The organism is Sulfitobacter sp. HGT1, from assembly GCF_013282155.1.
Classification (GTDB): Bacteria; Pseudomonadota; Alphaproteobacteria; order Rhodobacterales; family Rhodobacteraceae; genus Sulfitobacter.
On record NZ_BLWI01000010.1, the window covers coordinates 56,840 to 113,141 of the forward strand.

At 59.1% G+C, this 56,302-nt stretch carries 57 protein-coding genes; 26 read left to right on the top strand and 31 right to left on the bottom strand.

Annotation, left to right across the window (positions count from 1 at the left end):
• Nucleotides 1-30 precede the first annotated feature (30 nt).
• Nucleotides 31-597: a YSC84-related protein gene (locus tag HGT1_RS10300; RefSeq protein WP_176249861.1), complete on the top strand. Its 567-nt coding sequence runs from the start codon at nt 31-33 to the stop codon at nt 595-597.
• A 43-nt stretch (nt 598-640) separates the two neighbouring features.
• Here HGT1_RS10300 and HGT1_RS10305 read toward each other — a convergent pair whose 3' ends face one another.
• A complete protein-coding gene (locus tag HGT1_RS10305; RefSeq protein WP_176249862.1) occupies nt 641-1,513 on the bottom strand; it encodes an NAD(P)-dependent oxidoreductase in 873 nt (290 codons plus the stop codon).
• Nucleotides 1,514-1,613: 100 nt separating this feature from the next.
• Between HGT1_RS10305 and HGT1_RS10310 the strand changes: the two genes are divergently transcribed.
• Entirely contained in the window at nt 1,614-4,082 is a 2,469-nt protein-coding gene (locus HGT1_RS10310; protein ID WP_176249863.1) for a penicillin acylase family protein, read from the top strand.
• Nucleotides 4,079-4,642, top strand: coding sequence for a pseudouridine synthase (locus HGT1_RS10315; RefSeq protein ID WP_176249864.1), 564 nt, complete (start codon nt 4,079-4,081; stop codon nt 4,640-4,642). The genes HGT1_RS10310 and HGT1_RS10315 overlap by 4 nt, the downstream gene beginning before the upstream one ends.
• Before the next feature lie 69 nt (nt 4,643-4,711).
• Here the strand turns inward: HGT1_RS10315 and HGT1_RS10320 are convergent, their stop codons facing one another.
• The 5 genes from HGT1_RS10320 to trkA all read right to left on the bottom strand — a co-directional run bounded on the left by HGT1_RS10320 (nt 4,712) and on the right by trkA (nt 9,835).
• A complete protein-coding gene (locus HGT1_RS10320) occupies nt 4,712-5,113 on the bottom strand; it encodes a DUF2177 family protein (RefSeq protein WP_176249865.1) in 402 nt (133 codons plus the stop codon).
• A gap of 108 nt (nt 5,114-5,221) precedes the next feature.
• A complete protein-coding gene (gene hflX / locus HGT1_RS10325) occupies nt 5,222-6,475 on the bottom strand; it encodes a GTPase HflX (RefSeq protein ID WP_176250213.1) in 1,254 nt (417 codons plus the stop codon).
• Between the two features lie 41 nt (nt 6,476-6,516).
• Nucleotides 6,517-6,756, bottom strand: a complete 240-nt coding sequence (gene hfq / locus HGT1_RS10330; protein WP_093915014.1) for an RNA chaperone Hfq — start codon at nt 6,754-6,756, stop codon at nt 6,517-6,519.
• Nucleotides 6,757-6,897: 141 nt separating this feature from the next.
• Nucleotides 6,898-8,436 (bottom strand): TrkH family potassium uptake protein, encoded by a 1,539-nt coding sequence (locus tag HGT1_RS10335; protein WP_176249866.1) that lies wholly within the window; start codon nt 8,434-8,436, stop codon nt 6,898-6,900.
• Between the two features lie 22 nt (nt 8,437-8,458).
• Complete coding sequence (gene trkA, locus HGT1_RS10340) at nt 8,459-9,835, bottom strand: Trk system potassium transporter TrkA (RefSeq protein WP_176249867.1); 1,377 nt, start codon at nt 9,833-9,835, stop codon at nt 8,459-8,461.
• 152 nt (nt 9,836-9,987) lie between these two features.
• Between trkA and HGT1_RS10345 the strand changes: the two genes are divergently transcribed.
• Nucleotides 9,988-10,458, top strand: a complete 471-nt coding sequence (locus HGT1_RS10345; protein ID WP_176249868.1) for a hypothetical protein — start codon at nt 9,988-9,990, stop codon at nt 10,456-10,458.
• Here the strand turns inward: HGT1_RS10345 and HGT1_RS10350 are convergent.
• The 5 genes from HGT1_RS10350 to dusB all read right to left on the bottom strand — a co-directional run bounded on the left by HGT1_RS10350 (nt 10,455) and on the right by dusB (nt 17,656).
• Nucleotides 10,455-11,861: a sigma-54 dependent transcriptional regulator gene (locus tag HGT1_RS10350; RefSeq protein ID WP_176249869.1), complete on the bottom strand. Its 1,407-nt coding sequence runs from the start codon at nt 11,859-11,861 to the stop codon at nt 10,455-10,457. The two genes, HGT1_RS10345 and HGT1_RS10350, sit on opposite strands and share 4 nt — an antisense overlap.
• Entirely contained in the window at nt 11,854-14,076 is a 2,223-nt protein-coding gene (locus HGT1_RS10355; protein WP_176250214.1) for a PAS domain-containing sensor histidine kinase, read from the bottom strand. Before HGT1_RS10355 ends, HGT1_RS10350 begins: the two co-directional genes overlap by 8 nt.
• Nucleotides 14,077-14,208: 132 nt before the next feature.
• Nucleotides 14,209-15,576: a response regulator gene (locus HGT1_RS10360; RefSeq protein ID WP_176249870.1), complete on the bottom strand. Its 1,368-nt coding sequence runs from the start codon at nt 15,574-15,576 to the stop codon at nt 14,209-14,211.
• Between the two features lie 2 nt (nt 15,577-15,578).
• On the bottom strand, nt 15,579-16,673 hold the full coding sequence (locus tag HGT1_RS10365; RefSeq protein ID WP_176249871.1) for a nitrogen regulation protein NR(II): 1,095 nt from the start codon (nt 16,671-16,673) through the stop codon (nt 15,579-15,581).
• Nucleotides 16,670-17,656 carry a tRNA dihydrouridine synthase DusB gene (gene dusB, locus HGT1_RS10370; protein ID WP_176250215.1) on the bottom strand — a complete coding sequence of 329 codons (987 nt, stop codon included), beginning with the start codon at nt 17,654-17,656 and terminating at the stop codon, nt 16,670-16,672. The genes HGT1_RS10365 and dusB overlap by 4 nt, the downstream gene beginning before the upstream one ends.
• Nucleotides 17,657-17,837: 181 nt before the next feature.
• Between dusB and HGT1_RS10375 the strand changes: the two genes are divergently transcribed.
• The 5 genes from HGT1_RS10375 to HGT1_RS10395 all read left to right on the top strand — a co-directional run bounded on the left by HGT1_RS10375 (nt 17,838) and on the right by HGT1_RS10395 (nt 22,027).
• Nucleotides 17,838-18,980, top strand: coding sequence for a bifunctional 2-C-methyl-D-erythritol 4-phosphate cytidylyltransferase/2-C-methyl-D-erythritol 2,4-cyclodiphosphate synthase (locus tag HGT1_RS10375; RefSeq protein WP_176249872.1), 1,143 nt, complete (start codon nt 17,838-17,840; stop codon nt 18,978-18,980).
• Nucleotides 18,977-19,468 (top strand): phosphatidylglycerophosphatase A, encoded by a 492-nt coding sequence (locus HGT1_RS10380; RefSeq protein WP_176249873.1) that lies wholly within the window; start codon nt 18,977-18,979, stop codon nt 19,466-19,468. Before HGT1_RS10375 ends, HGT1_RS10380 begins: the two co-directional genes overlap by 4 nt.
• The gene (locus HGT1_RS10385) at nt 19,455-19,931 is read left to right on the top strand and encodes a CinA family protein (protein ID WP_176249874.1); all 477 of its coding nucleotides are present in this window, start codon (nt 19,455-19,457) and stop codon (nt 19,929-19,931) included. The genes HGT1_RS10380 and HGT1_RS10385 overlap by 14 nt, the downstream gene beginning before the upstream one ends.
• 155 nt (nt 19,932-20,086) lie before the next feature.
• Nucleotides 20,087-21,268, top strand: coding sequence for an ammonium transporter (locus tag HGT1_RS10390; protein WP_176249875.1), 1,182 nt, complete (start codon nt 20,087-20,089; stop codon nt 21,266-21,268).
• Nucleotides 21,269-21,463: 195 nt separating this feature from the next.
• The gene (locus HGT1_RS10395; protein WP_176249876.1) at nt 21,464-22,027 is read left to right on the top strand and encodes a hypothetical protein; all 564 of its coding nucleotides are present in this window, start codon (nt 21,464-21,466) and stop codon (nt 22,025-22,027) included.
• Nucleotides 22,028-22,039: 12 nt separating this feature from the next.
• Here the strand turns inward: HGT1_RS10395 and HGT1_RS10400 are convergent, their stop codons facing one another.
• Nucleotides 22,040-22,495, bottom strand: a complete 456-nt coding sequence (locus HGT1_RS10400) for a type II toxin-antitoxin system RatA family toxin (RefSeq protein WP_176249877.1) — start codon at nt 22,493-22,495, stop codon at nt 22,040-22,042.
• A gap of 67 nt (nt 22,496-22,562) precedes the next feature.
• Between HGT1_RS10400 and hpt the strand changes: the two genes are divergently transcribed.
• Nucleotides 22,563-23,102: a hypoxanthine phosphoribosyltransferase gene (gene hpt / locus HGT1_RS10405; protein WP_176249878.1), complete on the top strand. Its 540-nt coding sequence runs from the start codon at nt 22,563-22,565 to the stop codon at nt 23,100-23,102.
• The gene (locus tag HGT1_RS10410) at nt 23,099-23,272 is read left to right on the top strand and encodes a hypothetical protein (RefSeq protein WP_176249879.1); all 174 of its coding nucleotides are present in this window, start codon (nt 23,099-23,101) and stop codon (nt 23,270-23,272) included. The genes hpt and HGT1_RS10410 overlap by 4 nt, the downstream gene beginning before the upstream one ends.
• A gap of 1 nt (nt 23,273) precedes the next feature.
• Here the strand turns inward: HGT1_RS10410 and lipA are convergent, their stop codons facing one another.
• On the bottom strand, nt 23,274-24,227 hold the full coding sequence (lipA, locus tag HGT1_RS10415) for a lipoyl synthase (RefSeq protein ID WP_176249880.1): 954 nt from the start codon (nt 24,225-24,227) through the stop codon (nt 23,274-23,276).
• A gap of 233 nt (nt 24,228-24,460) precedes the next feature.
• On the opposite strand from lipA, the gene HGT1_RS10420 reads away from it, so the two are divergent.
• On the top strand, nt 24,461-26,101 hold the full coding sequence (locus HGT1_RS10420; protein ID WP_176249881.1) for an NAD(P)-binding domain-containing protein: 1,641 nt from the start codon (nt 24,461-24,463) through the stop codon (nt 26,099-26,101).
• Nucleotides 26,102-26,147: 46 nt separating this feature from the next.
• Here the strand turns inward: HGT1_RS10420 and HGT1_RS10425 are convergent, their stop codons facing one another.
• Nucleotides 26,148-27,257, bottom strand: coding sequence for a DUF6456 domain-containing protein (locus tag HGT1_RS10425; RefSeq protein ID WP_176249882.1), 1,110 nt, complete (start codon nt 27,255-27,257; stop codon nt 26,148-26,150).
• 247 nt (nt 27,258-27,504) lie between these two features.
• Between HGT1_RS10425 and HGT1_RS10430 the strand changes: the two genes are divergently transcribed.
• Nucleotides 27,505-27,801 carry a DUF6477 family protein gene (locus HGT1_RS10430; protein ID WP_176249883.1) on the top strand — a complete coding sequence of 99 codons (297 nt, stop codon included), beginning with the start codon at nt 27,505-27,507 and terminating at the stop codon, nt 27,799-27,801.
• Here HGT1_RS10430 and HGT1_RS10435 read toward each other — a convergent pair.
• Nucleotides 27,794-29,332, bottom strand: coding sequence for a trimethylamine methyltransferase family protein (locus HGT1_RS10435; RefSeq protein WP_176249884.1), 1,539 nt, complete (start codon nt 29,330-29,332; stop codon nt 27,794-27,796). The genes HGT1_RS10430 and HGT1_RS10435 overlap by 8 nt on opposite strands.
• A gap of 189 nt (nt 29,333-29,521) precedes the next feature.
• On the opposite strand from HGT1_RS10435, the gene guaA reads away from it, so the two are divergent.
• From guaA to HGT1_RS10470, 7 genes are all read left to right on the top strand, one after another.
• Nucleotides 29,522-31,084, top strand: a complete 1,563-nt coding sequence (gene guaA, locus HGT1_RS10440) for a glutamine-hydrolyzing GMP synthase (protein ID WP_176249885.1) — start codon at nt 29,522-29,524, stop codon at nt 31,082-31,084.
• Between the two features lie 88 nt (nt 31,085-31,172).
• Nucleotides 31,173-32,006 (top strand): DMT family transporter, encoded by an 834-nt coding sequence (locus tag HGT1_RS10445; RefSeq protein ID WP_176250216.1) that lies wholly within the window; start codon nt 31,173-31,175, stop codon nt 32,004-32,006.
• Between the two features lie 166 nt (nt 32,007-32,172).
• Nucleotides 32,173-33,027 (top strand): ATPase, encoded by an 855-nt coding sequence (locus HGT1_RS10450; protein ID WP_176249886.1) that lies wholly within the window; start codon nt 32,173-32,175, stop codon nt 33,025-33,027.
• 60 nt (nt 33,028-33,087) lie between these two features.
• Complete coding sequence (gene metA, locus HGT1_RS10455) at nt 33,088-34,005, top strand: homoserine O-succinyltransferase (RefSeq protein WP_176249887.1); 918 nt, start codon at nt 33,088-33,090, stop codon at nt 34,003-34,005.
• Nucleotide 34,006: 1 nt separating this feature from the next.
• Nucleotides 34,007-34,969, top strand: coding sequence for an alpha/beta fold hydrolase (locus HGT1_RS10460; RefSeq protein ID WP_176249888.1), 963 nt, complete (start codon nt 34,007-34,009; stop codon nt 34,967-34,969).
• Nucleotides 34,970-35,020: 51 nt separating this feature from the next.
• On the top strand, nt 35,021-35,890 hold the full coding sequence (ppk2, locus tag HGT1_RS10465; protein ID WP_176249889.1) for a polyphosphate kinase 2: 870 nt from the start codon (nt 35,021-35,023) through the stop codon (nt 35,888-35,890).
• Nucleotides 35,883-36,500 carry a TetR/AcrR family transcriptional regulator gene (locus HGT1_RS10470; protein ID WP_176249890.1) on the top strand — a complete coding sequence of 206 codons (618 nt, stop codon included), beginning with the start codon at nt 35,883-35,885 and terminating at the stop codon, nt 36,498-36,500. The genes ppk2 and HGT1_RS10470 overlap by 8 nt, the downstream gene beginning before the upstream one ends.
• Nucleotides 36,501-36,511: 11 nt before the next feature.
• Here HGT1_RS10470 and HGT1_RS10475 read toward each other — a convergent pair whose 3' ends face one another.
• From HGT1_RS10475 to HGT1_RS10490, 4 genes are all read right to left on the bottom strand, one after another.
• A complete protein-coding gene (locus tag HGT1_RS10475; protein WP_176249891.1) occupies nt 36,512-37,513 on the bottom strand; it encodes an LLM class flavin-dependent oxidoreductase in 1,002 nt (333 codons plus the stop codon).
• 210 nt (nt 37,514-37,723) lie between these two features.
• Nucleotides 37,724-38,212: a 30S ribosomal protein S9 gene (gene rpsI / locus HGT1_RS10480; protein WP_176249892.1), complete on the bottom strand. Its 489-nt coding sequence runs from the start codon at nt 38,210-38,212 to the stop codon at nt 37,724-37,726.
• 2 nt (nt 38,213-38,214) lie between these two features.
• Nucleotides 38,215-38,676, bottom strand: a complete 462-nt coding sequence (gene rplM / locus HGT1_RS10485; RefSeq protein WP_176249893.1) for a 50S ribosomal protein L13 — start codon at nt 38,674-38,676, stop codon at nt 38,215-38,217.
• A 163-nt stretch (nt 38,677-38,839) separates the two neighbouring features.
• On the bottom strand, nt 38,840-40,255 hold the full coding sequence (locus tag HGT1_RS10490) for a PLP-dependent aminotransferase family protein (RefSeq protein ID WP_176249894.1): 1,416 nt from the start codon (nt 40,253-40,255) through the stop codon (nt 38,840-38,842).
• A 99-nt stretch (nt 40,256-40,354) separates the two neighbouring features.
• On the opposite strand from HGT1_RS10490, the gene HGT1_RS10495 reads away from it, so the two are divergent.
• Complete coding sequence (locus HGT1_RS10495; RefSeq protein WP_176249895.1) at nt 40,355-40,585, top strand: DUF1127 domain-containing protein; 231 nt, start codon at nt 40,355-40,357, stop codon at nt 40,583-40,585.
• An 87-nt stretch (nt 40,586-40,672) separates the two neighbouring features.
• Here HGT1_RS10495 and HGT1_RS10500 read toward each other — a convergent pair whose 3' ends face one another.
• Nucleotides 40,673-41,092, bottom strand: coding sequence for a PaaI family thioesterase (locus HGT1_RS10500; protein ID WP_176249896.1), 420 nt, complete (start codon nt 41,090-41,092; stop codon nt 40,673-40,675).
• 57 nt (nt 41,093-41,149) lie between these two features.
• On the opposite strand from HGT1_RS10500, the gene HGT1_RS10505 reads away from it, so the two are divergent.
• From HGT1_RS10505 to gluQRS, 3 genes are all read left to right on the top strand, one after another.
• Nucleotides 41,150-41,935, top strand: a complete 786-nt coding sequence (locus HGT1_RS10505; protein WP_176249897.1) for an enoyl-CoA hydratase — start codon at nt 41,150-41,152, stop codon at nt 41,933-41,935.
• Between the two features lie 277 nt (nt 41,936-42,212).
• Nucleotides 42,213-43,565, top strand: a complete 1,353-nt coding sequence (gene trmFO / locus HGT1_RS10510) for a methylenetetrahydrofolate--tRNA-(uracil(54)-C(5))-methyltransferase (FADH(2)-oxidizing) TrmFO (protein WP_176249898.1) — start codon at nt 42,213-42,215, stop codon at nt 43,563-43,565.
• A complete protein-coding gene (gluQRS, locus tag HGT1_RS10515) occupies nt 43,562-44,401 on the top strand; it encodes a tRNA glutamyl-Q(34) synthetase GluQRS (protein WP_176249899.1) in 840 nt (279 codons plus the stop codon). The genes trmFO and gluQRS overlap by 4 nt, the downstream gene beginning before the upstream one ends.
• A gap of 9 nt (nt 44,402-44,410) precedes the next feature.
• Here the strand turns inward: gluQRS and hisI are convergent, their stop codons facing one another.
• The gene (hisI, locus tag HGT1_RS10520) at nt 44,411-44,770 is read right to left on the bottom strand and encodes a phosphoribosyl-AMP cyclohydrolase (protein ID WP_176249900.1); all 360 of its coding nucleotides are present in this window, start codon (nt 44,768-44,770) and stop codon (nt 44,411-44,413) included.
• Nucleotides 44,771-44,846: 76 nt separating this feature from the next.
• Between hisI and HGT1_RS10525 the strand changes: the two genes are divergently transcribed.
• A complete protein-coding gene (locus HGT1_RS10525) occupies nt 44,847-45,308 on the top strand; it encodes an iron-sulfur cluster assembly scaffold protein (RefSeq protein ID WP_176249901.1) in 462 nt (153 codons plus the stop codon).
• A 210-nt stretch (nt 45,309-45,518) separates the two neighbouring features.
• Here HGT1_RS10525 and HGT1_RS18305 read toward each other — a convergent pair whose 3' ends face one another.
• From HGT1_RS18305 to HGT1_RS10545, 5 genes are all read right to left on the bottom strand, one after another.
• A complete protein-coding gene (locus tag HGT1_RS18305; protein ID WP_255200166.1) occupies nt 45,519-45,647 on the bottom strand; it encodes a hypothetical protein in 129 nt (42 codons plus the stop codon).
• Nucleotides 45,648-45,746: 99 nt separating this feature from the next.
• Nucleotides 45,747-47,837, bottom strand: a complete 2,091-nt coding sequence (gene recG, locus HGT1_RS10530; protein ID WP_176249902.1) for an ATP-dependent DNA helicase RecG — start codon at nt 47,835-47,837, stop codon at nt 45,747-45,749.
• Entirely contained in the window at nt 47,834-49,954 is a 2,121-nt protein-coding gene (gene ligA, locus HGT1_RS10535; protein WP_176249903.1) for an NAD-dependent DNA ligase LigA, read from the bottom strand. Before ligA ends, recG begins: the two co-directional genes overlap by 4 nt.
• Before the next feature lie 83 nt (nt 49,955-50,037).
• Nucleotides 50,038-50,757 (bottom strand): response regulator transcription factor CtrA, encoded by a 720-nt coding sequence (ctrA, locus tag HGT1_RS10540; RefSeq protein WP_176249904.1) that lies wholly within the window; start codon nt 50,755-50,757, stop codon nt 50,038-50,040.
• 97 nt (nt 50,758-50,854) lie between these two features.
• Nucleotides 50,855-51,133, bottom strand: a complete 279-nt coding sequence (locus HGT1_RS10545) for a DUF1153 domain-containing protein (RefSeq protein ID WP_176249905.1) — start codon at nt 51,131-51,133, stop codon at nt 50,855-50,857.
• A gap of 131 nt (nt 51,134-51,264) precedes the next feature.
• Here HGT1_RS10545 and mnmA point away from each other — a divergent pair, with 131 nt between their 5' ends.
• Nucleotides 51,265-52,407 carry a tRNA 2-thiouridine(34) synthase MnmA gene (gene mnmA, locus HGT1_RS10550; RefSeq protein WP_176249906.1) on the top strand — a complete coding sequence of 381 codons (1,143 nt, stop codon included), beginning with the start codon at nt 51,265-51,267 and terminating at the stop codon, nt 52,405-52,407.
• Between the two features lie 61 nt (nt 52,408-52,468).
• Here the strand turns inward: mnmA and lpxB are convergent, their stop codons facing one another.
• From lpxB to HGT1_RS10575, 5 genes are all read right to left on the bottom strand, one after another.
• Nucleotides 52,469-53,641, bottom strand: a complete 1,173-nt coding sequence (gene lpxB, locus HGT1_RS10555; protein WP_176249907.1) for a lipid-A-disaccharide synthase — start codon at nt 53,639-53,641, stop codon at nt 52,469-52,471.
• Nucleotides 53,638-54,429 carry an LpxI family protein gene (locus HGT1_RS10560; RefSeq protein WP_176249908.1) on the bottom strand — a complete coding sequence of 264 codons (792 nt, stop codon included), beginning with the start codon at nt 54,427-54,429 and terminating at the stop codon, nt 53,638-53,640. The genes lpxB and HGT1_RS10560 overlap by 4 nt, the downstream gene beginning before the upstream one ends.
• Nucleotides 54,429-55,211, bottom strand: a complete 783-nt coding sequence (gene lpxA, locus HGT1_RS10565) for an acyl-ACP--UDP-N-acetylglucosamine O-acyltransferase (RefSeq protein ID WP_176249909.1) — start codon at nt 55,209-55,211, stop codon at nt 54,429-54,431. Before lpxA ends, HGT1_RS10560 begins: the two co-directional genes overlap by 1 nt.
• Nucleotides 55,211-55,669, bottom strand: a complete 459-nt coding sequence (gene fabZ / locus HGT1_RS10570; RefSeq protein WP_176249910.1) for a 3-hydroxyacyl-ACP dehydratase FabZ — start codon at nt 55,667-55,669, stop codon at nt 55,211-55,213. Before fabZ ends, lpxA begins: the two co-directional genes overlap by 1 nt.
• A 68-nt stretch (nt 55,670-55,737) precedes the next feature.
• Nucleotides 55,738-56,301, bottom strand: a complete 564-nt coding sequence (locus HGT1_RS10575; RefSeq protein ID WP_176249911.1) for an OmpH family outer membrane protein — start codon at nt 56,299-56,301, stop codon at nt 55,738-55,740.
• Nucleotide 56,302: the final 1 nt, after the last annotated feature.

Sequence of the window (56,302 nt, forward strand, 5' to 3'; positions counted from 1 at the left end):
ACCGGCACAGGCAATTACAGGCAAAATACAATGAACAATTCCTCTTTCTCGCGCCGCGCTTTTGCGTTGGGCGCGTTGGCAAGCGTCGGGGCCGTTGCGGCTTGTGGTAATGGTGTGGGCAGCCGTGGCAGCGGCCAGATCGACGCACGGGTTGCTACAACCTTGCAAGAAATGTACCGCCAGTTCCCCAACACACGGCAATTGGCCCAAAAATCAAACGGCATGCTGGTCATGCCTCTGGTGACCGAAGCGGGCTTGGGTCTGGGTGGCGGATACGGGCGCGGTGCGTTGCTGGTGAACAATGTCACCGTCGATTATTATTCGATGACCAAGGCGACGGGCGGGATTCAGATTGGCGCTCAGCAATATGCGCATGTTCTGTTTTTCATGACCGAAGACGCGTTGAACGGCTTCCGCCGGTCCCCCGGTTGGGCGGCAGGTGCCAATGTTGAATATGTGATTGATGACAAAGGCGACAGTGTGAACGCCGACACGACCACGGCGCTTTCGCCCGTATTGGCGGCTGTGTTCGGCCGCGCCGGTCTGCGCATCGGTGCCACCCTTGAGGGCAGCAAATACTCTCGCATCATTCCATAAACGGACAGGCCCGGCCCGCAGATCTTGCGGACCGGGCGCTCTCTTAGCCTGCGGCGTTCAGGCGCTTGATCAGGCTCGAGGTGTCCCAACGGCCACCGCCCAGCTTTTGCACATCTTTATAGAACTGATCGACCAGTGCCGTGACCGGCAGGCTGGCGGCAATTTCATCTGCTGTATCCAGACAGATGCCCAGATCCTTGCGCATCCAGTCCACCGCGAACCCGTGATCGAACTTGTCATCCAGCATGGTCTCGAAACGGTTGGACATCTGCCAGCTTCCTGCGGCCCCCTGGCTGATGACTTCGACCACGTCACGGCCATCAAGACCGGCTTTCTGGGCGAAATGCAGCGCCTCCGACAGGCCTTGCACCAGACCGGCAATCGCGATCTGGTTGCACATCTTGGTCATCTGGCCGGCACCGCTGTCGCCCAAACGGCGGCAGATCTTGGAATAAACCTCCATCACCGGCAGCGCGCGGTCAAAGGCACCGGTGTCGCCGCCGCACATGATCGACAGCTGGCCGTTTTCGGCCCCTGCCTGCCCGCCTGAAATCGGCGCATCAACAAAGCTGATCAGCGCCGCATCCGCAGCCTGATAAAGCTCGCGGGTGACGGCGGCGGATACCGTCGTGTGATCCACGAAAATCGCGCCTTCGTGCATGCCGGCAAACGCCCCGTTATCACCCAAACAGACCGACCGCAGATCGTCATCATTGCCGACACATGACATCACGAAATCAGCGCCTTTCGCCGCCTCGCGCGGAGTCATTGCCATCGCGCCGCCATTGGCTTCGACCCACTGACGGGATTTTTCAGTCGTGCGGTTGTATACTGTAACCTCGTGGCCTGCTTTTAGCAGATGCGCGGCCATCGGGCCGCCCATGACGCCCAGTCCTAGAAATGCGAGTTTTGCCATCGTCTTTTCCTTATCATTCAGTTGCGCTATTGGCTGGTACAATACCTAACACCCCACGTGCTTTGGTCAATCATATGTGGGGTCCATGCAGGAGCACCCGATGGCAGTGATTTTTAAGTGGCTTATGCGTCTTGCCACCTTGTTGATCGTTCTAATTGTGGTCGCTGTTGGGGGGGTATACTGGCTCGCGTCGCGATCCTTGCCCGATTATGACGATACCGTCGTGGTGCCCAACCTGCGGGCCGAGGTCGAGATCGTGCGCGATAACGCCAATGTGCCGCATATTTTCGCGCAGAATGATCGCGATGTGTTCTATGGCCTCGGGTTTGCCCATGCGCAGGACCGCTTGTGGCAGATGATCACCATGCGCCGCACCGTGCAGGGCCGCCTGTCCGAAGTTTTCGGCACCGCGACCATCAACATCGACCGGCTGTTGCGCCGGTTTGACCTGTATACTTTGGCGGTCAGGTCGGTCGACACCCTCGACCCCAAGACCCGCGCCGCGCTCGAGGCCTATGCCGCAGGGGTGAACGCCCGTCTGGACCAGATCAACGAAGAAGCCCTGGGCCGTGGTGCCCCCGAAATGCTGCTGTTTGACGCGCCGATCGCGCCGTGGCGCCCGGCAGATTCGCTGGCGATGGTCAAACTGATGGCGTTGCAGCTGTCGGGACATCTGGATGCCGAGGTAAAGCGCGCCCGCACCTCGCTGGCCCTGCCCGATCAAAAGCGCCTGCAGGATATCCTGCCCGACGCGCCGGGCAGTGGCATTGCCGCCCTGCCCGAATACGCAGCCCTTGTACCGGGCGTGCCGCAGTTTTCCGAAAACAAACCGCTTGATCCGAACCCGCTGTCGCCGTTCAAATCCTTTGATCTGGCCGGTGCCTCCAACGCATGGGCTGCCGCGCGGGCCCGTTCCGCCTCGGGCGGGACATTGATCGCCAATGACCCCCACCTTGGCTTTACCGCGCCAACAATGTGGTATTTGGCACGGCTTGACCTGCAATCGGGCGGCGTGATCGGGGCGACAATTCCAGGCATTCCGGTGGTGCTGACCGGGCGCTCGGCCGAACTGGGCTGGGGGCTGACATCGTCATACGCCGATGATCAGGACGTCTATATCGAAGAGCTGAACTCCGAAAACCCCGAAGAATACCGCACGCCGGACGGGTTCAAAGCCTTTGTCAAACGCGCCTCTATCATCACGGTGAAAGATGCCGATCCCATCACCCTGACCCTGCGCTGGACAGATAATGGCCCAGTCATGCCCGGCAGTCACTATAACCTTGCCGCCATCACACCGCCCGGCCACGTGGCCACCCTGAACTGGACCGCGCTCAGCCCCGCCGACACCTCTCTTGCCTCTGCCATGGCGCTGATGGAGGCGAAATCGGTCGAAACCGGCCTTGCCGCCGCCGCCGACTACCTGGCACCCTCACAGAACCTGACATTGGTGGACCGCGAAACCATTGCGATGAAAACCATCGGTGCCCTGCCTGCCCGCGATCCTGCCCATCAAAGTCAGGGGCGGATGCCCACCGCAGGCTGGGTTGCTGCCAACCGCTGGCAAGGCCGCCTGCCCTATGGCTCCAACCCCGAATTTGTCGCGCCTCGCGGCGGTATCCTTGGCAATACCAACAACAAGACGCTGGACCGGCCCTTCCCCAACCATGTGTCCTTTGTCTGGGGCGATACGCAGCGCATTCAACGCTGGCGCAATCTGATGCAACGCCGTCAGGTCCACACCCGCGACAGCTTTATCGAAGCGCAACTGGACACGGTCAGCTTTACCGCGCGCACCCTGCTGCCCCTGATCGGGGCCGAATTGTGGTTCACCGGCGAAGCCACCGCCGAAGGCACCTCCGAGCGTCAACGCGAACGCGCCCTGATCCTGCTGGCGGGCTGGTCGGGCGAGATGAACGAACACCTGCCCGAACCGCTGATCTATGCCGCATGGCTGCGCGCCTTGCAGGAACGTCTGATCCAGGACGAACTGGGCCCCCTGGCAGCCGAATTCGACCATGTGGAACCCTTGTTCATCGAACGGGTGTTCCGCAATGTCGATGGCGCGGGTGTGTGGTGCGATGTCCTGCAATCCGCCCCGGTTGAAACCTGCCCCGACATGGCGCGGCTTGCGCTGGATGATGCCCTGATCTGGATCAACGAAACATGGGGCAGCCAGCTTGAATCCCTGCGGTGGGGCGATGCGCATCAGGCAACCCACGACCACCAAACCTTGGGCGACGTCCCGATCCTGCGTTATTTCGTCAACATCCGCCAATCGACCTCGGGCGGGGATAACACCCTGCAACGCGGCCGCACCAAAGGCACGGGGCCCGATCCGTTCTTTAACGTCCATGGTGCGGGGTACCGCGGCGTCTACGACTTTGCCGATCCGGATTCCTCGGTCTTCATCACCTCGACCGGACAGTCGGGGCATTTCCTGTCGCGCTACTATGACAACCTCGCCCAGCTGTGGCGGCGCGGTGAATATATCCCGATGTCCCTCGACGAAGACCTGGCCCGCGCCGCATCGGTTGGCGTCACCAAACTGATCCCGGCGCAACCATGAACCGCGTGATCCTGTTCAACAAACCTTTCGGGGTGCTGTCGCAATTCACCGACAAAAGCACCGAAGGATCTCCGCGCCCGACCCTGTCGGCCTATATCGATGAAAAAGGCTTCTACCCGGCCGGCCGCCTTGACCGCGACAGCGAAGGCCTGATGGTGCTGACCGATAGCGGTCCCTTGCAGGCCCGCATCTCCCACCCGAAATACAAACTGGCAAAAACCTATTGGGTCCAGGTCGAAGGCACCCCGGACGAGGCCGCCCTGAACGCCCTGCGCAGCGGTGTGACCCTCAAAGACGGCAAAACCGCCCCGGCCAAAGCATCCCAGATCGACGCACCCTCGGTGCTGTGGGACCGCGACCCGCCCGTGCGGTTTCGCAAATCGGTCCCCGACGCATGGCTTGCGATCACGATCACAGAAGGCCGCAACCGCCAGGTCCGCCGCATGACCGCCCATGTGGGCCTGCCGACCCTGCGCCTGATCCGCGCCCAGGTCGGCGACTGGCAGCTCAACAACATGCAACCCGGCACATGGCGCTTTTCATCGGAAACAGGCCGTTAATTCCAAATGGGATAAAATCCCGGGGGGCGGCCAAAGGCCAGGGGGCTGGCCCCCAGCCAACCTGTCACCTTATGAAAACAACCGCGTGGCCCAAACCCCAACGGTTGCCGATACGCCCGTCAAAACCACACCCCATGAAAAATCCGTGGCGACCATCTGCGGGGTCCAATCCTTGAGCGTGGCAAGGTTGGTAAACTCGTAGGTGCCATAGCCCAACGCCCCGATCAGGGCCGCGTTCAGGAATACCCAGATCAAGGATTTATCCTGAACCACCGCGGGCCAGGAGACGAAATACAGTAAAACGGCGATGTAGAAGGCATAGAAAACCAAGGCCGGCGCAAGGCGGAAACTCTCCAGCAACAGCGGCCCGATATCACGCGAGAACACCGGCTTGATCAAATAGCTCAGCCCCAGAAAATCCAGACCCAGAAAAATCGCGAATGTCAGCACATATAGAATGATCAACGTCATAAGATTTCCCCGCACAAGTTACTGTACACCATATGCGTCGCGCAGCGGAAAATTCGAATTTTCCGGCAAAATTTTTCGAAAAAATTTTCCGCCTAGGCTACCGGCAGATCAAAGACGTTGAAACTGGTCTTCTTGCTGTGCTGACCAACGCACGGTCAGATGAAAGCCGTCCTCGGTCTGCTCTTCGTGCAAAACCACCTCTTGCGCAAACAGCCATGCGCGTTTTTTCCCGTCAGCAAAGCTCAGCACCAGATCGGCCTCGCGCACGGCACCTTGCAGTGCTTTTGCGATTGTGGCCTGAAGTTCGTCCAGACCCTCACCGGTCAGGGATGAGATCGCCAACACGTTCTCGTCCCGTGCCGCGCGGGCGCGTACAGCGTCGGCGCGGTCAGGGCTCAGCAGGTCGATCTTGTTCCAGATCTCAAAGCTGCGGGTGTCTTTGGGCACGCCAAGGGATGTAAGAATATCGCGGACATTCTGGGCCTGCTCTTCGGTCTCGGCATGGGAAATATCGCGCACGTGACAGATGATATCGGCGGCCAGAACCTCTTCGAGGGTCGCGCGGAACGCGGCAACCAGTTCGGTCGGCAAATCCGAGATGAACCCGACCGTGTCGCTGAGGATGATCTCGGGGCCGTCGGGCAGCACCAGGCTGCGCATGGTCGGGTCCAAGGTGGCGAAAAGCATGTCTTTCGCCATCACATCCGCACCGGTCAACCGGTTGAAAAGCGTGGATTTTCCGGCGTTGGTATAGCCCACCAGCGCCACAATCGGAAACGGTACCTTGGCGCGTGCCGCACGGTGCAAGGCGCGGGTTTTGACCACCTTGTCCAACTGGCGGCGCAGGCGCACCAGTTGTTCGTCGATGGCGCGTCTGTCCGATTCAATCTGGGTTTCGCCGGGACCCCCGACAAACCCCAATCCGCCGCGCTGGCGTTCAAGGTGGGTCCAGGCCCGCACAAGCCGCGTACGCTGATAGTTCAGCGCGGCCATTTCGACCTGCAACACACCCTCGCGGGTGGCGGCGCGGTCGCTGAAAATTTCAAGGATCAGACCGGTGCGGTCCAACAGCTTCACGCCCCAGGCTTTCTCGAGGTTGCGTTGCTGTACAGGCGTCACATGCCCGTCCACCAACACCAGCTCGACCTCGGCGGCCTCCATGCGCTGTTTCAGCTCTTCGATCTTGCCGGACCCGAACAGCATCCCCGCGTTCACGGTGCGCAAGATGACAACCTCCTGGCCGACGACCTCAAGCTGGGGAAGCGCTTCGGCCAAGGCAACGGCTTCGGCCAGGGCCGGTTCCGCGATTCGGCGGTTGTTGTCGGTCTTGATGTCAGGGTGCAACACCCAGGCCCGTGTCATTTTCGGGCCTGCGGTGTCGTCGATCTGAAAAGGAGGGCGCGTCAATTCGCGTCTTCACCTTCATAAAGCGAGATTGGCTGGCTTGGCATAATGGTCGAGATCGCGTGCTTGTAGACAAGCTGCGACTGACCATCCCGGCGCAAAAGCACACAAAAGTTGTCAAACCAGGTAATCACGCCTTGCAGCTTTACCCCGTTGATCAAAAAGATCGTCACTGGAACTTTGGTTTTGCGCACATGGTTCAGGAATGCATCCTGAAGGTTTTGTCTGTCAGACGCCATAATGGTCTCGCCTTTTTTTCTTGCTGTTGTTCTTGCTGATGTCCGCGGACCGGACCCCGATTTCGACCGAGTATGTAGGTGCCCGTCAGGAGTTTCCACCCCAAATGTCACGCAGCCCTGTCAGGCGGGCTACAATTCGTGTCACGCACGCCACAGATCAGGGGTCAGCAAGGCGATAATAGCCAAAGTTTCGAGCCGCCCCAGCACCATCGCCCCGATCAGGATCATCTTTGCGGGGTCGCCCAGCTCGATCAGCGCAATCGGCGCATCGGCGGCAAATTCGATCAGCGGTCCTGTTGTGGCAAGGCTTGCCACCGACATCACCAGCGCATCCTCAAACGGTGCACCGACAAAGGTCAGCAGCAGGGTCACACCGGCCAGCGACAGGGCAAAGAGCATGAAAAAGATCCACGCGATGAACGCGCCATTGCTTTGCAGGCGCCGCCCCGCAGTCCCTGCGCCGGACACCGAATTCGGGTGCACCAGCCGTTCCAACTCGCGCACGCCGTTGCGGTACAGCGCAAAAACCCGCAGCAGTTTCACGCCACCGGCAGTCGTCGCCACCCCGCCCCCGATCAGGGCCAGCCCCATCAGGATCAGGCCCGGCGTTTCCAGCCCGGACCAGCTTTGGGCCTGCGCCCAGGACGAACTGACAAAACCCGTGGTCGTCAGAAACGAGGTCACGGTAAAGATCGCGCCCCAAAGCGCACTGCCGCTTTCCTGCGCTTCGGAGGTGGCGGAGACGTCGAATGCGCCAATAAAATGCCGTGCAAAGAGGACCAGCGGCACACCGATGATCAGGGCCAACCCCATGCGAAATTCCGGATCGGTGCGCAAACCGCCTTGGGTGGCTGTAACGGTATCTTTGGAAAAGGTCAGCCGGGACAGCGAAAACAGCATGAACAGCATCATCACCGCCTCGGCACCAAATCCGACGCCTGTGTCATGGATGCCGCCCAGGGGGGAAATACCGGATGTCGCCATCACCGACATCGCGTGGCACAGCGCAACCAGTGACCGGTCACCATTGGCCAGCAGCAAAACCCAAAGCAGCAGCGTCAGCGCCAGATAGGTCGGCGTCAGCGCCCCGGCCGAGCGTAACACCCGCAAGCGCGGATTGATCGGGGCCGTGGCGGTGGTGCGCCGGTCGTCGGGGTTGCCCGGTTCGGCCTGGGATGTCACCTCGAACCCGCCAAGGTGCAGCGGTGCCAGAATGGCCGACGCCGCGACCCACATCAGCAGCCCGCCCATCCACGCCACCTGCGCGCGCCACAGATGCAAGGTATCGCTCAGCCGTCCGGGATCGTCGAACAGGCTTGCCCCTGTGGTGGTGATCGAACTGACCATATCGAAATAGGCGTTCAGGAACCGCGTGGTTGGCAAGGCTTCCAGAAACGGCACCGCAAGGATCGCGGGCAAAACCACAAAGCTGCAAAACAGCGACAACAACGGCCCAAGCGCCCCATGCCGGGGTTTGCGCCCCGAATGCGCGATGGCGATCATCGCAAAGACAACCATACCCAACAGCGCGGAATAGAAAAACGCCCGTGACGCCAGCAGGTCATCGGTGACCACCCCATAGAACGCAGGCACGATCATTGACGCAGAGAAAATCCCGAAAATGAGCAGGAACAACGGCAGTTCCAAAAGCTCCTTGCGGATATTGCGTTTGCGGCTCATGCGGCGGCGTCCTGATATCGCATCAGAAAAAGTCGATCGAGACCTGCATCAACTGTTCAACCTGCGGCACGTCTTTTGCCATACAGAAAACAGCGATCACATCGCCTTCGTCAATGCGGGTGCTGCCAAGGGGCCGTATCACCTTGTCGCCCTTGCGCACCATGCCAACCAGCACGCCTTCGGGGAAATCAATCTCGGCGATGCGTTTGCCAGCCAGTGGCGAGGTGGACAGCACTTCGGCCTCGATCACTTCGGCTTCGGCGTCACCGATCGAATAGACCGCACGCACCCGGCCATGGCGGATGTGGCGCAGGATGGAGCTGACGGTGGTGGCGCGCGGGTTGATATAGGCGTCGATGCCAAGCGGTTCCATCAGGGGTACCAGCGTCGGGTCGTTGATCAGCGCGATGACATAGGGGCAGCCTTCGGCCTTGGCGCGCACACAGGCCAGCATGTTGGTTTTATCATCATCGGTGATCGCCATCATCGCATCTGCGCGGCTGATCCCGGCCTCGGCCAAAAGGGCCGCATCCAGACCGTCCCCGTTCAACACGATGGTGCGTTCCAAAGCTTCGGCAGCCCGTTCGGCAATGGCACGGTTCTTTTCGATCATCTTGGTGCGGACGCGTTTTTCCTTGCCCTCAAGGCTTTGTGCGACGGCCAGACCGACATTCCCGCCACCAACCAGAACAACGCGTTCCAACTTGCTGGTTTTCTTGCCAAAAATCTCGAGCGTGCGGGCGATGTCATCGCGGTGCGTAAAGACATAGCAGGCGTCGCCCACGAAAATCTGGTCTTTGCTTTCTGGGGCAAACAAGGTGCCATCACGGCGCACACCAACGACAACGGCACGCAGGGTGGAAAACAGATCAGACAATTGGCGCAGCGGCGTGTTGACCACGGGGCAGCCTTCGTCGATCTGGATGCCGATCAGATGGGCCATACCATCCATAAAGGTTTCGGTGTCAAAAGACGCCGGTGCCGACAACCGCTGGAGCGCTGCGGCCGCGACTTCCTTTTCGGGGCTGATCACCACGTCGATGGGCATGTGGTCACGGCGGTAGAGGTCGGAGTAAATCGCCGTCAGATAGGATTGGCTGCGCAGACGGGCGATCTTGCGGTTGATGCCGAAAACCGAATGGGCGACCTGACAGGTCACCATGTTGACCTCGTCCGAATGGGTCGCAGCGATGATCATTTCCGCGTCACGCGCGCCTGCACGGTCCAGCACATCGGGATAGCTGGCAAAGCCGGCAATGCCCTGAACATCCAGCGTATCGGTGGCGCGGCGCACCAGATCGGCGTTGCTGTCAACGATTGTCACATCGTTGCGTTCACCGGAAAGATGGCGTGCAATCTGCCAGCCGACTTGACCTGCACCGCAAATAATCACTTTCATGAAAGGTTCCTTTGGCGTTTCGCCCGATGTCGGGGCAAGGCGGCAACCACCCGCTTGATCGTTGATTTGAATGACAGATGGCTATGCAAGGGTCAATTCAAATGTCTAAATGGCCCCAGCGGCATTCAGCGGCAATAAAGGCGGTACATAAGATGAAAACTCTGACCATAGGGGTGATGGGGGTCCTCGGGCTTGGGGCCTGCGCCCCGCTGAACACTTATTACAAGGCGGGTGCCAGTGTTGCAGCCGTCCAGCGCCAAACGACAATCTGCGAGGTCGAAGCGCTCGACAAGGTGCCGCCCTCGACCCGTATCGTCCAAACGCCGCCGCGCTATATCCCTGCGCGCAGCGAATGCAACGCTGCGGGCACCTGTTACGTTGTGCCGGGGTTTTACGAGCCGGGGATGCTTTATACGGTCGATCCCAACGACGATTTGCGCAAAAGGGTCGAAGCCCAATGTATGGCCGACAAGGGGTTTGCCCCCGTGTCGATTCCGGCCTGCCCCGCATCTGTGGCGCAATCGGCCCCGCAACGGGCGACGACCACCCTGCCCCCGTTGAATGCGAAATCCTGTGTGATCCGCAACCCCGACGGCAGCTTTCAGATCGTCACCTTGGGTTAGCCTTCGACTTCGTCATCGACATGGGCGATGCGCGTACCGGACTTGGCCGAGGTCACGACACCAAGGCTTTTCAGCTTGCGGTGCAGCGCGGACCGTTCCATGCCGACAAAATTGGCGGTGCGGCTGATGTTGCCGCCAAAACGGTTGATCTGGGTCAGCAGGTATTCCCGCTCGAATGCTTCGCGGGCCTCGCGCAGCGGCAAGGTCGCCAAGGCACCGGATAGGACGACGCGACCGTCTTCCTCGGTGTTTTCGTCCTCTCCGGGCAATTCGCGCGCTTCGATCGGGCCGGTGCCATCGCCAAGGATCAGTACCCGTTCCACCAGATTTTTCAACTGACGCACATTGCCGGGCCAGACCATGGTTTGCAGCAAGGCCACCGCATCATCCGAGAACGCGCGCAAAGGCAAGCCCTGACTGCTGTTGAATTCGGCGATAAAGTGATCGGCCAGCACCGGAATATCCTCGCGGCGTTCCTCCAGGGACGGCACGGAAATCGGGACCACATTCAGGCGGTGAAACAGTTCTTCGCGGAAGGTTTCGGCCTTGATCGCGGCATCAAGGTCTTTGTTGGTGCTGGAAACCACACGCAGATCGACGCGCACCTTGTCATGCCCGCCCACGCGGGTGAATTGCTGGTCGACCAGCACCCGCAGGATTTTCGATTGTGTGCCAAGCGGCAGGTCTGCGACCTCGTCGAAAAAGATCACACCGCCATGGGCCTGTTCCAGCAATCCCGGCTCGATCCCGCGCTCAGCGCTTTCCACGCCGAACAGGACTTCTTCCATCCGGTCGGGGGCCACACTGGCGCAGTTGATCGTCACAAACGGTGCCGAAGCGCGGGCGGAATTGCTGTGAATATAGCGCGCGGCGATTTCCTTGCCGGCACCGGCGGGGCCGCGCAGCATGACGCGCCCGTTTGATTTGGTGACTTTGTCCAACTGGCCCATCAGGGTTTTGAACGCGGTCGAAGACCCGATCATTTTGGCATTCGTGACATCGCGCCGCTTGAGCGTCTGGTTTTCACGGCGCAAACGCGAGGTTTCCATCGCGCGGCGGATCACCACCAGCAACTGATCGATGTTGAACGGCTTTTCGATGAAATCATAGGCACCCTGCTTGATGGCGGCGACGGCGATTTCGATATTCCCGTGCCCCGAGATAATAACGACCGGCACATCAGGATTGTCACGCTTGACCGTCTTGAGGATATCAATCCCGTCCATCTGGCTGTCCTTCAACCAGATGTCCAAAATCATCAGCGCTGGCGGTTCCGCATTGATGGAGGCCATTGCCTCGTCCGAATTGCCCGCCAGCCGCGTGGCATAGCCTTCGTCCTCCAGAATGTCAGAAATCAGTTCGCGAATATCGCGTTCGTCGTCCACGATCAGGATGTCACTCATCTGGGGTCTCCAATTCGGTTGTCGGGGGTGTGACACTAAGGGGCAATGTAATGATCGCCATAGCGCCAAAATGGGATTGGCCGTCGAAACAGGGGGCGTTTTCCAACACCAAGGTGCCGCCATGTTCCTCGATTATCTTTTTCACGATGGGCAGGCCCAAGCCTGTGCCTTCGCTGCGGGTTGTTACATAGGGTTCAAATAGCCGCGCGCGGTCTTCTGGCAAGCCGATACCATTGTCAGCGATTGATATTTGAACTGTTGTTGGCTGCACGGTCAGGGTCACTTCGATGCGCGGATCAAGGTCATCTGGAGCGCCTTTTTGTTTCAGGCTTTCAATGGCTTCGCCTGCGTTCTTAATCAGGTTCATCAGGGCCTGTGACATCATCGTAGCATCCACGGGGGCCACGACCGGCCCCTCTGGCAGGGTCGCGACAATCGTCACGTCAGGCTGGCCGCTTTGTTGCAGCAACACCGCATCGCGCACCAGTTGCGCGACATCCTGCTCGGATGTTTCGGGCTCGGGCATCCGCGCGAATTTGGAAAACTCGTCAACGATACGGCGCAGGTCGCCGGTCTGGCGGATGATCACGCCGGTCAATTGCTCAAGCGCCTCTGCATCGTCGGGCAATTTGCGTGCGAATTTGCGCTGGATGCGCTCCGCGCTAAGCTGGATCGGCGTCAACGGGTTCTTGATCTCGTGGGCGATCCGGCGGGCCACGTCGCCCCATGCGGCCATCCGCTGGGCGCTGACCAGATCGGTCACGTCGTCAAAGGCCACAACATAGCCCTCAAGGCGCCCGTCCTCGCTGCGGCGGGTGGCCACGCGGACCAGCAGGTTCTCCATCTGGCCTTGCCGCGATACTTTGACCTCGCCTTGGGCGACTTCGCCATGGCCGGACACCACGGTGTTGAACAGCGGCCCGAATTCGGGCACCGCCACCGCAATCGCCAGCGATTGCTGATCTTCCTCCCAATCCAGCAAGCGCATCGCCGACCGGTTCACAAAGGCCACGCGCCCTTCGGGATCAAGGCCCACAACCCCAGACGTGACCGAGCTGAGCACCGAGTCAAACAAGCGGCGCCGACGTTCGATCTGACGGGTATTGTCCAGCAGGGTCTCGCGCTGGCCCTTGAGCTGTTTGGTCATCTGGTTGAAGTACCGGCCCAGCATCGCGATTTCGTCATCGCCGTTTTCTTCGCGGACCTGCACCTCAAGATCGCCCGCGCCCACCTGTTGCGCGGCCACAGTCAGGCGGCCCACGGGGCCGGACAGACGTTCGGCAAACCACAGCCCCAACCAGACCGCCGCCAGAATAAGGATCAGCGCAAAGCCCACATAAAGCAGCCCGAATTCGAACAACAGCTTGCCGCGTTCGTTTTCAAGCTGTTGATACAGACGCACGGTTTCCCTTGTGTCATCCAGCAGCGACAGGATTTCGCCATCGACGTCGCGGCTGACGTACAAGAACCGGTCCAGATAGGAGTCAAGCGGGACAAGGGCGCGGAATTCATTGTTGGGCCAGTCCTCGATGACCAGCGGGCGGCCTTCGTTTTCCTGGGCCTGCCTGATCTGCTCGGCATCCGGTGCCTCATAGTCGAACAGATAGGACCGGTCACCGCGCGCCCGAATTTGTGCCGTGCCATCAATCAGATAGGCCTCGCGCAGGCCGCGCTGGATCTGCAATTGTCCTTCGGCCAGCAGTTGGGAATCGGGGATGTTCACGCCTTGGGATCGCGCCGTGTCGATGCCCCGCGCCAAGGCAATGGCATCGGCAATCAGATCGTCGCGCTGTTCGGATTCATACGCCTGTGCCGCCGCCAGCGAATTGCCAACCACGCTGCGCACACGTTCCGAAAACCAACCCTCAAGCCCGACATTGATCGTCAGACCGGCAAAGACCGCGACACTGACCGTGGGGATCAGCGCCATCAGCGCAAACACACCGGTCAGCCGCAGATGCAGCCGCGAGCCTGCCGATTTCGCGCGGCGTGCCGCAATCAGGCGCGCGACCTGACTGAACACGAGCGCCGCAACCAGTAGGATATAGACAAGATCGGTAAGCAGGATCAGCCGCAAGCTGGGGGTGTTCGCCCCCTGCCCCAATGGCCCCAGCACCAGATAGGTGACAAGCGCCAGCACGGGACCCAAAACGACCAGCCCAATGGTTGCAACATTGCGATAACGCCGGACACGGCGCAAACGCTCAAGACGCAACAAATAATAACTGCGTGACCGGGTTAGCACCCGCAATCCTCACCGATGATGTGATGCAAGAATGCATCCACTGCCTATTAATGTGGTCCTGATCGGGTTGTGAGGCCCGATGGCCACGGTTATGTGGCTCTTTTACATCATTTTGCGACCGCGTGTCACCTCTATATCGAGGTCAGTGATCTTTTTTCTCAAGGTATTGCGGTTGATTCCCAGCAGATCGGCACATTTAGCCTGATTACCTGCGGTTGCGGAGAGGGCGATTTCAATCAACGGGGCCTCGATCTCGCGCAGGATACGCGCATAAAGCCCCGGAGGCGGCAACATCGACCCGTGCTGGTCAAAATACCGCTGCAGATGCCGTTCGACGGAGGCCCCCAGTTTTTCGGTATTTGCCTGTGCGCGCAACGGTTCGGGGTCGGGCTGCGCGCCCAAGACCTGTTCGGCCTCGATTTGGGTAATCTCCGGCGCGCGGCTGGTCAGGGCCAGCTGCCGCATCGCATGTTCCAGCTGGCGCACGTTGCCGGGCCATTGGTAATTGGCAAAGACTTTGGCCGCCCCGTCGGACAGCGCCCGTGGCACGGTGTTCCCGGTTTCAGAGCGTTCCAGAAAATGCGCCGCCAGCAGGCTGATGTCTTCGACGCGGTCGCGCAAGGCAGGCACGTGCAAGGTTGCACCGGACAGGCGGTAATACAGATCGCGGCGCAGGGTGCCTGCCTTCATCGCGGCGGCCAGATCCGATTGACTGGTCGCCAGAAAACGCGGCGCATGTTCGCCGGGGGTATCCATCATCCGTGCAATGCGGGCCTGAATTTCTTCGGAGAAATCACCAATCTCGTCGATCAGCAGCGTACCACCGCGCACCCGTGCCAATACGCGGGCCGGTCCTTCGATGTCTTGCAACTCCGAGGAGGTGACGGTCACAAACGGCAGGTTGCGGCGGTCGGAAAAATCGTGGATCGCCTTGCCGATCAGGGATTTTCCGGTGCCGGATTCACCCCAGATCAACACCGGCAGATCGGTGTTCATCACCCGTGCAACCACACGGTACAGCGCCTGCATCACAGGGGTGCGGCCCACCAAGGGCAGGTCATCACGGTCGCCCGCATCATTGGTTTGCACCGCGCGACGTGGCGCGCCGTTGCGTTCAAGGGCGCGCGCCGTGCGTTTCATCAGATCGGGCAGATCAAACGGTTTGGGCAGATAATCATAGGCCTCGGCCTCGGCGGCCTTGATCGCCGTCATGATGGTGTTTTGCGCCGAGATCACGATAACCGGCAAACCGGGACGGTCCTTGGCGATCTTGGGCAGCATCTCAAGCCCGTTACCGTCGGGCATGACCACATCCGAAATCACCACATCGCCTTTGCCCTCGCCGACCCACCGCATCAGCGTGGTCAGGCTGGAGGTTGCGTGGACCTTGCAGCCCGCGCGGGTCAGCGCCTGCGTCAGAACCGTGCGGATTGTGCGGTCATCATCGGCGACCAGAACTGTGCCATCCATTTTTACGTCTCCTGTTCGGGTGCGAGGGCTTCCGACTGCGCCTTGTCGGCGCGCGGAAGGGAAATACGAAATACGGTTTTGCCGGGGGCGGAATTGACGGAAATCCAGCCGCCGTGGTCCGATATGATCTTGCTGACCAGCGCGAGCCCCAGCCCGGTGCCGTTTTCACGGCCCGACACAAAGGGTTCGAACACATCGTCCTGAATGGATTCGGGCAATCCAGGGCCGTCATCAATCACTTCGATCTGAAGCGGCAGGGATTGGCCGGACCCATCAGCGCGGCGCAGCCGGAAGGAATGTTCGTAAAAGCTGTGCAACCGGATGGTGCCGCCGGTATCGCCTGCCGCCTCGGAGGCGTTTTTGACAAGGTTCAGCACCACCTGAAGCAGTTGATCCTTGTCGCCCAAGGCCAAGGGCAACGACGGGTCATAATCTTCGATGATTTTCATGCGCGCGCCGAACCCCAGCAATGCCGACCGGCGGGCACGGTCCAGCACATCGTGCAGGTTCACGGCCTTCAATTCCGGCGGCATCAGGTTGCCGAACTGTTCGACCTGTTCCAGCAGTTTCACGATCCGGCGCGATTCCGCGACGATCAGATCGGTCAGTTCAAGGTCTTCGGCGTTCAGGTTCATGCTCAGCAATTGCGCGGCACCGGTGATCCCCGCCAGCGGGTTCTTGATCTCGTGGGCCAGCATTTCTGCCATGCCGATGGCGGATTTCGCGGCGGATTTGACCTGATTGTTCTGGCTCATCCGGCCCACCAGTTCGCGCGGGGTGATCATCAGCAACATATGGCCGGGCGATCCGTTCAACGGGGCCAGATGCAGATCGGACAAGGCGGGCGGGCGTTGGCCGCTGCCCACATCGACGTCATTCACAAACAAAGGCGTGTCGTTCTTGCGCGCGCGGGCAAAGGCTTCCTCGAGCGGGGCATTCACGGCGATCAGATCCCAGACGGGCGTATCTTTCGCCGTCTTGGCCGAGGTGTTCAGAAACCCTTCGGCTTCGGAGTTCAGATCGACGATCCGGTCATCCGGCCCGATCAGAACCGCAGGCACCGGAAGCGAGTTAAAGACATCACTAACGTCCATCATGCCGCTTCCATGACCGGATGCGCGACCATCGCATCGTTGATAAGCAGATGCACCGTTTTCGGGTCGGGTGCTGTCAGAACGGCGCGGCGCAGGTCACGGGGGGTGGCGGAGGTATCCATGTACCAACCCAGATGTTTGCGCGCGGCACGCAGGCCGATGGTGGTGCCGTAAAAGCGGATGATCTCTTCGTAGTGGTCGGCGACCATACGGGTGAAATCGGCCCCTTGCGGCACAACCGGCGCAGGCGTCTGATACAGCTGATGCGCGATTTGCGCCAATATCCAGGGTTGCCCCTGCGATCCCCGCCCGACCATCACACCATCCGCGCCCGATTGATCCAAGGCCATCTGCGCGGTGTCACTGTCCACGATATCCCCGTTTGCGATCACCGGGATCGACACGGCGTTTTTGACGTTTGCAATGGCGGCCCAATCGGCGGCACCTTTGTAGAACTGGCAGCGGGTACGACCGTGAATGGTGATCATCGCGATGCCTGCGTTTTCCGCAGCTGCCGCGATTTGCGGCGCGTTCAGCATGGCGTCATCCCATCCCAGCCGGGTCTTCAGGGTCACCGGCACCGATACCGCATTGACCACTGCTTCGATCAGGGTCAGCGCATAGTCGGGCGTGCGCATCAGTGCAGAACCCGAATAGCCTTGGGTGACCTTTTTGGCAGGACAGCCCATGTTGATGTCGATCACCCGCGCGCCTTGGGCTTCTACCATGCGCGCGGCTTCGGCCAGCGGTGCGGCCTCGCGACCGGCAAGTTGCACGGCGGTGCCTTCGATCCCCAGACCCAGTTCGGCCTTTTCGCGGGTGCCGGGACGGGCGTTAATCATATCTTCTGAGGCCACCATTTCAGACACGACCAGACCTGCCCCGAACGAGGCAACCAGCGTCCGGTACGGCAGGTCCGTGATGCCGGCCATGGGTGCAAGTAAAACAGGCGGGCTGAGGGAAAAGGGCAGATCGGCAAGACCCAAAACGATTAATCCTTGTGCAGTTGCCTCGGGTGTATCGGCAGGCGTTGCAAAACTCAAGAAAACCGCCGCATATAAGGGGCATATATATCTTGATGTGCCTAATTATTAGGCATTGACGCCAAGAGATTGCACCGCAGGCCGGCTTTGCCTAAAACCGTGCTATCCCTTCAAGAGGCCGCCAATGTCATCACCGCCAAAAATTGCCGCTCTGATCGTCGCTGCGGGGCGTGGTACCCGCGCGGGCGGCCCTGTTCCCAAGCAATGGCAAGGCCTGTGTGGCAAGCGCGTAATCGACCACACCGTTGCCGCGTTCCAGCGTCACGGCGCGATTGATACGATAGTTATTGTTCTGAACGAAGCCGATATGGATCAGGCCGAGGGGTTCAAGGCCGAAGGATGCTTGATCGCTGTGGGCGGGGCCGACCGTGCAGGGTCTGTGCGCAGCGGACTGGCCCTGATTGGCCAGAGTGATCTGGTGTTGATCCATGACGCCGCGCGGCCCTGTGTGTCGAAAGCCGTGATTGATGGTGTTCTGACGGCGCTCAAGACCTGCCCGGCCGCGGCCCCCGGTCTGCCCGTGACCGATGCCCTGTGGCGTGCAGAGGATGGCGAAGTCGCCGGCACCCAAGACCGCACCGCCCTTTACGCAGCCCAAACCCCGCAAGGTTTTGTCACCGCCGCCATTCAGGCCGCCCATGCCACCTTTGACGGGGTCGCGGCGGATGATGTCGAAGTGGCGCGTGCGGCCGGAATCTCCGTTGCCATCACCCCCGGCAGCGCCGATAACCTGAAAATAACCCTGCCCGGCGATTTGACCCGCGCCGCCCGCATATTGGAGAGCCAGATGGACATTCGCACCGGCAACGGATTTGACGTACATGCCTTTGGGCCCGGTGACCACGTGATGCTGTGCGGCGTGAAAATCGACCATGATCAAGGGCTTATGGGCCATTCTGACGCGGATGTCGGGATGCACACGGTGACTGACGCGATTTATGGGGCTTTGGCGATGGGCGATATCGGCCAGCATTTCCCGCCCTCTGATCCGCAATGGAAAGGTGCCGCGAGCCATATCTTTTTGACCCATGCCGCCGATCTGGCGCGGTCCAAGGGGTTCACCCTGACCCATGTCGATTGCACCTTGATCTGCGAATACCCCAAGGTCGGCCCCCATGCCGCCGCCATGCGCGATGTCATGGCCCTGTATCTGGGGATCGACGCCGACCGCGTATCGGTCAAGGCAACCACATCCGAGCGTCTGGGCTTTACCGGTCGCGGCGAAGGCATCGCCTGCATGGCCACAGCAACATTGGTGAAACTATGAAACTTGCAAAGCTGATCGGCACCGTTCTGGGCGTCGGATATATTCGCCCTGCCCCCGGCACCTGGGGGTCGCTGGTCGCCCTGCCATGGGCGTGGCTGTTGCATGTGATCGGCGGGTTCCCCTTGCTGGTGATCGGTATCCTCGTGGCCTTTGCCGCCGGTTGGTGGGCGACGGCAAAGATGACGGCTGGCAGCGATGACCACGACCCCTCCGAGATCGTGATCGACGAGGTCGCAGGCCAGTGGATCGCCCTGCTGCCGCTCAGTTATGCGGCGTGGTCGATGGGGTTGAATATCCTTGTGATGTGGCCGGGCTGGATTGCGGCCTTTGCGCTGTTTCGCCTGTTCGACATCTGGAAGCCGCTGCTGGTGGGCTGGGCTGACCGGCGCGGTGATGCGCTTGGCGTGATGCTGGATGATGTGATTGCGGGGGTCTTTGCACTGATCTGCGTGATTGCGCTGGCGGGGCTTTATCATGGGCTTCTCTGACGCGGCGATTTTGCTGGAACGCGCCCTTGCGCGCGGCATCATGATCACCAGCGCCGAAAGCTGCACCGGGGGCATGGTCGCTGCTGCATTGACCGATTTGCCCGGATCATCCGCCATGTTTGACCGCGGGTTTGTCACCTATACCAATGACGCCAAGATAGATTTGCTCGACGTGTCACCGGCAACCCTTGACCAGTTCGGGGCCGTGTCCGAACAGGTCGCGCGGGAAATGGCACTAGGTGCCTTGGCCCATTCAAAAGCCCAAATCGCCGTATCCATCACCGGAATCGCAGGGCCTGGCGGGTCTGAACACAAGCCTGAAGGGCGCGTGTGCTTTGGTCTGGCCACCGATGAAAACGTCGCGGTTGAGACGCTGGATTTTGGCCCGCTGGGGCGCGATAAGGTCCGTCTGGCCGCGCGCGACCACGCCTTGACCCTGCTTTTGGGCGCGGTTTCAAACTGATCAAAAAATAGGCTTAACGCCTTCAATGCAGCCTAAATTTAAGGCGCTTGCATAAATGCACGAATAAATGGCGTCTCTGCCTGCATTTTGACTTTCGTTGCGCCACCCCATCCGCTTTGCAGCCTTTCAACATACCGCAATGGGGGAAATTAACGATGAATGCTGCCGATACAGCCTGGATCATGACCGCGACGGCCTTGGTTCTGTTTATGACTTTGCCGGGGCTTGCCCTGTTTTACGGCGGCCTTGTGCGCAGCCGCAACGTGCTGAGCGTTTTCATGCATTGCTATGCCATCGCCTGTCTGATGAGCGTGCTTTGGTTTTTCGTCGGCTATTCCATCGCTTTCGGGTCCGGCACATCGGGTTTCTGGGGCGGCTTGGACAAGCTGGGCCTGAACGGCGTCACGGTCGACAGCCTGTCCGGCACCCTGCCCGAGATCTTGTTCTTTGCTTTCCAGATGACATTCGCGATCATCACGCCTGCGCTGATCGTCGGTGCCTATGTTGAGCGTGTCGGCTTTGGCTTTGTCATGCTGTTTTCGGGGTTGTGGATGTTGATCTGCTATGCGCCTGTTGTGCATTGGGTCTGGGGCGGCGGTTTTCTGGCCGACGGCGGTATCTTTGGCGATGTGGGCGTACGCGACTTCGCGGGCGGCATTGTGGTGCATGAAACCGCAGGTCTCGCGGCACTGATCATCGCCTTCTTTCTGGGGTCACGCAAAAACAGCCACACACCGCCGCATAACCCCGGTTTTGTGATGATCGGTGCGGCGATGCTGTGGGTCGGTTGGTTCGGCTTTAACGGCGGCTCGCAACTGGCGGCGGATGGTGGTGCGGCAATGGCGATCACGGTCACGCATATTTCTGCCGCGACAGCGTCTCTGTCCTGGGCGCTGTGGGAACGTATCAAATTCGGCAAATCGTCGATGGTGGGTATCGTCACGGGTACAATTGCCGGTCTGGCATCCATCACCCCCGCGTCCGGTTTTGTCGGCCCATGGGAGGCGCTGATCATCGGGGCCGTGGCCGGTGTGATGTGTCAGGAGGCCGTTTTGCTGATCCGTAACAAAGCCAAGATCGACGATACGCTGGATGTCTTTGCCGTACACGGTGTGGGTGGTATCTTTGGCACGATCATGATCGCGGCCTTTGGCGCGGGCTCCTGGGCGGCGCAGCTGGGGTCGCTGGCGATTGTTGGCATCTATACCACTGTGGTCACCGTCGCCTTGGTGTTCATCTGCAAAGCCATCACACCGCTGCGCGTGTCGGAAGAGGAAGAGACAACCGGCCTTGATCTGGCTGTGCACGGCGAGCGCGCCTATGATCTGACCAGCTAGGCCGGGATATATTGGAAGCGGCTCGATTGATTTCGAGCCTTGGCAATCCCTGAAAAAACGATGCTCTCGCATGTCACATGCGGGAGCATTTTTCGTCTCATACCGTGGTTTCCATGACGACACCCCGATTTCTTAATTTAGACAAATACACATGCGAATGAGGGCGAAAGCATATTTGCAAAATGGATGATCACTGTGCGCGACGGGATTCTCGAGGGGTTCGAACCCAAATTTAAATCCATTTCCAAGGATGCCGACCGGTACTTTGACGCTCTTGTCGCCTGTTCCGAAAGCGGCAGTATTCGAACGGATCAGGTCATTGCGCTCAGCGGGGCGGGCACCCTTTGGATCACCTATCAATATATCGACAACGGTTTTCTTGATCTGGTCGAGGCGGACATGATCCGCACTGTGACCAGCCGCGATTTCTTTGGCCCTTTGTTTGAAAACACAAGGTTGATACTGAACCGGCTGCTGCTTGTGGCAGAGCCGGACCGTGTGATCAAAATCTACCGCGCTGCCATAAAGCATCGCTTGAATGCGTTGAAATCCATCAGCGCGACCCGAAAGAAAGCCCAAAAACAACCCGATCGCATCCGCGCCGAGCAATGGGCAGATACGTATATTCCAGCGCTCGAAACAATGTTGCAGGACTATCGCGCGCTGCTGGTGCAGATCGATAAAACCGACCCTGAGCTGGCCGAATTCGATCAGATGTTTCAGCGGCTTGAAACGGCTTTTCGGACCTCGAACGGCTGATGTAGGTGTTGGTTAAGCCGTCGGCCCGTATAAATCCGCCGCGCGTTTTTCAAAGGCGCGTACCACGCGTTGCATCGCCTCGTTGAAAACCACGCCGATGATCTTTTGCAGCACCATGTTCTTGAACTCGAAATCGACAAAGAAATGGACCTTGCAGGTACCTTGCCCCGCGTCTTCGAAATGCCAGTTGGATTTCATGAACTTGAACGGCCCGTCCAGATATTCGGTGTCGATCTTTTTCGGTTCAGGCCACAGCACCACACGGCTGGTGAACCTTTCGCGGAACACCTTGAAACTGATCACCAGATCGGCATCCATCACCTCGTGATCGCCTTTGTCCGTGCGGCTTTTGATGCGCGCGGCGGCGGTCCAGGGCAGAAATTCGGGGTAAGACGCCACATCGGCCACCAGATCATACATCTGTTGGGCGGTGTAGGGCAGTTCGCGGGTCTCTGAATGGGTAGGCATTGATTTCCATCTGTCATGTAGTTAGCCCTTATGAAATCTTAAACGCCCCCTTTTCAAGGTCAAACCCATGCCAACGCGTCCTTATGTCATCGATGAAATGATCTCGGCCAAGGCGATTGCTGCGCGGATCGAAGCGTTGTGCCGTGAAATCCAGACCGAATTCGAAGGCACCAGCAAGCTGACCGTGGTCGGGCTGCTGCGCGGATCGTTTGTGTTTATCGCCGATCTGGTGCGCGAACTGGACCTGCCGATCGAGGTGGATTTTCTGGAAGCGTCCAGCTATGGCGACGGCATGGAAAGCAGCAGAGAAGTACGTATTCTCAAGGACTTGCGCGGCGCTATCGAAGCGCGTGACGTGCTGGTTGTCGAAGATATCGTCGATACGGGCCACACGTTGCACCACGTGCGTAACCTGCTTTTGTCGCGCGAACCGGCGCGGCTGAAAACCATTGCATTGCTGGACAAACCCAGCCGCCGCGAGGTCGACATGAAGGCCGATTGGATCGGCTTTGAAATACCGGATGAATTTGTTGTGGGCTATGGCATTGATTTCGCACAGCGCAACCGCAACCTGCCCTTTATCGGCAAGGTCCGCTTCACATCATGAACATTGTCTGGCTCATGCGGATGAAACGCTGGGCGCAAAACCCGCCGTCGCCCCGGCGGGTTAAGTTTGTGTTTGCAATCATTCTGGTCGCGGCGATCATCTTTGGTCTGGAATACGCCGGCTATTGGCCCGAGTGGTTAACAGCCGAACGTATGGGCCGCAGGTTCTAACCTAGCTTTTTGCCAGCTTGGCCTGACGCGCGGCCCGCAGGCGCGCGAAATCATCCCCCGCGTGATAGCTGGACCGGGTGAGCGGTGTCGCCGAAACCATCAAGAATCCCTTGCCGAATGCCGCCTTTTCATAGGATGCGAATTCATCAGGATGCACGAAACGGTCCACGCGGTGATGTTTGGGCGTGGGTTGCAGATATTGCCCGATGGTCAGGAAATCGATGTCGGCGGCGCGCATGTCTTCCATGACCTGAATGACCGATTGGCGGTCTTCGCCCAAGCCGACCATGATGCCGGATTTGGTGAACATCGACGGGTCCAGTTCCTTGACCCGCTGCAACAGACGCAAGCTGTGGAAGTACCGCGCGCCGGGGCGGACTTCGGGGTACAGGCCCGGCACGGTTTCAAGGTTGTGGTTAAACACGTCAGGCCGCGCCTCGACGACGATTTCCAGCACCTTCGGATCGCAGCGGATGAAATCCGGCGTCAGAATCTCGATCGTGGTGTCGGGCGACCTCTTGCGAATGGCGCGAATGGTCTGCGCGAAATGTTCGGCACCGCCGTCCGCAATGTCGTCGCGGTCAACCGAAGTGATCACAACGTGGTTCAGCCCCAGTTTGGCCACCGCATCTGCAACGCGGCCCGGTTCGAACACGTCCAGATCCTCGGGCGGCTTGCCGGTGGCGATGTTGCAGAAGGTGCAGGCGCGGGTACAGACCTCGCCCATGATCATCATGGTGGCGTGGCCCTGCGACCAACATTCGCCCACATTGGGGCAACCGGCTTCCTCGCAAACTGTGACCAGCTTGTTTTCACGCATAATTTTTGCCGTATCTGCGTAACCTTGGCCCCCTGGTGCCTTGACGCGAATCCAGCTTGGTTTTTTCGGCTGCGGATTATCGGGGCGTTTGGCTTTTTCAGGGTGGCGCTGTTCGGGGATTTTAAGGTCGCGCATGGTCTGGCTCCGTATGTCGGTTCGCGGGCAATGTAGTCGTTTCACCCGCCACAGGAAAGAGGCAGCGGGCGCATGGCTGGTTTTCGAAAAATGGGGGGATTTTTGGCCCGAGGATCAGAAAGATGTTCTCATTTTTCAACTATTTAAAAAAATGTTAATTTTCCCTTCGCCTGTTGCGGGTATCCACCCTAAGGTTGCACTCGTTTTTAACGCTATACCAAGAGGAAAACTAAATGTCCGCACCCAACGGAATCCAAGACGTCTGTATCATCGGCTCAGGCCCTGCCGGTCTTCAGGCTGCCTATTATTTCGCGAAAAAGGGGGTGTCGTTTACCGTCCTTGAGCGGTCGGACAAGATCAGCGCGTTTTTGCGTAACTTCCCGCGCCATCGTCAGTTTATCTCGATCAACAAGGTGCATACGGGCCTCAGCAACCCTGAAACCCGTCTGCGCCATGACTGGAATTCGCTGCTGAACGACGAAGGGCTTCTGTTCAAGGACTGGAGCCGCAAGTATTTCCCAAGTGCCGATGATTTCACCAGCTATGCCGAAACCTTTGCCAAACCGCTGGCAGATCACATCGTTTGCAACGCCGATGTGCAAAAAATCGAAAAAGCCGCTGACGGCTTTGTGATCAGCTGTGCCGACGGATCCACGCACCGCGCGGCAAATGTGATTGTGGCCACCGGCGTCAGCCAGGCCTGGGATCCGGGTATCAAAGGGTTTGAACTGGCGGCAAATTATACCGAATTCGACCCGACCCCCGAGCTTTACGAAAACAAGCGGGTGCTGATTCTGGGCAAAGGCAACTCTGCCTTCGAGACCGCCGATTCGCTGTTGGAACATGCGGCCAGCATCCACGTGATGAGCCCCAACCCGATCAAGTTCGCATGGCAGACGCATTTTGTCGGCAACCTGCGCGCGGTTAACAATAATTTCCTCGATACATATCAGCTGAAATCCCAAAATGCGGTGATTGATGCCAAGGCGACCGAGATCACCAAAGAAAACGGCGTCTATACCGTGCGGGCGCAAATGACGGCAGCCGAAGGGCACGAAATCGTGCTGACCTATGACCATGTCATCGCCTGCACAGGGTTCCAGTTCGACAATTCGATCTTTGCCGAAGACATCCAGCCCGCCCTGCGCCACTTCGATAAATTCCCCGTCATGACCGGCGAATGGGAAAGCGAGAACGTCAAAGGCCTGTTCTTTGCGGGCACGATTATGCAGTCTTGCGACTATAAAAAGACCATGTCGGGCTTTATCCACGGCTTCCGGCACAACGTCAAAAGCCTTGCGGAACTGATCACGGCGCGGGTCCACGGCACCGCCTATCCCACCGTGACGACCCCCCTGTCAGCACCCGAACTGGGCAATGCGATCATCGACCGGATCAGCACGGCGTCGGGTATTTTCCTGCAACCGGGTTTCATGGCCGATGTGATTTTGCTGGACGGACCACAGGCTGGTAAAACCTATCAGGACATCCCCGTATCTTGGACGAAAGACGCCCCCTTTACCACGGGTTCGTTCTTGCAGGTCACGCTGGAATATGGCGATTTTGGCAGCGATTCCCTGCATGTGAAACGTCAGAACAACGTGTTTGGCAAAGAACCCGATGCGTTCATCCATCCGGTGGTCCGCTTGGTGACGGATGGCAAAGTCGTGGATCAGATGCATATGGCCGATCACCTGGATGCCGATTGGCGCCCGCGTGATGCGCGCGGTGGCGACCAGGGCACCGTTTTGCAGATGACCTTTGCCGATGCGGGCGGCACCGTTGATCCCGCCGATGTCGCACGCCAGCAGCTTGATGCGTTCTTGCTTCGGGACGGGATCGGCCAGTTCGCACAAGCGACAGCGGCTGAATGAAAAAGGGGCGCGGCGGTTGAACGCCGCGCCCAGCCCCTTGCGCCGGTCAACCGATCATCGCGCTTCCGGGCCCCAATGTTTCATCGTAATGCTTGCGCAGCCGCATCAACGCGATCCGTAGCACGATCTTGCCCGACCGCGCCGACCAGCCAAGCCGCTTTTCGGTGGTCTCCAACCCCTCCAGGTAACAGCAGCAGCGCAACACCACATCCGACAGCCCCGGACCCAGATCGGCCAGGGCCGACCCGACCCGTGCCCGCGCCGCAGAGGGCGCGCTGCCGGTAAAGCTGCCCGCAGGCGCGTCACCGCCGGGGGTTAGAAACCGGTCCCAGTTCTGCGTGGTTTTTTCGCCCATTTGGGCCAGCTCGAAATCCTCGCGCAGGCGTTCACCGGCTTGCACCAAGCGGTCAGACAGAAAATTCGTTCCGTCCTTGTCACGGCGGCGCGCCAAAGCCGCCAAAGGGCTTTCGGCAAGGGTATAGCGGGCGCGGCGCGATGATTGCGGGCGCGCGCATATGTCGTCCTGGGTGGCAAAATCGGCTTGCGCATCCGCAAACCCCAGCGGTCCGCGCGGCTGTTCCTGCTGCAACATCTGTTCCAGCGCGGTGCGCCCCGCGGCCGTGATGAAATACCGCGTAATCCGCCCGCTGCCGGTGGTGGCAATCCACCCTTTAAGCGCCATCGCCTGTGCAATCGGTCGGTCAACCACTGCGGTGCGGGTGCTTGACCCGCCTGCCCCGTCGCGCACCACGACGGCCTTTTCCATCTCGGCTGCCACCGCCAGCATCGCGCCGGTTTCACACATCCGGCGCAAGATCCGGCGCGCTTCGGACATCAGGGTTTCATCATCGGGCATTTGAGGGTCCTCGGGCTGGGTCATCTTTGGCCTTTCTGTGTTCCTTGGGGACGTGCGGCGACTCACGCGGCCCAGTGTTTCCAAAGCATCATCAATCAACGGATCGTCCCGCCGGGTCTCCAGCTTTCGGATCTGGCGCAGGATGGTTGATGCATGGCAATCGGCGGAGCGTGCCAAGGCGCGGATCGGGCGGCCCTGCTCCACATGCGACAGATAATGTCGTGCGTCGCGGGGGACCCATGCCGGTATGTCTGATCCGGCGGAATGTGCCGCCGGGCGAGTGGTTGAAAGCCCTGTCATATTGCTTGTCCCTTTTTGTCAGTTACTAAAGTTGTCCACAGACTTATCCACACAACCTAAAGATGCATTAGTTACGTGTTTGTTAAAATCACGCCGTCGAAACCATGATTGTTTCCAAATGGTAAACAGTCGTAACCGGCCCGCGCGGCCAGACCACCGGCTGCGCAACAGATCGAAATTTCATGTGATGGTTCGAGGGTTCCGGCCCGCGTCACGGGACGATTTCAAACCTCAAGGATCTGAAAACATGCAAGATATCATCTCAAGACTGAACGCCCTGCACCGCCCGTCCCTGCTGATGCGGGCGGCGCGCATTGGCGCAGAAAGCTATCGCAGGGCCAGCCATTTGCGGCGTCTTCTGGGGTGCAGCACCCCCCCGCGCAGCGGTCCGGCCTTGATGCACCTGATCGAGATCGAGGCAGAACTGAACGCCCAAAGAAAAATGGCGGACGCAAGCTATTGCCTGGTCCGCCATGTTGATGTGGTCAGCGCCATGATCGGCGAAGCCCGCGTGCTGCGGTCCTCGGAAGATCCGATTACATAAAGCTGTCCGGCTCTGCCGCTTTGCGTTCTGCAACAAACGCATCCAATGCCTCGCGGATTGCGGGGTCCATGGGGGGCTGAACATAGTCTCCCAACAGTTTCTCAACCCGTGCCGACGCCAGGGCTTGGGTGTCGCGCGATCCCTCGTCCTGCCAGGTCTCGAACGGCTTGTAGTCCAGCAGATCGGATTTCCAGAACGCCGACTTAAAGTTCGCCTGCGTATGGGCACAGCCCAGATAGTGGCCGCCGGGGCCCACTTCGCGAATGGCATCCAACGCTTGGGCGTTCTCGTCCATCTGGATGCCTTGCGCCAGATGATGCAATGCACCCAACTGGTCCGCATCCATCACGAATTTCTCGAAGGAACTCACCAACCCGCCCTCAAGCCAGCCACAGGCGTGCAACATAAAGTTCACGCCAGACAGCAGGCCCATGTTCAGGCTGTTTGCGGTCTCGTAGGCGGCCTGCGCATCAGGCAGTTTCGACCCGCAGAACGATCCCGCAGACCGGAACGGCAGTTTCATCCGCCGCGCCAACTGCCCCGCGCCATAGGTAATATGCGACGCTTCCGGCGTGCCAAAGGTCGGCGCACCCGAATTCATGTCGATCGACGTCACAAATGCCCCGAAAATCACCGGTGCCCCTTTGCGGACCAACTGGCTATAGGCGATGCCCGCCATCACTTCGGCCAACACTTGCGTCAAGGTACCGGCCACTGACACAGGTGCCATCGCACCGCCCACGATAAAGGGCGAAATGATCGCAGCCTGGTTGTTTTCGGCAAATACCTTCAACGCGCCCATCATCACATCGTCGAATGTCATGGGAGAGTTGATGTTGATCAGCGATGTCATCACCGTGTTTTGCTGCACGAAATCAGCGCCAAACAGGATGTTGCACATATCAACCGAATCCTGCGCGCGGCTCGGCTCGGTCACAGAGCCCATGAACGGCTTGTCGCTCAGGGTCATGTGGGCGTGCAACATATCCAGATGGCGCTTGTTCACCGGCACGTCGGTCGGCTCGCACACGGTGCCGCCAGAATGGTGCAACCACTTGGACATATAGCCCAGCTTCACGAATTTGTTGAAATCATCCATGGTGGCATAGCGACGGCCCCCCGCAGCATCGCGCACAAAGGGCGGTCCATAAACCGGTGCCAACACCAGATTGCGGCCGCCGATTACAACATTGCGGTCAGGGTTGCGGGCATGCTGGGTATATTCAGACGGTGCCGTCTTGCACAATTCACGCGCCAGACCCCGCGGTATACGCACACGGTCGCCAGTCACAGTTGCCCCCGCCGCACGCCACAATTCCAACGCTTCGGGGTTGTCAGGGAAGTTAACGCCGATTTCTTCCAGAATGATATCGGCGTTGCGCTCGATGATCTCTAACGATTCGTCGTTCAATATCTCGAAATTCGGAATATTGCGCTCGATATACTTTGCAGTCTCAAAGGATACGGCCGACCGCTCCGCGCGCCGCGCTGCTCCGCCGCCGCCACGCCCACGTCTTGCTGATTCCGCCATGTGATGTTCCTTTTCGCCAAATCTTTCGCCTAGCTACCCCATTCCCCGAGCCGATTTCACGCGGATAACGGCTTTAGGCGTCAAAAACCGACATTGGCCCCTTCTCTGGCTTAAAAATATCCCCGGGGTCTGGGGGCTGGCCCCCAGTCCACTCTTGCCACGCGCGCGATCCGCCCATAATCAGTCTGCATGACAGATATCTCCCATGACCGCCTTCTCATCATCGACTTCGGCAGCCAGGTCACCCAGCTGATCGCCCGCCGTTTGCGTGAACTCAATGTGTTTTGCGAAATTCACCCGTTCAATACGGTTGATGACGCCTTCCTCAAGGACTTCGATCCCAAAGCGGTGATCCTGTCCGGCGGACCGTCCTCGGTCTTTGCCGAAGGTGCGCCCATGCCGCCGCAATCGGTGTTTACGCTGGGCGTGCCGATCCTGGGGATCTGCTATGGCCAACAGGTGATGATGCATTGCCTGGGCGGCAAGGTCGAACGCGGCCACGGCACTGCCGAATTCGGTCGGGCCTTTGTCACACCTTCACAAGCGCGGCTTGATCTGCTGGACGGCTGGTTTGAAACCGACCGCGAACAGGTCTGGATGAGCCATGGCGACCACGTCAGTGCCATCGCACCGGGCTTTGAGGTCTATGGCACCTCGCCCAATGCGCCGTTCGCGATTACGGCCGATGCGTCGCGTCACTTCTATGCGGTTCAATTCCACCCCGAGGTGCACCACACCCCCAACGGGGCCAAGCTTTATGAAAACTTCATCAAGCTGGCGGGGTTCAAAGGCGACTGGACCATGCGCGCTTACCGCGAGGAAGCGATTGCCGCGATCCGCGAGCAGGTGGGCGACGCCAAAGTGATCTGCGGCCTGTCGGGCGGGGTTGATTCCTCGGTCGCCGCAGTGTTGATCCACGAGGCGATCGGCGACCAGCTGACCTGCGTTTTTGTCGACCACGGCTTGCTGCGCAAGGGCGAGGCCGAAGAGGTCGTGAAGATGTTCCGCGACAATTACAACATGCCGTTGATCCATGCTGACGAACAGGAGCTGTTCCTGGGCGAGCTGGACGGGGTTTCCGACCCTGAAACCAAGCGCAAGATCATTGGCAAGCTGTTCATTGACGTGTTCCAGAAACATGCAACCGCCGTGGGCGATGCCAAGTTTCTGGCCCAGGGCACGCTCTACCCCGATGTGATCGAATCCGTGTCGTTTTCCGGTGGCCCGTCGGTCACGATCAAATCCCACCACAACGTTGGCGGCCTGCCCGAAAAGATGGGCTTGAAACTGGTTGAACCGCTGCGTGAATTGTTCAAGGACGAGGTCCGCGCCTTGGGGCGCGAACTGGGTCTGCCCACCAGCTTTATCGGCCGTCACCCGTTTCCGGGTCCCGGTCTGGCCATTCGCTGCCCCGGCGAGATTACCCGCGAAAAGCTGGCAATCCTGCGCGAGGCCGATGCGGTCTATATCGACCAGATCCGCAAGCACGGGCTTTATGATGAAATCTGGCAGGCGTTTGTGGCGATCCTGCCGGTGCGGACCGTTGGCGTTATGGGCGACGGCCGGACCTATGATTTTGCCTGCGCCCTTCGCGCGGTGACATCCGTGGATGGCATGACGGCGGATTACTATCCGTTCACCCATGAATTCCTGGGCGAAACGGCAACGCGCATCATCAACGAAGTGCCGGGCATCAACCGCGTCACCTATGACATCACATCCAAACCTCCGGGCACGATTGAATGGGAATGATGCTCCCAAAAAGAAAGATGCCTCCGGCGGGGATTTTCTTCCATTTGGAAGACAGGGTGTGAGCCCGACGCTGAAGGCAGCATTTTGGATGATCGGGTCGATCAGTTCGTTTTCCGCGATGGCTGTCGCGGGGCGCGAAGTGTCGGGCGTCTATGACACGTTCGAGATCATGATGTACCGGTCGGCGGTTGGGGTTTTGGTGGTCGTCACGCTGGCCTTTGCCACGGGCGCATGGCGGCAGATCAACACGCGCAATCTGGGTCTGCAGATCGGGCGCAATCTGGCGCATTTCACCGGCCAGAACCTTTGGTTTTATGCCGTCACTGTTATTCCGCTGGCACAGGTTTTCGCGCTGGAATTCACCTCGCCCTTGTGGGTGATTGTGTTGTCGCCGCTGATCCTGGGGGAAAAGCTGACGAAAATTCGCGCTTTGGCGGCGTTGATGGGGTTTGTGGGCATTCTGGTTGTAGCCCGTCCCACGGTCGAGGGGATCAATGCGGGCGTGATTACCGCCGCGTCCTCTGCGATCTTCTTTGCCTTTACGATCATGCTGACAAAACGGCTGACGCGCAGTCAGACCATTACCACGATCCTGTTTTACCTGACCGTGACGCAGTTGGTCTTTGGCCTTGTGACAGCCGGATATGACGGCGACATCGTCTTGCCCGACATGACCCACGGCCCGCTTTTACTGTTGATCGGGGTCGCGGGGTTGCTGGCGCATTATTGCCTGACCAACGCCCTGTCGATCGCCCCTGCCACGGTGGTTGTGCCGATTGATTTCATCCGCCTGCCCGTCATCGCGATCATCGGGATGCTGGTTTATGCCGAGGCCTTGGATATCTGGGTCTTTGTCGGGGCGGCCATTATTTTTATCGGCAATTACATCAACCTGTGGGTCGAGACGCATAAAAAGATTTGACCGTTCGGGGATAACGCTTGGAGCCTGAAACCGAGGGTCTGAGGGGAATAAAAGCCCGCCGCAGTTCTGTGGCGGGCTTTTTGCGTTGTCGCGTGATCGGGTGGCTAGTCTATCGCCCGGCCATTTGATAGGTAACGCAAAACCGTTAGATCCAAGGACGACACCGATGCTTTACCCTTCTGCTGATGCATGGCGCGCCGCACCGCGCAAAAAAGTACTGGTGTTTGCCATGTCTGGCTTGGGCAAGACCCATCTGTCGCATTTGCTACGCAGCAATGGCAACTGGTTCCACTACTCTATCGATTACCGCATCGGGACGCGGTATTTGGGCGAAACCATCGCCGACAACGCCAAAGCCGAGGCGATGAAAGTGCCGTTTCTGCGCGATCTTTTGCTGAGCGACAGCATTTATATCGGGTCGAACATCACCTTTGATAACCTGTCGCCTGTTGCCACCTGGCTGGGCAAGCCGGGCGATCCGGCCAAAGGCGGATTGCCGATGGCGGAATATGCCAAGCGTCAGGAGGCGTTCAAAAAGGCCGAACTGGCGGCCTTGTATGACACGGCCCATTTCGCAGCGCGGGCGAAGGATTTGTACGACTATCCGCATTTCATCTGTGACACCGGCGGGTCGATTTGCGAATGGGTTGACCCCGAAGATGATCACGATCCGCTGATGAAGACCCTGTCGGAGGAATGCCTGCCGATCTGGATTAAGGGCGACGAAGCCCACACCCAGGAACTGATCCGCCGCTTTGACCGCGCACCCAAGCCGATGGCCTATCAGCCCGAGTTTCTGGCGCGGGTCTGGGCCGAATATCTGAGCGAAAACAACTGCAAAGAGGATGAGGTTGATCCTGATGCTTTCATCCGCTGGACCTATGCCCAAGCGCTGGCCCATCGCCAGCCCCGCTATGAGGCGATGGCCCGCTGGGGGGTGACTGTCACGACCGATCAGGTCGCCGCGCTGACCTGCGAAAAGGATTTCGTCGAGCTGATTGCAGGGGTGATGGAAGACTAACCCTTGGCAGTTTTGCCCGCACGCCCTATCTAGACGTCTGTTTCAAGTTGGATTTTACCTATGCCCATCAAGCTTCCCTCGGACCTGCCCGCCTATGACGTGTTGACGCGCGAAGGTGTTATGGTGGTTGACGAAGAACTGGCCGCCACTCAGGATATCCGCCCGCTGCGCATCGCCTTGCTGAACTTGATGCCGAAAAAGATCCAGACAGAGAACCAGTTTGCCCGCCTGATCGGTGCCACCCCCTTGCAGATCGAATTCAGCCTGTTGCGGATGTCGGACCATCAATCGCGCAATACGGCTGCCGACCATCTGGAGAGCTTTTACCGCCCTGTATCCGATGTCTGGGATGAAAAATTCGACGGGCTGATCATCACCGGTGCGCCGATCGAGCATATGGATTTCCAAGACGTCACCTATTGGGATGAGTTGACCCGCGTCATGGATTGGACCCAGACCAACGTGCATTCCACCTTTGGCGTGTGCTGGGGCGGAATGGCGATGATCAACTATTTCCACGGTGTCAAAAAACACCTGCTGGACCACAAGGCGTTCGGCTGTTTCAGGCATAGCAATCTGGCCCCGTCCTCGCCCTATCTGCGCGGATTTTCCGACGATCTGGTGGTGCCCGTCAGCCGTTGGACCGAAATGCGCGCCGCCGAGGTCGACAGCGTGCCGGGGCTGCATACGCTTTTGGGCAGCGCCGAGGTCGGCCCCTGTCTGGTCGAAGACGCAGCACACCGTGCGTTGTATATCTTTAACCATCTGGAATATGACCGCGACACGTTGAAAGACGAATATGACCGCGACGTCGAAGCCGGCACACCGATCAATATACCGTGCAATTACTACCCTGATGATGATCCCACCAAGGTGCCGCTGAACCGCTGGCGCAGTCATGCGCATCTGCTTTATGGCAACTGGATCAACGAGATCTACCAATCCACCCCGTTTGAACTTGATCGTATCGGGTCCTGAAATGCTGATCGCTGTTGCCCTGCTGGTCGTGGGGCTGACGGCCCTTGTGCAATGGCGGGCCTATCAGCGTGAACGGATAACCAACGACCAATATCCGCCGCTTGGAGAATTCTTGGAGGTGAACGGCACCAAGGTACATGCGTTGGTGCGGGGCAGCGGCCCTGATCTGGTGCTGATCCACGGGGCGTCGGGCAATCTGCGTGATTTCACCTTTAATATGGTCGATGAACTGGCAACCCGCTACCGGGTGATCTGCTTTGACCGCCCCGGATTGGGCTGGACCGATGTCTTGCCCGGCAACGCGGGGGCGTGGAATAAAAGCTCCGCCTCTCCTGCGGAACAGGCCGCGATGCTTCAGCAGGCCGCCGATCAGCTTGGGGTGCGCAATCCGGTTGTGCTGGGCCATTCCTATGGCGGGGCTGTTGCCTTGGCATGGGGGTTGGCGCGCCCGGATCAGACCGGTGCGCTGGTGCTTGTCGCTGCGGTGTCCGAAGTCTGGCCCGGCAGTCTGGGCTGGCAATACCAGCTGACCGGCTCCACATTGGGAAGCGGTTTGGTGATCCCGGTCATCACCGCTTTTCTGCCCAAGAAATTCGTCGAGGCCAGCCTCGCGGCGATCTTTGCGCCACAGCCTATTCCGCAGGGCTACGGCCCGCATATCGGCAGTGACCTTGCCCTGCGCCGTCCCTCCCTGCGGGCCAATGCCCAGCAGGTGAACTCGCTTTTGCCCCACATCCGTCAAATGGTGCCGCACTATGGGACCCTGACCATGCCGGTGGAGGTGATTCACGGCACGGCAGATACGATTGTGCCAATGGATATCCACGCCAAGGTACTGATGACACAACTGCCCAACGCCAAGCTGACAACCCTGCCCGGTACCGGCCATATGCCCCAACATGTTGAACGCAGTGCTGTTTTTGACGCGATTGACCGCGCGACCTTGCGTGCGGGTTTGCGCTAGCTGCCGGAACGCTTCATAACATATAAATAACGACAGTATCAGGAGGCCGCCATGGACCTGCCCTTTGACGGTGCAATCAGCGCCTATTTCGAAAATGACGCCCCGGATTCCATCCGCAAAGCGATCAAACGCGCAGAAAACGATGATGTTCTGTCCGAGAGCTACCCCCACTCCGAACGCATGGGCGGCAAACGCTATGACAAGGAAATGGCGCGTTTGCAGATCGAACTGGTCAAATTGCAAGCATGGGCACGCGATACGGGCACCCGCATCGCAATGGTCTTCGAAGGGCGCGATGCCGCTGGCAAAGGCGGCACAATCGGGCGGTTCCGCGAAAACCTGAACCCCCGCGAGGCCCATGTCATCGCCTTGTCAAAACCGACCGAGACCGAAGCGGGCCAATGGTATTTCCAGCGTTACGTAAAACATCTGCCAACCGCCGGGCATTTTTCGTTCTTTGACCGCTCGTGGTATAACCGCGGCGTGGTTGAGCCGGTTTTCGGTTTTTGCACCGATACGCAGCGCGACCATTTCTTTACGCAGGTTGTCCCCTTCGAGAAGATGATCGTCGATGATGGCATCCACCTGTTCAAATTCTGGCTGAACGTCGGGCGCGCCGAACAGTTGCGCCGGATGCTGGCGCGCGAAAGCGATCCGCTCAAGCAATGGAAGCTCAGCATGATCGACGTTAAAGGTCTGGCCAAATGGGACGCCTATAGCGCCGCCATCACCGAGACACTGGCGCGCACCCACACCCCGATCGCGCCCTGGACGGTGATCCGCTCCGACGATAAACGCCGCGCGCGATTGCAGGCGATCCGCACGGTGTTGCACAGCTTTGACTACGCTCAAAAGGACGCCCGCGCGATTGGCGCGATTGACGACCAGATTTGCGGCACCCCGGACATCTGGGATGCCTAAACAGGGGTATCATCACGGCAATCTGCGTCAGGCGCTGATCGATGCAGCACTTGAACTGATCGAATTGCGCGGCCCCACCGGTTTCACCCTCTCCGAAGCGGCCAAGCAAGCGGGGGTGACCCCTGCCGCCGTCTATCGCCATTTCGAGGGCCGCGAAGACCTGATCGCCGAAGGGGCGTTGCAGGGCTATGCGATCTTTGCCGATCTGATGGACGCCGCCTATAATTCGGGCCAACCTTCCGCGCTCAAGGCCTTTGAGGCGACAAGCCGCGCCTACCTGGCTTTTGCGCGCGCCAATCCCGGCCATTACATCGCGATGTTCGAAAGCGGCATTTCGGTCAACCGCACGCCCGATCTGGCGGCAGCGGCCAATCGGGCCAATCAGGTGATGGAACAGGCAGCCAGCGATCTGAGCCGCCATATCCCGGCCGAAAAACGCCCGCCTGCGTCAATGTTCTCGGCGCATATCTGGGCGCTCAGCCACGGTGTGGTGGAACTGTTCGCGCGCAATTCACCGGGACGGGCATCGCCCTTTCCAGCCGATGAACTGCTGGAAAGCGGCATTGGTATCTACCTGCGCGGTCTGGGTTTGGTCGACCCCGACACTTAGGCGGTGGTGGCTTAGGCGGCGGCGCGCCCGGTCAGATCAGACAAGACATCCGCCGCAATCTGGAAGGATTTCACCCGCGCCGCGTGGTCATGGATCTGCCCCGTCAGGATCATCTCGTCCGGTTGGTAGCGCGCGATCATATCGGCCAGTTGCGCCCGCACGCTATCCGGGCTGCCCACTGCAGTGACCCGCAAGGCCTGATCAACGGCTTGGCGCATCTGCGTGCCGACTTCGGCGTCAATATCATCCACTGGCCGCGGCAGCTTGCCGGGCCGTCCGGTGCGCAACCGCACAAAAGCCTGCTGCATGGATGTGCGCAAATAAGCCCCCTGCGCATCCGTATCCGCGGCAAATACATTGGCCGCCAGCATAAAATGCGGCCGTGCCCATTGCGCCGAGGGCTTGAAATCACGGCGATAGATCGCGACAGCCTCCTCCAGCGCATCAGGCGCGAAATGCGAGGCAAAGGCATAGGGCAGCCCGAAATGCGCCGCCAGTTGCGCCCCGTAAAGCGACGATCCCAAAATCCAAACCGGCACATGGGTGCCCTGCCCCGGATGCGCTTTCACCGGTGCGTTGGGATGGGCCTCGTCCAGATAGCCCATCAATTCCGCCACATCATCGGGAAACCGGTCACCGCCCTGCATCCCGCGCCGCAACGCATGATAAACGGCCTGATCGCCGCCGGGTGCACGCCCCAACCCAAGATCAATCCGGTCGCCGTGGATCGTGGCCAGGGTGCCAAACTGCTCTGCAATGGCAAGCGGCGCGTGATTGGGCAACATGATCCCCCCCGCGCCCACGCGGATGGATGTCGTGTGATCCGCCACATGACCGATCAAGACGGATGTCGCCGCCGACGCAATCCCGGGCATATTGTGATGCTCGGCCAACCAATAGCGGTGATACCCCGCCGCCTCGGCATGCTGTGCCAGATCAATGGTATTTGCGATGGCCTGACGTGCATCCGACCCTTCAGGGACGGGCGAAAGATCCAGAACGGAATAGCGCATGGCGGTGTCTCCTATCAACTTGCCCCCAACCTAAGCACGCGACACTGAAAACAAAACCACCCCAGCCGTTTCATTTTGCCAAATAAACTCTCCCCGAAGGGCCGGCCCGCCCCGCGCACCCACAGATGCATGTAAACACACCGAACAAACACCACGAAAAAGGGCCGCCCCCAGCAGGAGCGGCCCTTTCCACATATTCTGTCGCAAAACTTAGCGCTTGGAGAACTGGAAGCTCTTACGCGCTTTGGCCTTACCGTATTTCTTACGTTCAACAACACGGCTGTCACGGGTCAGGAAGCCTGCCGCTTTCAGCGCGCCGCGCAAGGAGGGATCATAAAGCTGCAAAGCTTTGGACACACCGTGCTTTACCGCGCCGGCCTGACCGGACAGACCGCCACCCTTAACAGTTGCAACAACGTCGAACTGACCGTCGGTGCCTGTGATGGTGAAAGGCTGTGCAAGGATCATCTGCAAAACGGGGCGCGCAAAATATTCGTTCTGCGGCTTGCCGTTTACGATCACCTTGCCGGAACCTGGCTTGATCCAGACGCGGGCAACCGCATCTTTACGCTTGCCGGTCGCATAGGCACGGCCAAGCGCGTCACGGACGGGCTCGCGTGGTGTCAATTCGACTGCAGCAACAGCGTTCTCGGATACGGCCGCTTCGAGGCCTTCGAGTGTTTTGATTTCATCAGCCATGCTTATTCACTCCGCGTGTTTTTGGGGTTCATGGCTTTAACGTCCAGAACCTCTGGGCTTTGCGCCTCGTGGGGGTGTTCGGAACCGGCATAAACGCGCAGGTTTGTCATGATCTGACGGCTCAGGCGGTTGCCAGGCAACATGCGCTTGACGGCCATAGTCACAACACGCTCTGGGTGTGCACCCTCAAGGATCTGTGCCTTGGTACGCTCTTTGATCCCGCCGGGGTGGCCCGTGTGCCAGTAGAAGTTTTCTTCACGCTTCTTGCCGGTCATCTGGATTTTCTCGGCATTGATCACGATGACGTTGTCGCCGCAATCCATGTGAGGTGTGAAGGATGGCTTGTGTTTGCCGCGCAAACGCATGGCAATGATCGACGCAAGACGGCCAAGGACAACGCCTTCAGCGTCGACGATGATCCATTTCTTGTCGATATCTGCCGGTGTTGCAGAAAAGGTTTTCATGGAGGGAATTCCCGTTAATTTGGTGAAGGGGTCCGAAACGCGAACCCCGCTATCTGATGGCTGGGTTATAAACACGCGCCAAGTCGCGTCAAGCGCCAGTTTTCCAAATTAACCGTGCAAAAACAGTTACTTGCAAATTAGGTATAATAATACCCCACAAAAATCACACGCTCAGCTGCTCTGGCGGGCTGTCCAGCAGCTGGCGCAGCCGTAAAATCGCCGCCTCGTAGCTTTCCAGCGACACACCGGCGTTCACGGCAAGGCGCACGGCATGGGGCGCGCGGGCGTCACGGCTGACGAATTCTTCGGCCGACCGGATCTGCACGCCTTGCGCTTCGGCGGCCTGACAAAACGCCCCTGTCCGCCAGCCCACGGGCAAGCGCAGCCAGAGATAGGGCACATTGGCGCGCCATGTCACATCATAGCCGCCCAGAATATTGACCGCGCTTTGCACATAGGTGTTGAACCCCTGCCGTGTCCCTTCAGCCAATGTGTCGATGTCGGGATGGGTCAGCAGCTTTGCGCAGAGATCTGTCAGGGGCGTGGCAAGGCCAAAGCTGTTGTATTCCGCGACACGGCGCAGATCGGGCGTGCGCCCTTCGGGGGCAATGGCAAAGCCGATCCGCAAGGCCGGGGTCAGGATTTTGGCCAGCGACGAGATATACCAGCCCCGTTCGGGAGCCAGCAGACGGTAGGTCGGGGCCCGTTCGACCAGCATCCGGTAACAATCATCCTCGACGATCTGGATGTCGTATTTCCGCGCGACCTTGACCAGTTCATCGCGGCGGGCGACGGGGGTAAAGGTACCTGTCGGATTGTGAACCTCGGGCGAGGTGCAAAATATCTGCGCATCATGGTTGCGTGCGGCTTCTTCCAGCGCTTGGGGGATGACGCCATCGGCATCCATCGCAACGGGGATCACATCGGCGCGCAACAATTCAGCGGCACGGCGGAACCCCGGATAGGCCAGTTCCTCGATCAGGATCGCAGGCCGGCGGCCTTGCAAGATCGCCTGAAACACCAGTGACAGCGCGTTTTGCCCGCCATGGGTCAGCACGACATCGCTTTGCTCAAACGCCCCCAGCGGGGTGCCGGTCAACCAGCGCACCACGGCTTCGCGGGCGGGTTGCGCACCGATACGGCTGGGATAATGCATGATCCCCGAGGGCGGATCATTTGCGATCTCGGCCAGGAGTTTCCGGATCAGCCCCGCCTGCCCCGAAGATGGCAGATGCGGGGAAAACATATTGACGTTGAAATGGTCATCCAGCTTTTGCGCCTTGTGGGCGATGACATCGATTTCGATCGGGCCTTCCGGCTCTGGTGCGGGTGTTTTCGACGCCACAAAGGTGCCGCGCCCGACTTCGGCCAGCAACGTGCCGCTTTCGGTCAGCATGGTATAGGCCCGCGCCACGGTCCCGGGGGTGATTTTCAAGATCCAGGCCAGATCGCGCACGGGGGGCAGTTTATCGCCCTCTTTCAATGCGCCGATTTCAATGCCGTGGCGAATGGTTGCAATGACAGCTTTGTACTTGGGGCCGTGCCCGTGATCCAGTGATGGCTGCCAAATTGTACCCATTACAATATTTTCCTTTTCAACGCGTGTGGCATTTTGTACCACAATGTTACGGTACATTCAATAATGTGTCAATACAATTCAGATATTAAGGAGATTCTCATGACACAGACCCTTACCCTTTCCACTGAATCAGTGGCCATCCTGAACCAGCGCGGTACGCCTGTTCTCGCTGTTATTGCGGTAAAATTTGCGGTTTGTGTTACGAAGATGACGACACGTCGCCGGACCCGCCTGGCCCTCTCCCAACTGGAGCCGTGGCAGCTGGACGATGTAGGACTGACATCCAAACAGGCTCATGATGAGTTTATTCGGGTGTTCTGGAAAGCGTGACGTCCCTGTGGCGCCAACCAGACCTCTTCACTTGGGCCGGTACATTACCGGCCCTTTTTTCGATTGTATCAAAAAGTTAATGGTACATTATTTGGGTGGAATTGCATAGGTCAGCGACGCCCGTGCGACGGGTTGATCCATCCCTTCTGAAAACACCAGAACATCACAGACCGACAGCAGCTTCCCAAGCTTGAGAAGCCGCGTCTTGGCGACAAGATTGACGCCTGCTTCGGGCTTGCGCATGAAATCAATCGAACAATTCGTGGTCACGGCCAAGGCCTTTGGACCGATCCGTGCCAGCGTCATCAGATAGGCGCTGACATCGGCCAGCGCAAAAATCGACGGCCCCGATACAGTTCCACCGGGGCGTAAATGCCGGTCCTCCACCAAAAGCCGCGTCGTCAGATCCGTTTCGCTTACGTGGTCGATCGCGAATTCATCGGCAACCTGCTTGAACACGTCTTTCATAAAAACCGTCAACGCACCGGCATCCATCATTATCGGCATACTTGTCCTCCGTCATATGTCGAGGGTAGGCTCTGGTAAATTCAAGGAGAGAGCAAGATGACAATGCTGGAAGTAGAATATGACGCTGCGGTCGCAACGCTCACCATGAACGCGCCCGAACGTTTGAATGCCCTCTCGGACGAGATGCTGGCCGCACTTCAGACCACATTGGATGACCTGGCTGAAAACCCGGCGGTGCGGGTTGTGATTCTGGCCGGGCGCGGCAAAGCCTTCTGCGCGGGCCACGATCTTAAGCAGATGACGGCGATGCGGCAGGCCGAAGATGGCGGTGCCGCGCAGTTTCGCGATCTGTTCGAGCGGTGCAGCGCCGTGATGGCGCGAATCCAGTCCATGCCCCAGCCGGTGATTGCCCAGGTGCACGGCATCGCCACCGCCGCCGGGTGTCAGTTGGTTGCGACCTGCGACATGGCCGTTGCCGCCGAAGGGACACGGTTTGGGGTGAATGGCGTGAATATCGGGCTGTTTTGTTCAACGCCGATGGTCGCCCTAAGCCGTAACATCCCGCGCAAACAGGCGTTCGAGATGCTGACCACGGGTGATTTCATTGATGCAGCCCGCGCGCGCGAATTGGGTCTGATCAACCGCGTCGCCCCCGAACACGAACTGGCGATGGAAACCCAGAAACTGGCCAGCCAGATCGCCGCCAAACTGGGGGTGGCAGTCAAGATCGGCAAGCAGGCGTTTTACAACCAGCTCGGGATGCCGACCGATCAGGCCTATGCCTATACCGGCGACGTCATGGTCGAAAATATGCTGCACCGCGACACCGAAGAAGGGATCAGCGCCTTTTTGGAAAAGCGTGATCCCGGTTGGACGCAATAGCCCAGTCACACTGTTTCCAATTCGACATGCATTGTTGAAAATATTTTTCTGGCAATTCGGGCATAATTGGGGCATAAATAAGACAAGGTGAATGCCTTAATGATTTTGGGTCGCCGCCGGCGGAAGGTCCCTCCAGGTCAGTCTCTCACTGGCCGACCGTTCCCGCAGCGGCGACCCCAAAAATCCCCCTCTGTCCCAGATCAGGTTTCACCACGCAATCCTGTGGTTTTGGCGCTGTTCTATTGCATAGGCGCGGCCCCTGCCCTACATCGCTGATATGACACAAACACTCCATATCATCGGCGGCGGAATGGCCGGATCAGAGGCCGCCTGGCAGGCCGCAAACGCGGGCGTCCAGGTTGTTCTGCACGAGATGCGGCCCCAAGTCGGCACATTTGCACATCAAACGGGTTTTCTGGGCGAAATGGTCTGCTCGAACTCCTTCCGGTCGGACGATAGCGAACAAAATGCTGTCGGGCTGCTGCATTGGGAAATGCGCGCGGCAAACGGGCTGATCATGGCAACGGCGGAAAAACACCGCCTGCCTGCCGGTGGTGCCTTGGCCGTAGACCGTGACCCGTTCGCAGAATCCGTGACCGCAGCCTTGATGGCGCATCCCAATATCACCGTTGAATATGGCGAAATCACAGAACTGCCGCGCGATGGGCATTGGATCATCGCGACGGGCCCGCTGACCTCGGGCAATCTGGCGAATGCGATTGCGGCTGAAACCGGGGCCGAGGCGCTGGCGTTTTTTGATGCCATCGCGCCGATTATCTATCACGAGAGCATCGACATGACCAAAGCGTGGATGCAATCACGCTATGACAAGGGCGAAACCGAGGAAGAGCGCACGGCTTACCTGAACTGCCCGATGGACAAAGCCACCTACGAGGCGTTTATCGACGCCTTGCTCGCCGCCGATAAGACCGAATTCAAAGAAGGCGAAACCGCCGGATATTTCGACGGTTGTCTCCCGATCGAGGTGATGGCCGAACGCGGCCGGGAAACCTTGCGTTTTGGCCCGATGAAACCTGTCGGGTTGACCAACGCCAATGACCCCGAAAACAAGCCCTATGCCGTGGTGCAATTGCGCCGCGATAACAAGCTGGGCACGCTGTATAATATCGTCGGCTTCCAGACCAAGATGAAATATGGCGCACAAACCGAAGTGCTGCGGATGATTCCCGGCCTTGAAAACGCATCCTTTGCGCGGCTTGGCGGCATTCACCGCAATACATTCCTGAACTCGCCCACCTTGCTGGACGACCAGATGCGCCTGCGCAGCCAGCCCAACATCCGGTTCGCGGGCCAGATCACCGGCGTTGAAGGCTATGTTGAAAGTGCGGCCATGGGTCTGCTCGCCGGTCGTCTGGCCGTGGCCGAGATCAAGGGCGAAGCCGCCACACCGCCGCCGCCCACCACAGCGACAGGCGCGTTGATCACCCACATCACCGGCGGGGCCGAGGCGAAGACCTTTCAACCGATGAATGTGAATTTCGGGCTGTTCCCCCCGGTTGAGGGGCTGAAATCAGGCCGCCGTGGCCGCAAAGACCGCTACAAAGCCTATACCGACCGCGCCAAGGAAGACTGGCAGGCCTGGCTGAACGGCACCCCCGTTCCCGCGTGAGTTTCGTCACCCGATTTGCGCCGTCCCCCACGGGGCCGCTGCATCTGGGGCATGCCTATTCCGCGCTGCTGGCCCATGACATGGCGCGGGCAGCGGGCGGGCAATTCTTGCTGCGGTTCGAAGATACCGATCTGGAACGTTCAAAGCCCGAATATACAGCGCAGGTGATCGACGATCTGACATGGCTTGGCATCACATGGGATGCAGAGCCGCTGATGCAGTCAGACCATTTTGAGACGTATAATCAAAGTGTTGAGCAGTTGATCGCCCAAGGCTTGACCTATCCCTGCCGGTGCAGTCGCAAGGACATCGCCGCCGCTTTGGCCGCCCCCCAAGAAGGTGTGCCGCACCCTGTTTATCCGCAAATCTGCAAGCATCGCAGCATGACCGAACGTGGCCCGACTGACGCGCTACGGCTGCATATGGACCGCGCATGGGATGCGATTGCGGGCATGGATCTGTCATTCACCGAGTTGGGACCGCTGAACAAGGGTACCTACCGGCTGGATAAAACCACCCTGACCCAGACGGTCGGCGATATTGTGATCGGCCGCAAAGACATCCAGACCGCCGCCTATTTTCTGGCCTCGGCACTTGATGACATTAACCAAGGGATTACCCATGTGGTGCGCGGTGTTGATCTGTTTGAATTTACGCAGGTGCAGGTGTTGTTGCTGGCCCTGTTGGGCCATCGGCCGCCGCTGTACTATCACCACAAGCTGATCCGCGATGACACCGGCAAACGGCTGGCCAAACGCGATGATGCGCGCGCGATATCCTTGTACCGCAGCGAAGGAGCATCACCGCAAGATATTCGTGAGATAATAGGTCTTTAGGGGTCGATCTTAATCCATTTTTTCAAGCGTGATGCGTTCAACGCCGTCTTCCACCAGGGTGTAAAAACAATTGCGACGTCCGGTGTGACAAGCGGCACCGGTCTGGTTCACAACCACCAAAAGACAGTCGCGGTCACAGTCGATGCGCAGCTCGACCAGTTCCTGCACATGGCCGCTGGTTTCGCCCTTGATCCAGAACGATTGCCGCGAACGGCTCCAATAGGTGACGCGCCCTGTCTCGAGGGTTTGGCTGACGGCTTGGGCGTTCATCCACGCCATCATCAACACCTCGCCTGAAACGGCATCCTGCGCGATGGCGGGGATCAGCCCGGCGTCGTTGTACTTTAATGTGCTGGGATCGAAATCCATGGGCTGCCCCTTCATTTAATTTTTGCATCATCGTCGTGGTGGCTTATGTAGGGGGTAAGCGCCGAAAGGAACAGCCATGACTGCCGAAACCGACCTGATCAAGCTTTACTCTGCCCGTATTTTGGGGCTGGCGGCCGATATTCCGCATCTGGGGCGGCTGGATCATCCGGATGCGACGGTCACGCGGCGGTCGCCCTTGTGCGGGTCAACCGTCACGGTGGATGTGGTGGTAAAAGACGGCAAGCTGGCCGATCTGGGCCAGGACGTCAAAGCCTGCGCCTTGGGTCAGGCTGCGGCGGCGGTGACCGGGGGCGCGGCAATTGGCGCGACCTTGCCGCAGATTGAGACGGCGCGCGACCAGCTCAAGGCGATGCTCAAGGGCAAAGGCCCGGTACCAGAAGCGCCTTTTGACGGGTTCGAGGTGCTAACCCCCGCTGTGGACTACAAAAACCGGCACGCGTCGATCCTGCTGAGCATCGAGGCGCTGGCAGAAGCGATGCAGCAAAGCCGGACGGCCGAGACCGCACAGAGCACCTGATTTCCCCAAAAACCCTAAGCCAAAAAAAAACGCCGCACATCCAAAAGGATGGCGGCGCAAGTACGCGTTCTTTGTGCAGGCTCACCTTAATCCGGTGCCGAAGGGACAATTCGGCAGTTCCAACCAAGGACAGGACATTTGGTTGAACGCATAAAGTTTGGGACAGATGCGTAAGTCAAATTAAAGCGACACAAAATGCGCAGGCAGAAGTCAAACAAAAGAAGGGATATGCAAACCGGCAACCAGGATCACAATCAATGCGGCCATACCCACGGCATCTTGCAAAAGCGTATCTTGCGACCGTTTGGCGATGGCTTTGACTGTTTTAAAAGTTGTCATTTGCGTTCTCCACTCTCTGTTGCTCCTTTGTTCTCATTTAATTGGCGCCCTGTAAAGAACTTTATGAGAACATTTGCGAACAAAATAGAACGGAAGGTGTTAACCCACTGTAATCAAACGAATTGCTTCGTCCTGCCGCATCAGCCAAAGCAGCAGCCTTGCCGCTTGCCCCCGTGGGCTGGCCAGTTCCGGATCTTCGGCCAGTAATTTGCGCGCGTCTGACTGGGCGATTTGCATCAAACCGGCTTGGCGTTCCAGATCGGCCACCCTGAACCGGGGCACACCCGATTGCGCGGTGCCGATCAAATCGCCGGTCCCGCGCATCTTCAGATCGGTTTCGGCAATGACAAAGCCGTCCTCGGTCTCGCGCAACACCTCAAGCCGCTGCTGGCCTGTCTCACTCAGGGGCGCTTGATACATCAGCAGGCAGGTCGATGCCGCCTGCCCGCGGCCCACACGGCCGCGTAGCTGGTGCAATTGCGCCAGCCCGAAACTTTCCGCCCGCTCGATGACGATGATACTGGCATTGGGCACGTCAACGCCCACCTCGATCACGGTGGTTGCCACCAGCACCTTGGTTTCGCCGTTTTGAAACGCCCGCATGGCGGCGTCTTTGTCGGCGGGCGGCATTTGGCCGTGCACCAGCCCGACGACACCCTCGCCCAATGTGGCGCGCAAGCGTTTGAACCGTTCTTCAGCGGCGATCAGATCACTGACTTCGCTTTCTTCGACCAGCGGACAGACCCAATAACATTGCCGCCCTTCCTGGATGGCCGCGCGCAGGCGTTCCACAACCTCTGCTATGCGGTCGGTGCTGATCAAGGCGGTGCGGATCGGTTTGCGCCCGGCGGGTTTTTCATCCAGCACGGACACGTCCATATCGCCATATTGCGCCAATGCCAGCGACCGCGGAATGGGCGTGGCCGTCATGACCAACACGTCAGCCAGCCTCCCCTTCTGCCCCAGTTCAAGCCGTTGACGGACGCCAAAACGGTGCTGTTCATCGACAACTGCCAGCCGCAAATCGGCAAAGCTGACATCGGCCTGAAACACGGCATGGGTGCCCACCAGTATTTGTATGGCACCCGCCTCAAGTGCGGCCAGCTTGGCACGCCGCTCAGCCCCCTTGTCACGCCCCGTTAGGATTTCCAGAACGACGCCGGCCCGTTCAGCAAGCGGTTGCAGCCCCTCAAGATGTTGCCGCGCAAGGATTTCCGTGGGGGCCATCAACACGCCCTGCCCGCCGGATTCAACCGCCGCCAGCAGCGCCATAAACGCAACAAGCGTCTTGCCCGCACCCACATCGCCCTGCAACAGGCGGTTCATGCGCTGCGGGCTGGCCATATCGGCGGCGATTTCGCCAATCGCACGGGTCTGCGCGCCTGTGGGTTTATAGGGCAATGCCGCCAGAACCCGCCCCTGCAAACGCCCGTCGCCCTGACTGGGCCTGCCCTTTTTGCGCCGCTCCTTGGCCCGTGCCAGCGCCAGCGTTAACTGATGCGCCATCAATTCGTCATAAGCCAGGCGTTCCCGAGCGGGCGCAGTGGCGGATAGGTCGGCCATTTTCTCGGGGTCATGGGCGGCTTGAATGGCAATGTTGAAATCGGGCCAACCGGCCTTGGCTTTCTGCGACGGGTCGATCCATTCCTCAAACTCGGGCACGCGGGCCAGCGTGGCGCGGGTGGCCTTGTACATCAGTTTTTGCGTAATCCCGCTGGTCAACGGATATACCGGCTCGAATGTCGGGATTTCACCGGCGTCTTCCTCGGCCACGGTGAAATCCGGATGCACCATCTGCGCCATCCCGTCGAACAATTCGACACGGCCCGACACAATCCGGCGCGATCCTTCGGGCAATTGGCGCTTCCAGTAATCGCCGCGGGCGTGAAAAAACACCAGCTGGAATGAGGTCTGTGAATCCTCCACATGGATCCGATAGGCACCGGTCTTGTTCGAAGGCGCGCGGTGCTGGCCTACGGTCACCGCAACCGTGACCGTTGCAGGTAAAACCGCATCCTTGACGCTGGCCTGCAACCGGCGGTCAATGCCGGAATAAGGCAATGTAAACAACAGGTCACGCGGTGCTGTGATGTTCAGTTGGGCGAAATGCTGTGCGGTTTTCGGGCCGACCCCTTCAAGGGTTTCAAGCCCGGCAAACAGCGGAAACAGCGCTTCGGGCCGCCCCGTCATAGGCCCGCAATCAGGTCAAGCCAGCCGTCTTCGTCCAAGGTTTCGATCCCCAATTCGGCGGCCTTTTTGGCCTTGGACCCGGCCCCCGGGCCAGCGATCAACAGATCGGTTTTGGCACTTACCGACCCTGATACTTTGGCCCCCAACCGTTCGGCGCGCGCCTTGGCCTCGGCGCGGCTCATTTTTTCAAGCGTGCCGGTAAACACGACGGTTTTGCCTGCCACCGGCGATCCGGCCGTATCAGGCCGCGCGGAGTCTTGAATGGTTAATTCAGCCACCAGCCGGTCGATCGAGGCGCGCTCGGCCTCTTGGGCAAAGGCGCTAACCAGCGATGTTGCCATCACGCAGCCCACGCCATCGACACCGATCAGATCATCCCATGCGGGGCCTTCCATGGGGGCTGCTTGCGCCATCGCGGCCTCGAAGGCATCCCAAGTGGTGTAATGCTGGGCCACAAGATTTGAAGCAGCTTCGCCCACATGGCGTATTCCTAGCGCGAATATCAGCCGTGACAGCGGGATTTTACGTTTATCTTCAATCGCTTGAAACAGTTTTTCGGCAGATTTCTCGCCCCAGCCCTCGCGGTTTTTAAGCTGCTGCATCCCCGACCCATAGCGCGCTTGCAGCGTGAAAATATCCGCCGGTTCACTGATCCAGCCATCGGTATAGAATTGCTCGACCTGTTTGGCCCCCAACCCGTCAATGTCAAAGGCCGCGCGGGACACAAAATGCTTCAATTTTTCGACTGCTTGCGCGGGGCAGATCAAACCTCCGGTACAGCGGCGCACGGCATCGCCTTCCTCGCGGATCGCATCGCTGCCGCATTCTGGGCATGTCGTAGGAAATTCAAAGGGTTGCGCGTCAGCCGGGCGTTTCGTCAAATCGGTGTCGGCAATTTTGGGGATCACGTCGCCGGCGCGGTACACCTGCACCCAGTCGCCGATGCGGATATCCTTGCCACCGCGGATTTGATTGCCCTTGCTGTCAAACCCTTTGATGTAATCCTCGTTATGAAGTGTCGCATTTGATACAACCACGCCGCCAACTGTGACCGGTTTCAGCCGCGCCACCGGGGAAAGCGCACCGGTCCGGCCAACCTGAATCGTGATATCCTCCAGCGTGGTCCAGGCCAGTTCCGCAGGAAACTTATGCGCGATGGCCCAACGCGGGGTCGTTGACCGGAAACCAAGCCGGTCTTGCAAGGCCAGATCATTGGTTTTGTAGACAACACCGTCGATATCATACCCCAAGGTCGCGCGCTGCGCTTCGATCTGGGCATAGTGATCAATCAGCTCTTGCGGTCTTTTGCAGATTTCAGTCAGCGGGTTTACCGAAAATCCCAAAGTTTCGAGCCGTTTGATTGACCCATATTGCGTGTCAGACAAAGGGGCCGATAGCGCGCCCCAGGCATAGGCAAAGAATTTGAGCGGCCGCGCGCGGGTGATTTCGGCGTCCAGTTGGCGCAATGATCCGGCAGCTGCGTTGCGCGGATTTGCAAAGGGTTTGCCCCCATTTGCCTCCTGGCGGATGTTCAATGCCGAAAAATCCGCATGGCTCATATAGACTTCGCCGCGCACCTCTAGGATGTCTGGCGCACCAGTCAGCCGCTGAGGCAGGTCGCTGATCGTTCTGGCGTTTGCCGTGACATTCTCGCCGACCGCCCCGTCACCCCGCGTTGCGGCTTGGACCAACACACCTTGTTCGTAGCGAATCGAAAGCGACAATCCATCGATCTTTGGTTCGGCCGTATATTCCAGTTCAGCGTCCTGGCTCAGGCCTAGGTATTTCCGGATCCGCGCGTCAAAATCGACAACGTCTTCCTCCTCGAACGCGTTGGCCAGCGACAGCATCGCCACGGCATGGGTTACCTTTGAAAACCCCTCCGACGGGCCGGCCCCGACCTTTTCGCTGGGGCTATCGGCCCGTTTGAGGGTAGGAAACCTGTCCTCGATCTCGGCGTTGCGGCGTTTCAGCCGGTCATATTCCGCGTCACTGATCTGCGGTGCGTCCTTGCCGTAATACTCCGCATTGGCCCTGTTCAGCGCAACCGCAAGCTTTTCAAGCTCGGCCTTGGCTTGCGCTTCTGTCAGGTCTTGAACGGCGATATCTGAACTCAACGGTCTGCCCCAGTTTTCTGTCACTACTGGTGCATGAATACGCAGGCATTTTTCGCAGGTCTAGCAGATATCACCCGACAGGATCAAAGTCCGACAGCCATCTTTTCCTGCACAGGCATTGAAGACGGTTCAGGGTCGCGCAAAACATAGCCGCGCCCCCACACGGTTTCGATATAATTTTCACCACCCGTCGCGATGCTCAGCTTTTTGCGCAGTTTGCAAATGAATACGTCGATAATCTTCAACTCCGGCTCGTCCATGCCGCCATAGAGGTGATTAAGGAACATCTCCTTGGTCAGGGTCGTGCCCTTGCGCAGGCTCAGCAATTCGAACATCTGGTATTCCTTGCCGGTCAGATGCACGGTTTTCTTGTCTACGGTCACGGTTTTTGCATCCAGATTGACCGACACCTGCCCTGTGTTGATGACCGACTGGGAATGGCCTTTGGACCGGCGAATGATCGCATGAATGCGGGCCACCAATTCTTCGCGGTGAAAGGGTTTGGTCAAATAATCATCGGCACCAAATCCGAACCCTTTGATCTTGCTTTCGGTATCATCCGACCCCGAAAGGATCAAAATAGGCGTTTCAATTCGGCTCAGCCGCAACTGTCGCAAAACCTCGTGACCGTTCATGTCGGGAAGATCCAGATCCAGCAGGATAAGGTCATAATCATACAGCTTCGCAAGATCGATCCCTTCCTCCCCCAAGTCTGTCGCATAGGTATTCAAATTCGCATGGGTCAGCATCATTTCGATGCTTTTCGAGGTCGTAGGATCGTCTTCTACCAGCAATACGCGCATTCAGCTTCTCCATTTTTGATCTATTGGGCCACCGACCGTAACGTGAACAAAAATCATTAACCACACGTTAATGGCACATGTCTTTACAATTGACAACCTAAAGTTGTCTGTATTTTTGAAGCGCCGTCGCCCGCAAAGCGGCCTCCCCATGCTCGGACACCGCGCGGACCCATTCCAGAAACTCTTCCTCGCTGATATTATAGCGCTCAAACACATCAGACTGGCTGATAAGGCCGTAAACCACGCCGCGCACCACCGCCGCCTTGCGCGACGCAACCCAGCGACGTGTCTTTCGATCGGGCAGATCGGCCTGACTGAACGTCGTCCCATCCGGCAAAGTGACCGCCCGCGGCCCATCGACTTTTTTCAAATACATATACTCACCACTACTCACCACTCCAGCAATATGGGGATTGTGAATTGGGAGCCTTAAGGACAAATGAAGTGCCCCCTTGAGAATACAGCGGATTTTCTTATATATCGCCTTAAACCTCCCGGAGAATTATCATGCCTCTCGATCGCACACTGCCGTTGAACTCATTGGGCTTTGCCAAAGCGCCCGCCGATACGCGCGTTGTCGTGGCCATGTCGGGCGGCGTGGACAGTTCAGTCGTCGCTGCCATGCTGGCCGAGGAAGGCTATGATGTGGTGGGTGTGACGCTGCAACTTTACGATCACGGGGCGGCCTTGTCGAAGAAAGGTGCCTGCTGCGCGGGGATCGACATTCATGATGCGCGCCGCGTGGCCGAAGACATGGGCTTTCCGCATTACGTGCTCGATTATGAAAACGTGTTCAAAGACGCGGTGATCGACGAATTCGCCGACAGCTATCTTGGCGGGGCGACGCCTGTGCCCTGCATCCGCTGCAACGAACGGGTGAAATTCAAGGACCTGCTTGAAACCGCCAAAGACCTTGATGCCGATTGCATGGCAACGGGCCATTATATCCAGCGCAAAATGGGCAAAAACGGTGCCGAATTGCATTGCGCCGCCGATGCCAACCGCGATCAAAGCTATTTCCTGTTCTCCACCACGCCGGAACAGTTGGAGTATCTGCGCTTTCCATTGGGCCATCTGCCCTCCAAAAACGACACCCGCGCCCTGGCCGAAAAATACGGGCTCAGCGTCGCGGACAAGCCCGACAGCCAGGACATCTGCTTTGTGCCCAATGGCGATTACGCGGCAGTGATCCGCAAACTCCGCCCCGAGGCCGCAAACCCCGGTGATATCGTCGATAGCGACGGTACTGTTCTGGCGCGCCATGACGGGGTGATCAACTATACCATCGGCCAGCGCCGGGGCCTGGGCATTGGGGGCCTCGCCGACCCGCTTTATGTCGTCCGTCTGGATGCCGACAAGGCGCAAGTCGTCGTGGGCCCTAAATCCATGCTTGCCACCCGCACAGTTCCCCTGCGCGAGATCAACTGGCTTGGCGACGCGCCTTTGATGTCCAAATCCGAATGGCCCATCGCGGTCAAAGTCCGCTCGACCCGCCCGCCAATCGACGCAATCCTGCGCCCGATCAGCGATACCTCAGCCGAGGTCGAATTGCTCGTCCCCGAAGAAGGCGTTTCCCCGGGGCAGGCGTGCGTATTCTACGATCCCGAAAGCTCGCGCATCTTTGGTGGGGGCTGGATCCACAAAGGGTAACCCAAGCCCTGAATGCTTCCAAATGGTCTAAAATCCCGGGGAGTTTGAGGGGCAGCGCCCCTCATCCGTCCTCGGAAACCATCCCCATACGCCCCAGAACAGCCCGTGCAGCCCGCAGGCCGGGTGCTTCGCCGCCCTGCCCCAAACGTTCCATCGTCAGCGCCATAGCGCCTTTCTGGGCATCAGGTGCCCTGTACACGGCGTCCAATCCACCGGCGATCTTGTCAGCCTCGCAATCCGGCCCCAAGAACTCGGGGACCACACGGGTGTCAGAGACCAGATTAACCAGTGTCACCGTATCAATCAGCGCCATCGCCTTGATCAAGCGGAAGCTCAGCCAATGCATCCGGTAGGCAATCACCATCGGGGTCGCCGCAGCCGCCAGTTCCAGCGACACAGTGCCCGATGCCGCCAGCGCAAGGTCGGCGGCACGGAAGGCGGCCAGTTTGCGGGCCTGCGCCTCCTCGCGGCTCATCCCGCGCGGATCAAGGATAACGGGGGCAACCGCCCAATCCCGGCAGGCCTCGATCACCGCATCGGCAACGGGGCCAGCCGCGGGGATGACCACGCGCAGATCGGGCACGCCTTTGGCAAATTGCGCCACGGCATCGCCGAACACCCCCGCCAGCTTGGCCACCTCGGACCGCCGCGATCCGGGCAGGACCATCAGCAAAGGCGCATCGCCAATTCCGGCATCCGTCCGGAATGCCAGCGCTTGCGCATCCGTCGCAACCGGCTCGGCCACCACCGGGTGTCCGACGAAATCGCAGTCCATTCCTTCGGCCTGCATCAACGGCGGCTCAAAGGGGAAAAGTGCGAGGACATGATCAATATAGCGCGCCATCTTTTTGGCCCGACCGGGGCGCCATGCCCAAACCGTCGGGGCCACGTAATGGACCGTGCGGATATTGGACCGCGCCTTGACCCGCTTTGCCACGCGCAGCGAAAAATCTGGGCTGTCGATGGTGATCATCACATCCGGTTTGGCCGCGATCACCGCCTCGGCGGTCTCGTTGATGCGGGCCATCAGCGCGCGGTATTTCGGCAGGATCTCGGCAATGCCCATCACCGACAGTTCGGACATGTCAAAGCGGCTGTGCAGCCCTTCGGCGGCCATGTCGCTGCCGCCGATCCCCTCGAAACGCACATCGGGACGCAGGGTTTTCAATCCGGCCATCAAGGCACCGCCCAAGCGATCCCCGGAAGGTTCGCCCGCGACGATAAACACCTTCATTCCGCAGCCCGCGCCCAAAGCACCAGAGCCAGATCATCGGCAAGGGTCGCACAGCGCGCCGGCTCAAGGACAATCACCCCGCCGGCTGCAATCACCACGCCTGCCAGACCTGCGCGATGGGCGGCTTCCAGCGTTGCAGGGCCGATGGTGGGCATGTCGACCAGACGGCTTTGACCGGGTTTTGGCCCTTTGAACAGAATGGCGCGTGACGTTTTCACCCGCTCTGGCAAGGTCGCCAGCAGATGATCGGTGCCGCCAATCGCCTCGATCCCAAAGACCTGCCCGCCGCCCACAACGCAGCATTGCCCGACATCCAGCGGCGCAAGCGTGCTGACCACCTGTTCTGCCCGCGCGGCGTCTTGCTCCATCGCGGTGTCAGGCGTTTGCGCACCCAGAACGCCGGGTTTCGCCAGCAAGTCAGGGGCCAGTTCATGGGCCGCAACGACAGTCATGCCCGCCTGTTCGAATATCTCGATCAGGACCCGCAACGCGCCGTCATCGCCTGCCGCCAAGGCCTTTTGGAACAACGGGACCAAGGGCATCGTCTGGGCATCCAGCTTTGACGGATCAAAGCGCGGACGCGGGACACTGCCGCAAAAACAGACTCGTGTAACCCCTTGGTCTTGCAGGGATTTCAGCAGGCTTCCAAGGGTTTCAAGCCGGAAGGTCAATGCGGGTGTCAGCCCCTGCACCGGCACATCTTCATAGGCGCAAATCAACGGTGCAACCGCCTGCGATCCCACCACCCGTTGGGGCAATCCACCACCCCCTGCGATCAACGCCAGCATCAGCCCGGCGTCAGGAAATGGCGGCCCGTGTCGGACATGACAAAATCGACGATCTCGCGCACATAGTCGCTTTCGGTTTCGTCGCCCAACCGCTGGGCGCGGTCGTGGAACGTGCCCTCGCCCTGTGCCAGCATTTGAAACGCAGCGCGCAGAGCGGTGATGTCACTGCGCGCAACCCCGCGCCGTTTCAGCCCGACCAGGTTCAACCCATCCAGCGCCCCGCGTGGTGCCTGAACCAGGCCATAGGGGATCACGTCATTGGTCACCATGGTCACGGCCCCGATAATGGCCCCATGCCCGATGCGCACGAATTGATGAATGCCCGAAAGCCCGCCGATGATAACATCGTCTTCGATAATGCAATGGCCCGCGACAGCGGCGCTGTTGGCCATGATCACGCGGTCGCCCAGAATCGCGTCATGGGCAACGTGACAACCGGCCATGAACAGGCCGTCATCGCCCACCTTGGTCAATCCGCCGCCGCCTTCGGTGCCGCAGTTCATGGTGACATGTTCACGGATGCGGTTGCGCTTGCCAATCACCAGACGGCTTGCCTCGCCCTTGAATTTCAAATCCTGCGGGATTTCACCGATCACCGCAAAAGAGAAGATCACCGTGCCTGCGCCGACCTCGGTCTGGCCCGTGACAATCGCATGGGATTTCAACACCACATCGGCGTGGATCACGACCTGAGGGCCAACAACGCAGAACGGGCCGATAACGGCTGACGGATCAATCTGCGCGCCGTCTTCGATCACGGCACTGGGGTGGATGTTTGCCATCAGGACATGTCCATCATTGCCGTAAATTCGACTTCGGCCGCCATCTCGCCTTCGACCGATGCCACGCCACCAAAGCGCCAGACCTTGCCGCCGGGTTTGCCGCGCAGGGTCTTCAGCTCCATCCGCAGCACATCGCCGGGGATGACCTTGCGGCGGAATTTGCATTTGTCGATGGCCATGAAATAGACCTTCATTTCCTTGTCCGCCATCTCGAGGGTGACACCCACCATCACGGCAGCCGTCTGGGCCATCGCCTCGACGATCGTGACGCCGGGCATGATTGGCATGCCGGGGAAATGCCCCTGAAAATGCGGTTCGTTCATGGTGACGTTCTTGATCCCCACCGCGCTTTCGGTGCCTTGGATATCGACCACTTTATCGACCAACAAGAAAGGGTAACGATGGGGAATGATCCGCTGGATCATCTGGATATCAGCGCTTGGCAGGGTGTCAGTCATTGCGGGTCCTGTCTTTTGAATTGTTATATCTGGCTAGCAATATTGGCGCGCTTGAGCAAGCAGGCGGCCTAGTTTTTGCCGCTGCCAACCGAGGCGTTCAGCCGCTCGATGGCTTCGTTCGTGATGTCGATGGCGTTTGCACTGACAAAAACCGACCGGCGTTCAAGGATCACGGCAGCGCCGGTATCGCGCATCAGCTCTTCCAGAACCGGGCCTGCGGCATTCAGGAATACCTCGCGTTCCTGATCCACAAGATCGTTCAGCGCACGGCCTTTGGTGGCTTGGGTCCGGCGGGTCAATTGTACTTTTTCATCAAAAGCATCGGCCAGTTCCCGAAAGGCTTCGGCGGTCATGGCCTTGCGTTGGATGGTCAGTTGTTCTTCCTCGGCCTCAAGGTCGCTTTCGATCGTGCGGTTTTCTGCGGACAGTTCGGCGCTTTTCGCGTCGATCTCGGCTGCAACGCGCAGGCCAAAGGCGCTTTCGTTAAAAACGCGGTCGGAATCGATTGTCAGGATCGGGCTTTGGATCACGCCGATCGGGGCCACAGGCGCAGCCGTTTGTTGCGAAAATCCCGGCCCCGTCAAAAATGACAGAGCCGGGATCAGGCATATTACGAATCTGGTCAGACGCATC

Coding starts and splice junctions, on each gene's coding strand:
- HGT1_RS10300 (WP_176249861.1), top strand. CDS start 31: ATGAACAATTCCTCTTTCTCGCGCCGCGCTTTTGCGTTGGGCGCGTTG.
- HGT1_RS10305 (WP_176249862.1), bottom strand. CDS start 1,513: ATGGCAAAACTCGCATTTCTAGGACTGGGCGTCATGGGCGGCCCGATG.
- HGT1_RS10310 (WP_176249863.1), top strand. CDS start 1,614: ATGGCAGTGATTTTTAAGTGGCTTATGCGTCTTGCCACCTTGTTGATC.
- HGT1_RS10315 (WP_176249864.1), top strand. CDS start 4,079: ATGAACCGCGTGATCCTGTTCAACAAACCTTTCGGGGTGCTGTCGCAA.
- HGT1_RS10320 (WP_176249865.1), bottom strand. CDS start 5,113: ATGACGTTGATCATTCTATATGTGCTGACATTCGCGATTTTTCTGGGT.
- hflX (WP_176250213.1), bottom strand. CDS start 6,475: ATGACACGGGCCTGGGTGTTGCACCCTGACATCAAGACCGACAACAAC.
- hfq (WP_093915014.1), bottom strand. CDS start 6,756: ATGGCGTCTGACAGACAAAACCTTCAGGATGCATTCCTGAACCATGTG.
- HGT1_RS10335 (WP_176249866.1), bottom strand. CDS start 8,436: ATGAGCCGCAAACGCAATATCCGCAAGGAGCTTTTGGAACTGCCGTTG.
- trkA (WP_176249867.1), bottom strand. CDS start 9,835: ATGAAAGTGATTATTTGCGGTGCAGGTCAAGTCGGCTGGCAGATTGCA.
- HGT1_RS10345 (WP_176249868.1), top strand. CDS start 9,988: ATGAAAACTCTGACCATAGGGGTGATGGGGGTCCTCGGGCTTGGGGCC.
- HGT1_RS10350 (WP_176249869.1), bottom strand. CDS start 11,861: ATGAGTGACATCCTGATCGTGGACGACGAACGCGATATTCGCGAACTG.
- HGT1_RS10360 (WP_176249870.1), bottom strand. CDS start 15,576: ATGGATGGCACAGTTCTGGTCGCCGATGATGACCGCACAATCCGCACG.
- HGT1_RS10365 (WP_176249871.1), bottom strand. CDS start 16,673: ATGATGGACGTTAGTGATGTCTTTAACTCGCTTCCGGTGCCTGCGGTT.
- HGT1_RS10375 (WP_176249872.1), top strand. CDS start 17,838: ATGTCATCACCGCCAAAAATTGCCGCTCTGATCGTCGCTGCGGGGCGT.
- HGT1_RS10380 (WP_176249873.1), top strand. CDS start 18,977: ATGAAACTTGCAAAGCTGATCGGCACCGTTCTGGGCGTCGGATATATT.
- HGT1_RS10385 (WP_176249874.1), top strand. CDS start 19,455: ATGGGCTTCTCTGACGCGGCGATTTTGCTGGAACGCGCCCTTGCGCGC.
- HGT1_RS10390 (WP_176249875.1), top strand. CDS start 20,087: ATGAATGCTGCCGATACAGCCTGGATCATGACCGCGACGGCCTTGGTT.
- HGT1_RS10400 (WP_176249877.1), bottom strand. CDS start 22,495: ATGCCTACCCATTCAGAGACCCGCGAACTGCCCTACACCGCCCAACAG.
- hpt (WP_176249878.1), top strand. CDS start 22,563: ATGCCAACGCGTCCTTATGTCATCGATGAAATGATCTCGGCCAAGGCG.
- HGT1_RS10410 (WP_176249879.1), top strand. CDS start 23,099: ATGAACATTGTCTGGCTCATGCGGATGAAACGCTGGGCGCAAAACCCG.
- lipA (WP_176249880.1), bottom strand. CDS start 24,227: ATGCGCGACCTTAAAATCCCCGAACAGCGCCACCCTGAAAAAGCCAAA.
- HGT1_RS10420 (WP_176249881.1), top strand. CDS start 24,461: ATGTCCGCACCCAACGGAATCCAAGACGTCTGTATCATCGGCTCAGGC.
- HGT1_RS10425 (WP_176249882.1), bottom strand. CDS start 27,257: ATGACAGGGCTTTCAACCACTCGCCCGGCGGCACATTCCGCCGGATCA.
- HGT1_RS10430 (WP_176249883.1), top strand. CDS start 27,505: ATGCAAGATATCATCTCAAGACTGAACGCCCTGCACCGCCCGTCCCTG.
- HGT1_RS10435 (WP_176249884.1), bottom strand. CDS start 29,332: ATGGCGGAATCAGCAAGACGTGGGCGTGGCGGCGGCGGAGCAGCGCGG.
- guaA (WP_176249885.1), top strand. CDS start 29,522: ATGACAGATATCTCCCATGACCGCCTTCTCATCATCGACTTCGGCAGC.
- HGT1_RS10445 (WP_176250216.1), top strand. CDS start 31,173: ATGATCGGGTCGATCAGTTCGTTTTCCGCGATGGCTGTCGCGGGGCGC.
- HGT1_RS10450 (WP_176249886.1), top strand. CDS start 32,173: ATGCTTTACCCTTCTGCTGATGCATGGCGCGCCGCACCGCGCAAAAAA.
- metA (WP_176249887.1), top strand. CDS start 33,088: ATGCCCATCAAGCTTCCCTCGGACCTGCCCGCCTATGACGTGTTGACG.
- HGT1_RS10460 (WP_176249888.1), top strand. CDS start 34,007: ATGCTGATCGCTGTTGCCCTGCTGGTCGTGGGGCTGACGGCCCTTGTG.
- ppk2 (WP_176249889.1), top strand. CDS start 35,021: ATGGACCTGCCCTTTGACGGTGCAATCAGCGCCTATTTCGAAAATGAC.
- HGT1_RS10470 (WP_176249890.1), top strand. CDS start 35,883: ATGCCTAAACAGGGGTATCATCACGGCAATCTGCGTCAGGCGCTGATC.
- HGT1_RS10475 (WP_176249891.1), bottom strand. CDS start 37,513: ATGCGCTATTCCGTTCTGGATCTTTCGCCCGTCCCTGAAGGGTCGGAT.
- rpsI (WP_176249892.1), bottom strand. CDS start 38,212: ATGGCTGATGAAATCAAAACACTCGAAGGCCTCGAAGCGGCCGTATCC.
- rplM (WP_176249893.1), bottom strand. CDS start 38,676: ATGAAAACCTTTTCTGCAACACCGGCAGATATCGACAAGAAATGGATC.
- HGT1_RS10490 (WP_176249894.1), bottom strand. CDS start 40,255: ATGGGTACAATTTGGCAGCCATCACTGGATCACGGGCACGGCCCCAAG.
- HGT1_RS10495 (WP_176249895.1), top strand. CDS start 40,355: ATGACACAGACCCTTACCCTTTCCACTGAATCAGTGGCCATCCTGAAC.
- HGT1_RS10500 (WP_176249896.1), bottom strand. CDS start 41,092: ATGCCGATAATGATGGATGCCGGTGCGTTGACGGTTTTTATGAAAGAC.
- HGT1_RS10505 (WP_176249897.1), top strand. CDS start 41,150: ATGACAATGCTGGAAGTAGAATATGACGCTGCGGTCGCAACGCTCACC.
- trmFO (WP_176249898.1), top strand. CDS start 42,213: ATGACACAAACACTCCATATCATCGGCGGCGGAATGGCCGGATCAGAG.
- hisI (WP_176249900.1), bottom strand. CDS start 44,770: ATGGATTTCGATCCCAGCACATTAAAGTACAACGACGCCGGGCTGATC.
- HGT1_RS10525 (WP_176249901.1), top strand. CDS start 44,847: ATGACTGCCGAAACCGACCTGATCAAGCTTTACTCTGCCCGTATTTTG.
- HGT1_RS18305 (WP_255200166.1), bottom strand. CDS start 45,647: ATGACAACTTTTAAAACAGTCAAAGCCATCGCCAAACGGTCGCAAGAT.
- recG (WP_176249902.1), bottom strand. CDS start 47,837: ATGACGGGGCGGCCCGAAGCGCTGTTTCCGCTGTTTGCCGGGCTTGAA.
- ctrA (WP_176249904.1), bottom strand. CDS start 50,757: ATGCGCGTATTGCTGGTAGAAGACGATCCTACGACCTCGAAAAGCATC.
- HGT1_RS10545 (WP_176249905.1), bottom strand. CDS start 51,133: ATGTATTTGAAAAAAGTCGATGGGCCGCGGGCGGTCACTTTGCCGGAT.
- mnmA (WP_176249906.1), top strand. CDS start 51,265: ATGCCTCTCGATCGCACACTGCCGTTGAACTCATTGGGCTTTGCCAAA.
- lpxB (WP_176249907.1), bottom strand. CDS start 53,641: ATGAAGGTGTTTATCGTCGCGGGCGAACCTTCCGGGGATCGCTTGGGC.
- HGT1_RS10560 (WP_176249908.1), bottom strand. CDS start 54,429: ATGCTGGCGTTGATCGCAGGGGGTGGTGGATTGCCCCAACGGGTGGTG.
- lpxA (WP_176249909.1), bottom strand. CDS start 55,211: ATGGCAAACATCCACCCCAGTGCCGTGATCGAAGACGGCGCGCAGATT.
- fabZ (WP_176249910.1), bottom strand. CDS start 55,669: ATGACTGACACCCTGCCAAGCGCTGATATCCAGATGATCCAGCGGATC.
- HGT1_RS10575 (WP_176249911.1), bottom strand. CDS start 56,301: ATGCGTCTGACCAGATTCGTAATATGCCTGATCCCGGCTCTGTCATTT.